The following is a 55,168-nucleotide window of genomic DNA, read 5'->3' as shown; positions in this document are numbered from 1 at the left end:
CCGAGCGTTTCCATGGCGTCAGCCCCTCAGCATGGCAACGACCGAATCGACGATCGCGTTCAGCTGGTTTTCGATGAAGCCGGCGCCGATATTGACGCCAAGCGCCCTGGCAAAGCCGAAATAGGCGGCCAGCGCCAGGATCAGCCCGAGCAGCACGTCACGCAGCGGACGCCGGCTGCCGAAACCGTGGCAGATGAGAACGAACATGATGACAGATGCCGCGGTAAAGCCGAGCGGCTGGATCAGCACCAGGTTGGCGATCAGTCCGAGGGCGGCGATGCCCATCGCCTTCCAGTCGGTCGGCGTCTCCTTTTCGTCCTCCGGCTGCCAGCCGCCCCGCAAGGCGGCAATGATGAGCAGCAGCGACAGGATCACCATCCCGGTCATGGTGATGTAGGGAAAGACGGTCGGACCGACCTTGGAATAGAGCGGCGACACCGGGATTGCCAGCGTCTGCCAGGCAACCGCACCGGCACAGGCGAGGAGCCCGACGCCGATCAGCAGTTCGGGTACTGCAAGGCGCGGCGGCGCCGGCTGGTCGCTGGTGCTCATCATCGTCCTCCCAATGTCGGTCCCTTGGGGCCGGTTCTCCTTGGACCGGTCTCACTCGGCCGATCCCGGCGTAGTTTCACCTCCGGCGCCGCGTATGTCCATGCGGCTGGCGAAAGTCGGCAAGGGTTGGCGCAGGCTGCCGCCCCTTGCCGAGAGCATCACGCTAGGCCGAGGTCCTTGAGGATCGTCCCGATGCGGGCCGTGTCTTCTGCGACGAATTTCGCATAATCGTCACCGGTGAGCAGGATCTGCGTCCAGTTGCGGTTCTTGCATTCGGTGGCCCAGGCGTCGCTCTTGGCCATGGTCTCGATCAGCTTGATCATTGCTGCCTTGTCGGCGTCCGAGACGCCGGGCGGTGCGAAGACGCCGCGCCAGTTGAACAGCTCGACATCGATGCCGGCTTCCTTCATCGTCGGCGCATCGATTCCCTCCTGGCGTTTATCCGCGGAGATGGCCAGCAGCCGCAGCGCACCCGCCTTGACCTGTTCGGCGAACTCGCCATAGCCGGAGATGCCGGCCGCGACCTGGTTGCCGAGCAGCGCCGAGAGCGCCTCGCCGCCGCCGGCAAACGGCACATAGGAGAGATTGGTGGCCGGAACACCGACGGTCTTGGCGATGAGGCCGAACAAGATGTGGTCCGAGCCGCCAGCCGAACCGCCGGCGACCGGAACCTGCGTCGGGTCGGCTTTGAGGGCGGCAACAAAGTCGGCCGCAGTCTTGAATGGCGAGGCGGCCGGCACCACAAGCGCCTCGAACTCGCCGGTGAGGCGGGCGATTGGCGTGACCTCGGTAAGGTTGTTAGCCGCCTTGTTGGCGATGATCGCGCCGACCATGACCATGCCAGCCAACATCAGCGCATTGCCCTTGCCCTTCCACTGGTTGACGAATTGCGGCAGGCCGACAGTACCGCCGGCGCCGCCGACATTGGTGATCTGCGAGCCGGAGATCAGTTTTTCGCCGCGCAGCACCTGGTCCATGGCGCGCGCCGTCTGGTCCCAGCCGCCGCCCGGCGCCGCCGGCACGAAAATCTGCAGCTGCGGTGCGTCCTGCGCGAAGGCGGGGATAAAATGCGATGCCGCCAGTCCGGCAGCACCTGCTGCAGCGGTGCTCATCAAGAATCGGCGTCTGTTCAGCATGGGATTCCTCCAAATCGCGACACCTCCTCCGGTGCCTGCCAGAAACGTGGCCTGACTTCAGACCCGCTCGATAAAATTCATGCAGAGTTTGCGTCTTCCTGTCAAAGACAGAACACGCCGCATGCGGCACAATCGGCCTGTGCGATCTTCAGGCAGGCGAACTCGACGCCGGACGACGTGGCAGGCAGAGGCCAGACAGCGTCCGTCAGGGCTGCCGCTCCAGCAGGATGGTCGGCTTGCCTTGGTAGACGGTTCGCAGCACTTCGCCATAACCGCATTTTGCCGCGACGTTCAGCGAGCCGGTGTTTTCCGGATCGATGATGCAGACGGTCTTCGCGGCTGCAAATGCCTCATCGCCCCAGGCAAGCACCCGTGCGACGACTTCGCTGGCCAACCCGTGGCCATGCGCGCCCGCAACCAGAGCCCAGCCGGTCTCCGGAATGCCCTCGATCGAGGGCGTCATGTCGCGTTTCAGATCGTGAAAGCCGGCCTCGCCGATGAAGCGGCCGGTGGCCTTTTCCTCGATCGCCCAGAAGCCGTAGCCCAGAAGCGACCACAGGCCGGCGTGGCGTAGGAAGCGCATCCAGCTTTCCTCCCGCGTGCGCGGCTTGCCGCCGATAAAGCGGGTGACGACGGGATCGGCCCACATCGCGACGTAGGCGTCGAAATCGTCAAGCCGGTGCGGCCGCAGGACCGTGCGCGAGGTCTCAATCACTGGGGCGACAATTGTATGCGGACTGGCCATGGTCATGTCTCGGTTGTGTTGCCGGTGCCTAATGCAGGTCTTCCAAAAGTGGGGACAGCGACACGCTCGAGACGGGAAATCCAAATCCGTTGCGAAAAACAAGAGCCAAGCCTGTGTAGATCATCTTCCAGGCTGATGTGAATCCTGCCAGGCGGTGTTAGTTTTTCTCCAGTACTGGTTCAGGCGCGTTGGGTTTCGGCGCTGCCGTCCGACAGAGGGGAACAGCATGGACACCACCGACCTTGTGCTTGCCATTTTCCATCATCTGCTGGTGTTTTCGCTGGCAGGCATCATCGGCGCCGAGTTCGTCCTGATCCGCAGCGACTTGTCCGCCGCGACGCTGAAGCGGCTTGTCGGCATCGATCGCCACTACGGCATCATCGCCATGCTGATCATCGTCGCCGGCATCGGCCGCGTCATCTATGGTCTCAAGGGCTGGGAATTCTACGTCTACAACTGGATGTTCTGGGCAAAGATGGCCGCTTTCGCAATTGTCGGCCTGTTGTCGATTATCCCGACCGTCCGATTCCTGTCCTGGAACAGGCAGGCGAGCGCCAGTCCCGGCTTCCAGGTGCCTGCGGCGGAGCTAGCGTCCGTTCGCACCTATGTCCGCACCGAGGCATCGATCTTCCTATTGATCCCGGTGTTCGCGGCGGCGATGGCGCGCGGCTATGGCTACTAGCATAGGTTGGAGGAAGGGCATCGCACGGCCCATCCTTCCCACTCATTTGCGCGGATAGACGTGCAGTTTGCCGTTTGAGCCCGATTGTCATTTGTCGGGTTGCGCTAGTTATTGCTCCATCTACAGTCGGTTTTAGAGGAATCCGCGCAGCGGTTGGCAATCATATCCTGGGAGGAAACACGATGCGAAAATTCATCGCCGCGCTGGCTGTCGCTGCGGCCGCCATGCTTTACCCACCGGCCGCTGGCGCGCAGACCTACCCCGAACGCACCATCACCATTGTCGTGCCGTTTTCGGCCGGCGGCCCTACTGACACCGTCACGCGTCTTGTCGCGGAAGCCATGTCGAAGGACCTCGGCCAGCAGGTCATCGTCGAGAATGTCGGCGGCGCCGGCGGCACACTGGGCGCCGGCCGCGTCGCAAATGCCGAGCCTGACGGCTACACGCTGCTCCTCCATCACATCGGCATGGCGACAAGTGCTACGCTCTACAGAAAGCTCGCCTACGACACGCTGAACGCATTCGAATATGTCGGCCTCGTCACCGAGGTGCCGATGACCATCGTCGGCCGCAAGGACCTCGAGCCGACCGATCTGAAGGGGCTGGTCGACTACGCCAAGGCCAACAAGGACAGCATCACCGTTGCCAATGCCGGGATCGGTGCCGCCTCGCATCTGTGCGGCATGCTGTTTATGAGCGCCATCGGCACGCCGCTGGTCACCGTACCCTACAAGGGCACCGGCCCGGCCATGACCGATCTTCTCGGCGGCCAGGTCGACATCATGTGCGACCAGACGACCAATACCACCAAGCAGATCCAGGGCGGCACGATCAAGGCTTATGCCGTAACCTCGCCGCAACGGCTAGACGTGCTGCCGGACGTGCCGACGACGATAGAGGCCGGTCTTCCCCAGGTGCAGGTCGGCATCTGGCACGGCATCTATGCACCCAAGGGCACGCCGGCCGAGATCACCGAACGCCTGTCGAAATCTCTGCAGGTGGCGCTGAAGGACCAGAACGTCGTCGCCCGATTTGCCGAACTCGGCACCAAGCCGTCGCCCGAGGCCGATGCCACGCGGGCCGCGCTCAAGGCCAAGCTGGAAAGTGAGATTGCGCGCTGGAAGCCGATCATCGAAGCGGCCGGCCAGTACGCCGACTAAAGGTTTTTAACGGGGCGCCGCCAGCGCCCCGTTTTTACACCGGCATCGGCACGCCCGTGAGGCGGGCCGGGAGGACGCCATGAAACCTTTCGCAATCGACAGAACCAACGGCATATGCGCCGCGCTGTTGATCTTTATTGGCGCCTTTTTCGCGCTGCAGTCGCTGGGCCTCGAAATCGGCACCGCCTTTCGCATGGGGCCGGGCTATTTCCCGCTGGTGCTGGCAATTGTGCTCATTCTGCTCGGCGCCGTCATCCTAGTCGAGGCAGTGCGCTTCGAGAGCGAGCCGATCGGTTACATTGCGTGGCGCGGCATGCTGTTCATCCTGCCTGCTCCGATCTTCTTCGGCCTGACGGTGCGCGGCCTCGGCTTCATCCCGTCGATCTTCCTGACGGCGCTGATCGCATCTTTCGGTAGCGGCCGTATGAAGCCGCTGACTGCACTCGTGCTGTCAGCCGGCCTGACGCTGTTCGCATTCGTCGTCTTCAGCTACGCACTCGGCCTGCCGTTTCGGCGTTTCGGCCCGTGGTTGCCAACGTCGTTGTGAGGAGATGAAATGGAACTCCTCAACAACCTCGCACTCGGCTTTTCGACAGCCACATCTTTGGCAAACCTCGGTTTCTGCCTGATCGGCGTCCTTCTCGGCACGCTGATTGGCGTCCTGCCCGGCATCGGTGCCACCGCAACCATCGCCATGCTGTTGCCGATCACCTTCCAGATCGGCGACCCGGTTTCCTCTCTCATCATGCTCGCCGGTATCTATTACGGCGCGCAGTATGGCGGCTCGACCACCGCCATTCTCATCAACATGCCCGGCGAATCCTCGTCGGCCGTCACCGCAATCGATGGCTATCAGATGGCCAGGAACGGCCGCGCCGGAGCAGCCCTGGCGACCGCGGCGATAGGCTCGTTCTTTGCCGGCACGGTGTCGACCTTCCTCGTCGCCATCTTCGCCCCACCGCTGACGGCGATAGCGCTGAGATTCGGCGCGCCCGAGTATTTTTCGCTGATGATCGTCGGCCTGGTCTCGTCCGTCGCGCTCGCCCACGGCTCGATCGTCAAGGCACTGGCCATGGTCGTGCTCGGCCTGCTGCTCGGCCTTGTCGGCACCGATATCTACACCGGCACACCCCGATTCACGCTCGGCATCCGCGAATATGCCGACGGGCTGAATTTCGTCGCAGTGGCGGTCGGCGTCTTCGGCGTCGCCGAGATACTGCGCAACCTCGAAAACGAGCATGAGCGTTCCGTGCTGATCCGAAAGATCTCCGGCCTTATGCCGACCCGCGAAGATTTTCGGCGCATGGCGGCTCCCATCGTGCGCGGGACAATCATCGGTTCGGCGCTCGGCATCCTGCCGGGAGGCGGCGCGATCCTTGCCGCCTTTGCCTCCTACACCGTCGAAAAACGTGTCTCGAAAAATCCCGGGGAATTCGGCAAGGGCGCCATCGAAGGCGTCGCCGGACCGGAATCGGCCAACAATGCCGGCGCCCAAACCTCCTTCATCCCGATGCTGACGCTCGGCATTCCGGCCAACCCGGTAATGGCGCTGATGATCGGCGCGATGATCATCCAGGGCATCGTGCCCGGCCCCAATGTCGCCATCGAACAGCCTGCACTGTTTTGGGGTATCATCACCTCGATGTGGATCGGCAATCTGATGCTGATCATCTTGAACCTGCCGCTGATCGGGCTTTGGGTGAAACTTCTTACCATCCCCTACTATGTGCTCTTCCCGATCATCATGGCGTTCTGCTCGATCGGCGTTTACAGCGTCAACACCAACGTCTACGACCTCTATGCCGTCGCCTTCTTCGGCTTGCTTGGCTACCTCCTGACCAAGCTGCGCTGCGAACCTGCGCCGCTGCTGCTCGGCTTCGTGCTCGGCCCGCTGCTCGAGGAAAACCTACGCCGCGCCATGATCCTCTCGCGCGGCGATCCGAGCACCTTCGTGACGCGGCCGATCAGCGCCAGCCTGCTCCTCATCGCGCTTGCCGTGCTCGTCATCGTGTTTCTCCCCGCGGTCAGGAAGAAGCGCGAGGAGGTGTTCGTCGAGGAGAGTTCCTGAATGTGGACGGCGCCACATACGAGGAACTTCAGAGTCACTTGCCGGGCACTGACTCAGTAGCCGCTTCTACTGGCCCGAGCGGCGCGATCTCGACCAGCGGTGCAGGCACGCTGGTCGTCTTTTCCTTGGCCTTGCAGATATCGGCGATGACGCAGGCCGGGCAATCCGGCTTGCGCGCCTTGCAGACATAGCGGCCGTGCAGGATCAGCCAATGATGCGCGTGCCGCATATATTCATCCGGAATGATCTTCAGGAAACCTTGCTCGACCTGTTCCGGCGTCTTGCCCGGCGCCAGGCCGAGCCTGTTACCGATGCGGAAGATGTGCGTGTCGACCGCCATCGTATGCTGGCCGAATGCCACGTTGAGCACGACGTTGGCGGTCTTGCGGCCGACACCCGGCAGCTCGACCAGTTGATCGCGATCCTCAGGCACCTCGCCGCCATGGTCGCGGATCAGCGCCTCCGACAGCGCGATGACGTTCTTGGCCTTGTTGCGCCATAGCCCGATGGTGCGGATATGGTCGCCGAGCTTGGCCTCGCCTAGCGCCAGCATCTTTTGCGGCGTGTCGGCGATTTTGAACAGCGCCCGCGTCGCCTTGTTGACGCCGGCGTCCGTCGCCTGAGCCGAAAGCACCACCGCCACCAACAGCGTGAAGGCGTTGATATGTTCGAGCTCGCCCCTCGGTTCCGGCCGCTGAACGGAAAAGCGCCGGAAAATCTCATGCACCTCGGCCGCGCTGTAAAGCGCCCGCGATCTCGCCGGCCGCGGACGCGGCTTGACGTTCGAGCCGTCGCGGCGGCCGGGCAACAGGTCTTTTTTTAGCGCAGAAGAGTTTTTGGGCTTGGGGCTTGTCATTGCCTTCCTATAATATTCCCCAATGAGCGACACAAACGCCTCATTTCAGGCCGACGAGCCATTTTTCCAGGCGCTGCTGACACCGCACCGGTCGCTGGGCAAGACCGGCTTTGCCATCCTGATGGGCGCCCTGCTGTTCGGCTGGCTGGTGACCGGAGCTTTTTTTCTGTCGCGCGGCGCCTGGCCGGTGTTCGGCTTCTTCGGCCTCGACGTGATCGCCGTCTACATCGCCTTCCGCGCCAATTATCGTGCCGCCCGGGCTCGCGAGGAGGTATCGGTGTCGCGCACCAGCCTCGACATCCGCAAGACTGCCCCGTCAGGCAAATCGGAAGCACACCGCTTCAATCCGTTCTGGGCGCGCTTTTCGATCGCCCGCCACGCCGAGATCGGCATCACCAGAATGGCGGTCGAGGCGCAAGGAAAAACCGTCTCGATCGGCGGCTTCCTCAACCCTGCCGACCGCGAAAGTTTTGCCACCGCATTTTCGCGCGCTCTGGCAGCCGCCAAGGCGCGCTGAGCCAGCGTTTCAGAACCGATAGCGCAACAGCCTGCCGATCTTGCGCAATGCTGGAATGTATTTCCAAAGGCGAACGAACAGTTTCGCGAACCAGCGCATGCGAGCGGCATGTTCCGGCTTATAGGCAGGGATGTCCTCGACGAACCGCAGCTTCGGAACGGCTCGCTCCAATTCATGCGGGTTCTCGATGCTCCAGTGGACCTCGGCGCCGGTGGCGCGGAAGGAGGAATTGAGGCGAATGATCTTCAGTCCCAGGCGACTATAGGCATCGAAAACCAGTTCGCCGCTCGAAAGATGTCCCACCAAACGAGAAAACAGTTGCTGCCCCTCCTCGGCACCCAGGTAGGGAGTCAGGCCTTCCGCCACGACTATGGCCGGGCGATCCCGAGGTACTTTGTTCAGCCATCCAGGTTCGGTGACCGACGAAGCGATCAGATGGTAGTGATCCCGCACTGGATAGAGCTTGCGCCTGAGATCGATGACTTCGGGATAGTCGACGTCGAACCAGTCCACGCCGGCTGGCGGGTCGATACGGAATATGCGCGTATCGAGCCCACACCCGAGATGCAGTACGATGGCGTCAGGATTTCGGGGGAGAAAGTCCTGAACGCAGACGTCCAGCGTCTTTGCCCTGATTGCTAGACCGACGCCGAGATTGTTGTCGACCTTGAGCCGTGAGAAATCATAGTCGATGTTGCGCACCGCCTCGTCGGCAAAGTAGTCCCTGAGCAGCGAATTGGGCAGCCGGCTCTCCAGCGCCTTGCCGTAAAGTGTTAAAAGCAAAGTCTCCTTTGCCCCGGTCAGGTTTACTTTTTCACCAGCCACGACCGTCCTCCCCATTCAAAGCCCAGCTCTATCTGGGTACATGCCGCGGGAAAGCAAGTTTCGGGTGGTGATCGGCGCCGCGAAGGACGATATTCGCACTCAAGGAGATACTGCCATGAACGCCCAAATGCCTCTCAAAACGACAGCAATCCTTCAGAAAGACATCACGCCTGAAGGTGGAGACTACGAAATCGTCCGTCGTGCCATCGAAAAGATCAGCCTCGACTATCGCGACCAGCCTTCGTTGGAAGTGCTGGCCGAGGAGGTCGGCGAGACACCGACCGGGCTGCAGAAGCTGTTCACCCGCTGGGCCGGCCTGTCGCCCAAGGCTTTTCTGCAGGCCGTCACCCTCGATCATGCGCGCAAGCTGCTCGATGCCGGCATGCCGCTGCTTGAAACCTCGTTCGAACTCGGCATGTCCGGCCCAGGCCGGCTGCACGATCTGTTCGTCACCCACGAAGCGATGTCGCCGGGCGATTACAAGACCCGCGGCGCAGGGCTCACCATCCGCTACGGCTATCATATCTCGCCTTTCGGCATCGCGCTGATCATGGTGACGGACCGCGGCCTTGCCGGCCTCGCCTTCAACGACCCCGGCGGCGAGCGTGCGGCCTTTGCCGACATGTCCAGCCGCTGGCCGAATGCGACCTATGTCGAGGACATGGCGGCGACGGCGCCCTATGCCGCGCGCATCTTCGATCCGTCGCTGTGGCGCGCCGACCAGCCGCTGCGCGTCGTCATGATCGGCACAGACTTCCAGGTCCGTGTCTGGGAGGCCTTGCTGCGTATTCCGATGGGCCAGGCCTGCACCTATTCCTCGATCGCCGCGCGCATCGGCGCACCGAGCGCCAGCCGGGCTGTCGGTGCCGCGGTCGGTGCCAATCCGATGTCCTTCGTCGTGCCGTGCCACCGGGCTCTCGGCAAGTCCGGCGCACTCACCGGCTACCATTGGGGCCTGACCCGAAAACGCGCCATCCTCGGCTGGGAGGCGGGACAGGTCTCTTGAATAGCCAACGAATGGAAACGACACGAGCGATGCAAGGACCGCTAGGGTGACAAGCAGCGATCTTACGGAGTAGCTTCCCGCGCAATTAGAGTGGTATGCGCTAGCGGGAGGCATTTCTTGATCGTTGTCATCGGCTCCATCAATCTCGATCTCATCGCAAGTGTCGACCGCTTGCCCGGTCCCGGCGAGACCGTGCGCGGCTCCGGTTTCGCTACTGCCCCCGGCGGCAAGGGCGCCAACCAGGCGCTGGCCGCCGCCCGCGCCGGCGCCAAGGTGCGCATGGTCGGCGCGGTCGGCAAGGACAGCTTCGCCAGCGACGCTCTGGCGCTGCTGCGCGACGGCAAGATCGACCTGTCCGGCGTCGGCGAGACCTTTGCCTCGACCGGTACCGCGTTGATCATGGTCGGCGCCGACGGCGAGAACGTGATCGCCGTTGTGCCGGGCGCCAATGATTCGGTCGTGCCGGGTGACCTTTCCAAGGCCTTCCTGAAAAACGGCGACGTCGTGCTGCTGCAACTGGAGATCCCGCTGCAGACCGTCGAGGCAGCACTCGACGCGGCAAGGACAGCCGGCGCGATCACAGTGCTCAACACCGCACCTTTCCATGGCGACGCGGCCGGCTTCCTCGGCAAGGCCGACTATCTCGTCGCCAACGAAACCGAGTTCGACCTCTATGGCGAGGCGCTGTCGTTGAATGGCCGCGACCGCCCGGCACGGATGCGCGACTATGCCGCGAGAACCGGCCGCACCATCGTCGTCACGCTTGGCTCGGACGGCGTTCTGGCGGCAACGCCGGACGATCTCCTGATGGTTCCGGCGCTGAAGATCAGTCCGCTCGATACGGTCGGCGCCGGCGACACGTTCTGCGGCTATTTTGCAGCCGGGCTGGCAGCCGGCCTGCCGCTCGACCAGGCGCTTGCCCGCGCTGCCGCAGCCGGTTCGCTGGCCTGCCTGAAGGCCGGTGCACAGCCGGCCATCCCGCTGGCCAGGGACGTCGATGCCGCCCTGCAGAAATCTGCAGGCTAAAGCGGGATGACAGCCATGCGCCCGACGACGAAGCACGCGGTGCCGCCCGCCGGCGACATCTGCCGCCTGTCTGCCGTGGAGCTTGCCGGGAAGATCAGGCGCCGGCAGCTTTCGGTGCGCGAAGTGGTCGCGGCATGCCTCGACAGGATCGAGGCGGTGAACCCGCTGGTCAACGCTATCGTTTCACTGCGTGAGCGTGCCGACATCCTGCGCGAGGCCGACAGCGCTGACGCTCATCTGGCGCGAGGAGGAGATACCGGATCGCTGTTCGGCCTGCCGATCGCGATCAAGGATCTTGCGCTGACAAAAGGCCTGAGAACCGCCTTCGGCTCGCCGATCTTCGCCGATTTTGTGCCTGAGGAAGACGACTTCTTCGTCGAGCGCGTCCGCAAGGCCGGCGCGATCATCATCGGCAAGACCAACGTTCCCGAATTCGGGCTCGGCTCCAACACCTACAACACCGTGTTCGGACAGACGCTCAACGCATTTGACCCGGCGCTGACCGCCGGCGGCTCGAGCGGCGGTGCGGCGGTCGCGCTGGCGCTCGACATGGTTCCCGTTGCCGATGGCAGCGATTTTGGCGGTTCCCTGCGCAATCCCGCTGCCTACAACAATGTCTATGGCTTCCGTCCATCGCAGGGATTGGTGCCGGCCGGCCCTGACCTTGATGTGTTTCTTGCGCAAATGGGCGTCGAAGGGCCGATGGGGCGTAACGTGCGTGACATGGCGTTGCTGCTCGACGTTCAGGCCGGCTATCATCCTCGCGCGCCGCTGTCGCATGATAAGCCAGGCTCGTTCCTCGAAGGGCTGGAAGCACCGGCGGCCGGCGGGCGCATCGCCTGGCTCGGCGATCTTAACGGCCATCTGCCGGTTGAAGCAGGCATTCTACAGCTTTGCGAGGCAGCACTCGGCCGGTTCGCGGATGTATCCTTCGAGGCCGAGCCGCTGATGCCGGAATTCGACTTCGAAGCGCTGTGGCAAGCCTTTGTAACGCTTCGCCAGGCGAGCAGCGGTTGTGCACTCAAGGCGCATTACGACGATCTCCTGAAACGAAGTCTGCTGAAGCCGGAGGCCGTTTGGGAGGTGGAACATGCACTGCGCCTCACCGCGCCGCAGATCCACGCCGCCACGGTGAGGCGCTCGTCCTGGCATCGAATGCTGCTGTCGCTCTTCGAGCGTTTCGACCTGATTGCGCTGCCAGCCGCACAGGTCTTTCCCTTCGATGTCGTCACCCACTGGCCAAGGGAAGTGGCCGGGCGTGCCATGGACAGCTATCACCGCTGGATGCAGGTCTCAGCGCTCGCCACGCTGGGCGGCTGCCCGGCGGTCAACGTACCGGCGGGCTTCGACGCCAGGGGCCGGCCAATGGGCATGCAATTGATCGGGCGGCCGCGCGGTGACCTCTCCGTGCTGAGGGCGGCTGCCGCCTATGAGGCAACGCTGCCATGGCAGGCCGGCGCCTGCTGAAATCAGCTCCGTATTGTCGGCGCCTCGCCGACTTGCACGCAACTCATCGCCATGCATTGATCGCGACAGCGCGCCGCACGAGCGGCATCTGTGGAGGGAAAAAATGTCGCTGGAACTCTACGCCACCTATGTCGTCGCCTGCATCGTCATCATCCTGGTGCCGGGGCCGACGGTGACGCTGATCATTGCCAACAGCATCCGCCACGGCTCGCGCGCCGGGCTCGCCAATGTCGCCGGCACCCAGGCCGGGCTGGCCATCATGATCGCCATTGTCGGCATCGGGCTGACCTCGCTGATCGCCGGCATGGGCCACTGGTTCGAATGGGTCCGGCTGATCGGCGCCGCTTACCTGATCTGGATGGGCGTGCAGATGTTCCGCTCGAAAGGCAAGCTTAACGCCGACGGATCGGCAAAAAAGCCGCGTGGCGGCTTCTTTTTGCAGGGGCTGCTGGTGGCGATCAGCAATCCAAAGACGCTGGTGTTCTTCGGCGCCTTCTTTCCGCAGTTCATCGCGCCTGAAGGCAATTACGCACTACAGATCGGCGTCATGGGTCTCACCGCGATGATCTTCGCCGCAGTCTCGGATTCGACCTACGCGCTGGCCGCCGGCCGCGCAGGGCGTCTGCTGTCGGCCGGCCGCGTCAAGCTCTTGTCGAGGATCAGCGGCAGCTTCCTGGTCGGCGGCGGCCTGTGGCTGGCGTTTTCCAAGGCGAAGTAACGGCCGCGAGCCCGGCGACGCCAACAGCAACATCCTGGAATAGGAAGGCCGATTGAAAGTCGGCCTTCAGGCCACCACATGGATCAACAGTTGGGGATTCATGTCTATGCCGTGGACTTACGCGGATTTGAAAAGGAACGCGTTTGGCGTGATCCTGTCCATCGCTTTGTTCGCGGCGATGGTTCCGTCGGCTCTGAACAAATGAGCGAATGACGCAAGTCCGATCCGGTCGGTCGACCCGGTCGATGCAACGATCAAAAGTGGACAGGGTAAAGGGCGCAATATCCAATATCTGCTGGTCCTTGAGAACGGTTCGACGGTCCTCGTTTACGACGACCTCCCGCATCTGATCGGCTCGCGCGTCGGCATCGAGCGCGTCACGCGCGACAATGGCTTCGTCTTTTACCGGTTTGCAAATTGAACGACGATCGATTCGATAGGCTGTTTTCAAAGGTGAAGCGAGTGACATGGCTTTTTCGGGGAATCGCTCTTGAACAAAGCCCCTATGCTACTCAACTCTAAGGTATGGGGCCGACAAATATTTCTCTTAGAACCCGCATTCTTTTGCTTCGGGAAGAGTTTCGCGACAGAGTTGTTGGCATCACAATCTTGTGCGCGCTCGCTCTCGCGATCGCTGTGCCGATTGTAACTAGGCAGAACAGTCCGATCACTGGCACACAACTCGTAGGAGGCACCGTCGAAGATGTTGCGACGATGCCTCTAAATCCGAAAGGTTCCGTCGGACATGGACTTTATTATAGATATGAAGTCCGCCTCCATGACGGCAACGCTCGGATATTTGTCGATGGTGAGGTGGAAACACCCCACATGATCGGATCGGAAGTATCGATCGAAGAACAGCAACGCCAGGACGGTACCACCACCTACCGCCTGCTCAACTACTGAGCAGCCCTAAAGCCGCCCCAGCCTTTCCAGCAACAGCGCGAAAAACGCATCATGGTCGATGTCGCGCATCACCATGGCGTTCTTCGGCCGCTTGGTCACCCCCCACCAGTCGATCACCGTCATGCCCATGGTGAGCTCCGAGGCGGTTTCCACGCTGACATTGCAATTGCGACCCTTGAACAGCTTCGGCTTCAGCAGATACGCGATCACGCAAGGATCGTGCAGCGGGCCGCCGTCGGTACCGTATTTCTCCTCGTCGAAACGTTCGAAGAATTCCAGCATGTCCGCGGTGGCCGTGCCGACCCTGGTGCCGAGCTTGCGGAAGGCCTTCGTGCGCTTGGCGGTGGTCAGCGCCTTGTGGGTGACGTCCAGCGGCATCATCACGATCGGAATGCCGGATTTGAACACGACATCGGCGGCATGCGGATCGACATAGATGTTGAACTCGGCGGTCGGCGTGACGTTGCCGCCCTCGAAGAAGCCGCCGCCCATCAGCACGATTTCCTTGATGCGCGGCGCGATTTTCGGCTCGCGGATCAGCGCCAACGCAATGTTGGTGAGCGGCCCGAGCGCGCAAAGCGTGATCGTGCCGCTCTCCTCCCTCATCAGCGTCTCGACTATGAAATCGACCGCATACTCTTCCTGCAGTTTCATCTTTGGTTCGGGCAGTTGCGGCCCGTTGAGGCCGGTCTTGCCATGCACTTCCTCGGCGGTGACCAGTTCGCGCGCCAGCGGCCGGATGGCGCCTGCATAGACCTTGACGTCCGGCCGGCCGGCCAGCTCGCAGATCTTGCGGGCGTTTTTTTCGGTAAGTTTCAACGGCACGTTGCCGGCCACCGCGGTGATGCCGACGATCTCCAGCTCGGCGCTGCCGAGCGCCAGCAATATGGCGACGGCATCGTCCTGGCCGGGGTCAGTGTCGATGATGATCCTGCGGGATTGGGGCATTTCAATTCCTTGTTTTGGCAAGTCTTTTTGGGCGGGACGTGTGACGGCTTGAAGTCTGCCGGGCGGCGGACCATATCAAGACCATCGGGAAAAATGCCATCCGGGTTTTTCCACTTTATGTCGCTCTTGAGAGGACACTGTAACATGAGCCGAATGACGCCTTTTTCCAGCCCGCTTCTCCTCGGTTTCGATTCCATGGAAAAGACGCTGGAGCGCTTGGCAAAGTCCGGTGACAGCTATCCTCCCTACAACATCGAGCGCCTCAGCGGTGCCGACGGCAAAACCGGAAGGCTGCGTATCACGCTCGCCGTCGCCGGTTTCGCGGAAAGCGATCTCGATGTCACAACGGAGGAGAACCAGTTGGTCGTGCGCGGCCGTCAGAACGACGACACCGAGCGCGAATTTCTCCACCGCGGCATCGCCGCGCGCCAGTTCCAGCGCTGTTTCGTGCTGGCCGACGGCATGCGGGTGATTGCGGCGGAATTGAAGAACGGCCTTCTGTCGATCGATCTCGATCGGCCGGAATCCGAACGGCTGGTACGAAAAATAAACATATCGGTGAAAGACTGATTTTTGCCGATAGCTCTCATGCGGGATGGCCTTGAGCGGCGTCTCGCGGCAAGGAGGCTTGAAATGACCAGAACTAACGAGAATATCATCATGACCAGCGGCGAATTCGCCCATCTCGGCGAAGGTTCGGTCGCCTATCTCAGGAAAGTGTCGAGCGACGATCTGCGCGGCCGTTTCCCGGGCCTCGGCGAAATCGCGCCGGGTCTGGAACTGTGGGCCCTGTTTGCCGCTAATGGCCAGCCGATCCTGCTTTCGGACGCTCGCGACCGGGCACTGGCTGGCGCGCTGGAAAACGATCTGACCCCGGTCGCTATCCACTAACGTCGCTATCCACCAACATTGGCGCCATCGACTGACAAATACGGCGCAGCGATCTGGCTGGAAACGGACAGGGCCGCTCACGGCGGCCCTTCAAAGGATTTAATCAAAACCTCAAGCGGCGTGCGAGGCCTGCGTGTCCGACAGCAGCGCATGGATGGCCACGGCGTCGCGCGTGCCCCTGATCTTGGCAACCGTGTCGGCGTCGCGCAGCACCCGCGCGATGCGCGACAGCGCCTTGAGGTGGTCGGCGCCGGCACCTTCGGGAGCCAAAAGCAGAAACACCAGGTCGACCGGCTGATCATCGAGGGCCTCGAAGTCCACCGGTGTCTCCAGCCGGGCAAAAACGCCGGCGATCCGCTTCACCCCAGCCAGCTTGCCGTGCGGAATGGCGATGCCGTTGCCGACGCCGGTGGAGCCGAGCCGCTCGCGTTGCAGGATGGTGTCGAACACCTCTCGCTCCGGAATGCCGGAAATTGCCGCCGCCCTTTCGGACAGCAATTGCAGCAGCTGCTTTTTGGAGTTCGCCTTCAACGCCGGCATGATTGCCGGAACGCTGACGAGATCGCTCAGATCCATGCTTGAAATCCCTTGTTCGCCTGCCGTCGCCAGTCCCCACGCTCGCGTGCGGCTGGTCTTTACCCCTGCGCGACCTTGGCCGTGGACGGGTCGATCCAGCCGATATTCCCGTCCGGCCGGCGATAGACGATGTTGAGATGGTCATTTCCGGCATTGCGGAAGACCAGGACCGGGCTGTCCTTGGTGTCGAGTTCGATCACCGCTGACGCCACCGACATGGTCCGCAGCGTCATAGTCGATTCGGCGACGATGGCCGGCGCGAAATTCTCCGGTATGTCCTCCTCGTCGTCGGCAAGCGGCGCCATCACCGTATAGGCGACGTCGGTGAGCTCGCCGTTGCTATTGCCTGAATTGTGCGACTTCAGCCGGCGCTTGTAGCGCCTGAGGCGCGTTTCCAGACGGTCTGCCGCGGTATCGAAGGCAAGCGTTGGATCCTGGGCATCGCCGGTCGCCTGCAGCGAAGCACCGGAGTCCAGCCGGATCATGCAATCGGCCGTGTAGCGCGACCCCGATTTGACGACTACGATTTGCCCTGAAAAGCCCCGATCGAAATATTTCCCGATCACTTCCCCGACACGGTCGTTGATGCGCGTACGGAACGCATCGCCGATATCCATGTGTTTTCCCGATATGCGCAGTGTCATCTGAAAACTGACCTTCCTTGCTCAGGCTTCAAACTGTCCCGAGTTTATACTCGTGGTCCGCGCGCACAAGCTTTTGCGGCGTCACTTGCGCCGATTTTAGATCCGAACTTTCCGGTTGATCACAAGCCGCCTTCTTGGCCGTCCCGTGGCCTACGTCGTGACGGACCATCTCTCGTGCGGGCATCGGCGAACTCAAATCCACTCGCCAGCCCGTCTCATGCGGGCGGGCTTCTAGCCACTTCGTCGCCGCTTGTCAATGAAGGGCGAAAGCTGTGGAAATTCCGCCGGAGATCAACGGCCGGCGCTGGCCAAAGCGCGTTTTTCGCGCCGCCGCTGCACCGAAGAGGGTATGTTCATGCCTTCCCGGTATTTGGCCACCGTGCGCCTGGCGATGTCGACGCCGCTTTCCCGCAGCATGTCCACGATGGCATCGTCGGAAAGCACATCGATGGCTTTCTCCTCGTCGATCAGCTGCTTTATGCGGTCGCGCACCGCTTCCGACGAATGCGCATCGCCGCCACCTGACGAAGCGATCGAGGCGGTGAAGAAATAGCGCAGCTCGAACACACCGCGCGGCGTCAGCATGTATTTGTTTGCCGTGACCCGGCTGACCGTTGATTCGTGCATGCCGATGGCGTCCGCCACCGTGCGCAGGTTGAGCGGCTTCAGGTGCCGCACGCCGTGGACGAGAAAAGCGTCCTGCTGGCGCACGATCTCAGAGGCCACCTTGAGAATGGTCTTCGCCCGCTGGTCGAGGCTGCGCGTGAGCCAGTTGGCGTTCTGCAGGCATTCGGCAAGGAAATCCTTTTCCGCCTGGTTTTTCGCATGTGGCGTGACCTGGGCGAAATAGATGTGATCGACCAGCACGCGCGGCAGCGTCTCGGCATTGAGCTCGACCGTCCAGCTGCCGTCATTGGCTGCACGCACCTCGACGTCGGCCACGATCGCATCGCTGGCACCGCGCGAAAACGCCATTCCAGGCCGCGGGTCGAGCGCCCGGATCTCGGCCAGCATGTCGAGCAGATCCTCCTCGTCGACGCCGCAAATCCGCTTCAGCGTCTGGAAATCGCGCCGTGCCAGGAGTTCGAGATTGGCGATCAGCACCTTCATCGCCGGATCGAGCCGGTCGCGCACGGCCAGCTGCAGCAACAGGCATTCGGCGAGGTCGCGGGCGAATATGCCGGCTGGCTCAAATGTCTGGCAGACCGCCAGGACCGGTGCCATCGCCGTGGCGTCCGTGCCGAGGCGGGCGGCGATCTCGGCCATGTCGGCACGCATGTAGCCGGCCTCGTCGAGGCCGTCGGCAAGCTCGCCGGCGATCAGGCACGCCGCCGGATCAGCAAAGGCGAGCGCCACCTGCTCGCCGACATGGTCGCGCAGCGTGATGGCCGCCGCCGCCATATCCGCGACGTCGAAGCCGTCGGAGGAAGAGGTGGAACCGTTGCCGGACGCCGATTTCCATTGTGCCGTCAGGTCGGGCCCGAGCCGCTCGCTCGTACCAGGATCGTCAGGAAACAGGTTTTCCAGCGACGTATCGAGCTTTTCCGAGATCGCCTCGGCGCTCCACGCCGTTTCCGCCTCGAACCAGTCGCCGTCGGCAGCCGGTTCCGATGCGGCGTCGCCCTTCTGCGCCTGGTCGCTGGCGGCGTCCTCCTGCGGTTCGGCGCGTTCCAGCAGGGGATTGCGTTCGATCTCGTCGTCGATGAAGCGTTCCAGCTCGAGATGGGTGAACTGCAGCAGGCGGATCGACTGCATCAGCTGCGGCGTCATCACCAGCGACTGCGACTGTCGTAGCTGTAGTTTTGCCGCCAACGCCATGGTTCGGTTTCAAACGCTCCGTCTACGCACCCGCACTGCTGGAAGGAATTTTCCAGGCCAGCATAGAAACTGGCCCGGCTTTTGCTTGTCAAGGCGAGGAGCGGTAAAACTCGCCTGTCGGAGCGTTTTCAGGCAGAAAATTGAAGAAAAAGCTGCTGGACCACGCCGGAAATCCCGCTCGAGCCGGAATTTCGCACTTAGAGCGTAAATCCCTCGCCGAGATAAAGCCGCCGCACATCGGCATTTGCGACCACTTCGTCGGCTCGACCATGGGTCAGCACCTGGCCGGCATGGATGATGTAGGCGCGGTCGATCAGGCCAAGTGTCTCGCGGACATTGTGGTCGGTGATCAGAACGCCGATGCCACGTGCCGTCAAGTGGCGCACGAGCTGCTGGATGTCGGCGACGGCGATCGGATCGATGCCGGCGAAAGGTTCGTCGAGCAACATGTAGGCGGGGCGGGTTGCCAAGGCGCGGGCAATTTCGAGGCGTCGCCGCTCACCGCCGGAGAGCGACAGCGACGGAGCCTTGCGCAGATGGCTGATGTGAAATTCCTCGAGCAATTCGTCGAGCAGGCGCTCACGCTCCTTGCGGCTCTTTTCGACCACTTCGAGCACGGCCCGGATGTTTTGCTCGACATTCAGGCCGCGAAAAATCGAGGCTTCCTGCGGCAGATAGCCGATGCCGAGACGGGCGCGGCGATACATCGGCATCGACGTGACGTCGAAACCGTCGATTTCGATCGTGCCTTCATCGACCGGCACCAGGCCGGTTACCATGTAGAAACAGGTCGTCTTGCCGGCGCCGTTGGGGCCGAGCAGCCCAACCGCCTCGCCGGCGCGCACGCCCAGCGTCACGCCGCTGACGACTTTGCGGCCCTTGTAGCTTTTGGTCAGCCCCTTGGCGATCAAGGTTCCCTTGAACTTTGCCGCTTCGACGGTGACCCTGGCCGGTGCCGCAAGTTGGCTGGCGGCGCGCCCTGGAAGACGCGCCAGCAGCGACGATATGCCGGTCATCAGGGTTTCGCTGCTCCAGACTTCGCCGGCGGCGTGATCGACATCATGACGCGGCCGCCGCAGGCGTCGACCTGGGCAAGGCCGCTCTTCATCTGCACAGTGAGCTTGCAGCCGACAAGCACGTTGTCGCCTTGCGAGAGCACGACCTTGCTGCCCGAAAGCACCAGCACTTCGGTCTTCATGTCGAAAGTGCCGCGGTCGCCGGTGGCAACCTGATTGTCCGATTTGATGTAGACCTTATCGTCGACCTCGAGATGGTCGATGTTGGCGGATCCGGTCATTGCCGCGGCACCCGCCGGCTGGGCGCTTTTGGCGGCGCCTGCATCCCTGACGTAATAGACCGTCATTTTGCCGGCCTTGAGCACAGTTGGACCCTGGACGACGTTGACGTTGCCGGTGAAGACGGCAACGCTTTCCGCTTGGCGCACCTCGAGCTTGTCGCTTTCGATCTGGATCGGCTTGTCGCCCGACAGCCTGAGGCCGGACATTTGGCTGGTGGCCTTGGACTGCGCCAGCGACGGCGCCGTCCCCAAGGTCAGCCCCAAGGTTAGCAACGCCGAAATCGCGGCGAGGCGCCGTGCCGAACTACTGAACCGCATTGGTCTCTCCGCTCTTTGCCTCTGCCGCCTTCAAACTGGCGGGATCGATGTCGACGCGCACCTTGTTCTCGAAAACCAGGACCTTGCCATTGTCCTGGACCGACATCGAATCCGCCCTGATCCGCGACCCGCCGCGGCTGACATCGACGGGCTCGCTTGTCTTCATAGTGCCTTCGCCCATGTCGAGATAGACTGATTTGAATTTTGCCACCACACCATCCGTCGTCGACACGGTCACATCGCTGGTCAGGCTGAGCGTGTTGCCGTCGCGATCGTAGGTGCCGTGCGTGGCGTTGATGGCGGCCGTGTTGTCGGCCGCAATCGGCAGCTTGGCCTTGATGCCTTCCAGATCGATGATGCCCTGTTTGCTGACGTCCTGTATGGCGCGCAGGGCCGTCATCGAATAGGGCAGGTCCTGCTTGGTGAAGCCGTTGAGCTTGGGATTGGCCATCACCAGCTTGCCATCGGCAAAGGCGCCGCCGTCGGCCTGCACCTCGATTGCAGCGGGAGCCATGAGATAGGAATAGACCGGAAACGCGACCGCAATCACGGCAGCGACCAGCGGCACGGCCAGCTTGAGGATACGGACCCGGCGCGAATGACGCTGCGCAACGTCAAACGCGTCGACCCGCGCCCGGCCTGCGGCCTTGGGAGCCAACTCCGTCTCGGTGTTGGTCGGTTCGATTGGTCCCGCTAACATGACTGCTTCTTCTAAACCCCTGCCCGCCAGGCCGCCCTATAGGTGGGGTGCCGGCGCCCTCAAGCAAGCACAAGCCGAGGAAAACCGCAAAAATGTGACAGCCGCCCCTGTACAATGAAAATGGCCCCAGCGCAGCCTGTACCTCATACCAGATATGGGCGCACAGTGTTAGAGCCTGTAGAACGTGACAGGTTGAGGCTTGCCGCGAATGCCTAAGACGGCCTTTGGCGCAAGGCCGTCAGGAAACGGTAGCCGGGCGCGAATGGTTGCTTTAAAAGCATCTGCTCCCACCGACTACGAGGCTGACCATGGCATTGAGAGCCGACGACCTGATCGACCGCCGCCGCTTGCGCCGCAAGCTGACATTCTGGCGTGTTGCGGCGATTATCGTCGCAGCAGCCGGACTGATCGCCTTCTCGGCATGGATCTATGGTGACGACTTCACCGGCGCGGCTGTCGACCACATCGCCAAGGTCAAGATCGAAGGTACCATCACCGAAGACGAAGAACTGATCAAGCGGCTGGAGGCAATCCGTCAGTCGCCGCGCGTCAAGGCTGTGATCCTGTCGATCGATTCACCCGGCGGCACCACCGTCGGTGGCGAGTCGATCTATGAGGCAGTGCGCAAGCTCGCCGCCGACAAGCCGGTGGTGGCCGAGGTCGGCACGCTCGCGGCTTCGGCGGGCTATATGATCGCCACCGCGGCCGACCATATTGTCGCACGCAAATCCTCGATCGTCGGCTCGATCGGCGTGCTGATCCAGTACCCGGACGTCAGCGGCCTCATGGACAAGCTCGGCGTCAAGCTGGAGGAGGTGAAATCCTCGCCCTTGAAGGCCTCGCCTTCTCCCTTCAAGCCGACCAATGACGATGAGCGCGCCATGGTCCGCAAGCTCATCCTCGACAGCTACGACTGGTTCGTCGGCATCGTCGCCGAGCGCCGCAACATGACCAAGCCGGAGGCGCTGGCGCTCGCAGACGGGTCGATCTTCACCGGCCGGCAGGCGGTCACCAACAGATTGATCGACGCGGTCGGCGGCGAGGCCGAAGCAATCGACTGGCTTGCAGGCAAGGGTGTCGATGCCAAGCTCAAGGTGGTGGAATGGAAGGACACGGAAAAACGTGGTGGTTTCCTGTTCTCCAAGGCGATGGCGCAGACCGTCGGTGCTGCGCTTGGCCTGCCCGGCCATGGCGGCGACGTCCTTCACGAAATTGGAGCGGACCGCTTGTTTCTTGACGGTCTCGTTTCCGTCTGGCACCCTTGAGGAACCGCTTGGGACGAGTGAAAAACCAAATAAAATCATTCTGATAATTTCGGCGGCACTGCTTTTACGGGGAGCCTTTTCATGATCAAATCCGAACTTGTGCAGATCATCGCCACGCGTAATCCGCATCTTTTCCTGCGCGACGTCGAAAACATTGTCAGCGCCATCTTCGATGAAATCACCGACGCGCTTGCCGAGGGCAACCGGGTCGAGTTGCGCGGCTTCGGCGCGTTTTCGGTGAAAAACCGCCCTGCCCGTACCGGCCGCAACCCGCGCACCGGCGAATCCGTAGAGGTCGAGGAGAAATGGGTACCGTTCTTCAAGACCGGCAAGGAATTGCGTGAAAGGCTGAACGGAGGCAAATAGGCGCGGCGCCCGCCACCGCTCCCGCCTTTTCTTCCGAACGGAAAAACATGTTCAATCGCTTTCTCCTCATCGTGGTTTTCGTGCCGCTGGCCGTCATCCTGATTGCGTTGGCCGTCGCCAACCGCGAACCGGTCGCCTTCACGCTCGATCCGTTCAACCCCGGCAATCCGGCGCTGACGCTGACCATGCCGCTCTTCATTTTCCTATTCCTGGCGCTGGCCATCGGCATGATCGTCGGCAGCCTGGCTACCTGGACCAAGCAGGGCCGCTACCGCAAGCTGGCGCGCCAGCGCGGCGCCGAGGCAGAGAACCTGCGCCAGGCGGTCAGCCGCGCGCCCACCGCGTCGCAGGGCCCAGCCTTGCCGAAGCCGACGAACTGAGCCGCGGCTCGGGCCTGAAGCACAACCGGCCTAGTTCTCCACGGAGCCTTTCATGCTGACCATTTCCGCCGCCGAGGTCGACCGCGCGCTGACCTTTTCCGGGCTGGTCGAGACGTTGCGCGCCGCTTTTCGCGATGGCGCCGTGCAGCCGGTCAGGCACCATCACACGGTTGAGCGGCCCGATGGCGCCGCCTCGACGCTGCTTTTGATGCCGGCCTGGACCGACTTCAACGCAGCCGGCACCTCGGCCGATGGCCATATCGGCGTCAAGATCGTCACCGTGTCGCCCGACAACAATGCCGTCGGCAAGCCCGCGGTGATGGGGCTTTACCTGTTGCTCGACGGCGCCACCGGCGAGCCTCAGGCCTTGATCGATGGCCAGCGGCTGACACAGTGGCGCACGGCCTGTGCGTCGGCGCTGGCCGCCTCCTATCTGGCCCGCGCGGACGCATCGCGGCTGCTGATAGTGGGCGCCGGCGCGCTGTCGCCGTTCCTTGCAAAGGCGCATTCGGCGGTACGTCCGATCAAGAACATCCGCATCTGGAACCGCACGCCGGCCAACGCCGAAAAGGTCGCGGCAAGATTGCGTGCCGAGGGTTTTGCGGCCGAAGCAGCAGGCGATCTCGACGCCGAACTCGGAAAGGCCGATATCGTGTCGTCGGCGACCATCACCACCATGCCACTGATCAAGGGCGCACTCTTGAATCCCGGCGCCCATGTCGATCTGGTTGGCGGCTTCACGCCGGCGATGCGCGAAAGCGACGACGACGCGATTGCACGCGCCCGGGTCTATGTCGACACCCGCGCCGGCGCCACCAAGGAGGCAGGCGATATCGTCCAGCCGCTGGCCTCCGGCGTTCTGAAGCCGGAAGCCATCGTCGCCGATCTCTATGAACTGGCGCGCGGCCAGAAAAAAGGCCGGCAGAACGACGATGACATCACGCTGTTCAAGTCGGTCGGCGCGGCCCTCGAGGACCTCGCCGCCGGCATTGCCGTGTATCGGGCAAGTGTAGGGCAGTAGGGCAGTAGGGCAGTAGGGCAGTAGGAAACCGTGCTAATCGTGCGGCGCCGCGCCTAGTGCTACTTTGCTCTCGCCTACTGCCCTACTGCCCTACTGCCTTTGCCAATAAACCCGCAGCCGGTGGCTGTCGGGATCAAGCGCGACGAAGGTGCGGCCGAAATCCATGTCGGTCGGCGTCTGCAGAATTTTCAGCCCGCGGCCGGCCCACTCGGCATGGGTGGCGTCGACGGCACCCGGCGTGTCCAGCGCAAAGACGATCTCGGCGCCACCGCCTGCTGCCGCGGCGGCCGGTTCCACGGTGTGACGCGACCAGAGGCCGAGCTTGAAGCCGTTGTCGAGCACGAACAGCACGAAGGTCGGCGAGGTCTCGACCGGCTGCCGCCCAAGCAGCGCGCTGTAGAAGGCGCCGCTTTGCTCAGGCTTGTCGACAAAGAGGATGACGAAATTGGGCGGTGTCATGAATTGCTCTCCAGATGGTTTCGACTGGAGGAGCATACCGTACGCCACTGCCAGATTCTGGCAGCAGTCTCAACTGAGCAGCAGCCTTAGCTTGGCGTGTCGAGCGTCGCCCGCCATTCTTTGAGCAGCACCTGACGGCGACGCGGATAGCGCATCTCGGTGGCATTGAGGCCGGATATCCGGTCGGCGCGAAAGTGCCTGAAATCCTGGCGCATCTCGCACCAGGCCGCGACGACGCGCACCTTGTCGAAGAAGCCGAGTGCGAACGGCCAGACGGTGCGCTCGGAGGCAGCGCCGCCGGCGTCGCGATAGACAAAGCTCAGCTTGCGCTCCTCGCGGATGGCCTGCCGCACCACGCCGAGATCGATGCCTTCGGTGACCTCGGTGCGCGACCCGACCAACAGCGTCGAGGCGTCGAGCTCTTCGCGCAAATCGTCCGGCAGCACCGCGGCGATCTTGGCCAGCGCGTCGGTGGCGGCGTTCGCAAGCCGCCAGTCCGGCTGCTTGGCCACCCAGCGCGAACCAAGCACGATCGCCTCGATCTCCTCATCGGTGAACATCAAGGGCGGCAGCATGAAACCGGGCCTGAGCACGTAACCCAACCCCGCCTCGCCCTCGATCGGCGCGCCCTGCCCCTGCAGCGTGGCGATATCGCGATAGAGCGTGCGGATCGACACACCCATTTCGCCCGCAAGGCTGCGGCCGCTGACCGGCCGGCGATGCCGGCGCAGGATCTGGATCAGGTCGAGCAGGCGTTCAGCACGGGACATGAATCATGACCTAGTTTCAATCACGATAGAGCCCCAGCACTTTCGGCGGCAAGCGACATGGTGGCGGACGGGAACGTCTGCGCCCTGACGCCGTTGTCTGGCCATTATGGATATACGCGGGTTGCTGTTGTTCTGGTCGGTTTTGACCGCCATCGTCGCTGCGCTCAGCCTCGGACCATCCTTCGCCCATGTGCTGGAATCGGTGCCGCGGCTGACCAGATGGCCGCCTTCGCTCTGGCGTGAAACCACTGTCTTCAACGCTCAGTTCCAATTCTTCGCGATTGTCGGCGCACCGCTGGACGTGGCCGCGATCGCCTGTCCGGGGCTTCTCGCCTGGATGCTGCGCAGCGACCGCCCGGCATTCTGGTGGATTTTGGCCGCCACCGTGCTTTTATCTGATGGCCCTCGTGGCGTGGTTTACCCTGGTCAAACCGGCAAACGATGTCCTGGCCACCTGGGTGCCTGGACCGATCCCGGACAATTTCGAAAGTATCCGGAGCAGCTGGGAAACCGGCCATATGGTCGTCACCGGCTTCAAGGCCGTTGGTTTCATAGCGCTCGCAGTCGGCCTGCTGTCGATCAGGCGCGGCTGATCCGGTTGCACACGTCGGCAGCCCTTTTGTTGCGCCGGTCAATGTGCTGTGGCAGAAGCGGCGAGCCGCCTTCCGGAGATGCGCCTTCTTGAAACCTTTTCGCGACAAACGCCGCGACAGCCGCCCGCCCGCGAAGGGCGGGGCGGAGCAGCCGCGGCGGCGCGACGCCGGCCTGACCGCCGGTTCGGAGCCTAAACTGCAGGACCGGTCCGAGCCGAAAGCCGCGCCGCGCCCTCTATCCCGCCGCGATGGCGCGCTGCCTGCCGAACATCTGCCGCTGATCCTCGAGGTCGGCGCCAATCAGGACTACGCGCTGCTCGACAGCGGCGCCGGAGAGAAACTCGAGCAATACGGCCCCTACCGCATCGTTCGGCCGGAGGGCCAGGCGATCTGGCAAAAGGCTTTGCCGGCCAGGGACTGGGAGCGCGCCGACGCCATTTTCACCGGCGATACCGACGAGGAAGGCATCGGCCGCTGGCGCTTCCCCAAGACGCCGCTCGGCGAGACCTGGCCGATGAAGCATGACGGCATAGATTATCTCGGCCGCTTCACTTCGTTTCGCCATGTCGGCGTCTTTCCCGAGCAGGCCTCGCACTGGGACCACATGGCCGGACTGATCGCGGCGGCAAAACGGCCGGTGAAGGTGTTGAACCTGTTCGGTTACACCGGCCTTGCCTCCTTGGTGGCGGCGCGTGCCGGCGCCGAGGTCACCCACGTCGATGCTTCCAAGAAGGCGATCGGGTGGGCGCGCGAAAACCAGGAAATGGCGGGCTTGTCGCAAAAGCCGATCCGCTGGATCGTCGACGATGCCGTGAAATTCGCCGAACGCGAGGAGCGCCGCGGCAGCCGTTACGACATCATCCTGTTCGACCCGCCCGCCTATGGCCGCGGACCGAAAGGCGAGGTCTGGCAGCTGTTCGAGGACCTGCCGGCGCTGACCGATATCTGCCGCGCGATCCTGACGCCGAAGCCGCTCGCCGTGGTACTGACCGCCTATTCGATCCGCGCCTCTTTTTTCGCCATCCATGCCCTGATGCGCGACACCTTCGCCGGCATGGGCGGCACGGTCGAGTCGGGTGAATTGATCATCCGCGAGAAATCTGCCGGTCGGGCGCTTTCGACCTCGCTGTTCTCACGCTGGGTGGCCTGAATGAGTGCGTACGAACGGCACGCGGGCGCGCCAGGGCAGGTGAAGGAAGTCACCAGCCTCGCCAACCCGCTGGTCAAGGCCATCAAGGCGCTCGCGCTGAAGAAATTCCGTGACCAGCAGAATGCCTTCATGGCCGAAGGCCTGAAGTTGGTCATCGACGCGCTCGATCTCGGCTGGTCGATCAGGACATTGGTCTTCGCCAAGGCCGGACGTGGCAATACGGCGGTTGAAAAGATCGCGGCGCGCACGGTCGCCGCCGGCGGCACCGTCCTTGAAGTTTCGGAAAAAGTGCTGGTCGCCATCACCCGCCGCGACAATCCGCAAATGGTCGTCGGCGTGTTCTCGCAGAAATTCCTGCCGTTGAAGGACATCCGCGTCCGTGACGGCGACGTCTGGGTGGCGCTCGACCGCGTCCGCGACCCCGGCAATCTCGGCACCGTCATCCGCACGGTCGACGCTGTCGGGGCCAGGGGCGTCATCTTGGTCGGCGAGACCACCGATCCCTTTTCGGTCGAAACGGTGCGCGCCACCATGGGCTCGATTTTCGCCGTGCCGGTCGCCAAGGCGTCGCCCGAAGCTTTTCTCGCCTGGCGAAAGAGCTTTCCCGGCCTCGTCGCCGGCACCCATCTGAAGGGTGCGGTCGACTACCGCTCGGTCGATTTTTCAAAAGGCCCGGTGCTTTTGATGATGGGTAACGAGCAGCAAGGCCTGCCTGACGAGCTTGCCGCAAACTGCGACAAACTGCTGCGGATACCGCAGGCCGGCCGCGCCGATTCGCTCAACCTTGCGGTGGCCACCGGCGTCATGCTGTTCGAGATCCGGCGCGGCGCGCTGAAGCTCGGCCCGGAGGATGCCCGATCGTGACGTCCCAAACCGTGAAACTGCAAACTATGAAGTCCTGGAGCCCCTACGCTTTTCTGGTTGTCGCCGCGATAGCGCTCGACCAGTGGCTGAAATATCTGGTCGAGACCGGCCTTGCCTTTCAGGAAAAGCTCGATCTCCTGCCTTTCCTGGCGCTGTACCGCACCTACAACACCGGCATCGCGTTTTCGCTGTTTTCGTCCTTCGGCGACACCGGCCTGGTGGTCGTCGCGGTTGTGGTGGTCGCTTTCGTGCTCTACCTTGCGGCCCGCACGCCGCCGGGCCACCTGCTTGCCCGCATCGGCTTCGCGCTGATCGTCGGCGGCGCGCTCGGCAATCTGATCGACCGCGCTATCTACGGTCATGTCATCGACTATATTCTGTTTCACACGCCGGTCTGGTCCTTCGCGATCTTCAACCTCGCCGATGCCTTCATTTCGGTCGGTGCCGTGCTGGTCGTCTTCGACGAACTCATTGGCTGGCGGCGCGGAGCGTCGAGCGATTGACCTCACTCGCCTGGCGCCGCACATTCTGATCTGCAAGCCCGAGGAGAAAAAATGCCCGAAACCTTCAAAGCCATCCTCGTTTCGCGTGACGCCGAGAAAAACCAGTCAGTCGCGGTGACCGAGCTTACCGAGGCAGACCTGATGGAGGGCGACGTCACCGTCGCGGTCGAGGCGACGACGGTGAACTACAAGGACGGTCTTGCAATTACCGGCAAGGCGCCGGTAATCCGCCGCTGGCCGCTGGTGCCGGGCATCGATTTCGCCGGCACCGTCATCTCGTCTTCCAATCCTGACTGGCGCAAGGGTGAAAAGGTCATATTGAACGGCTGGGGCGTCGGCGAGACGCATTTCGGCGCCTTTGCAGGGCGCGCTCGCGTCAAGGGCGACTGGCTGGTGCCGTTGCCGGACGGCATGAGCCCGCATGATGCGATGGCGGTCGGCACCGCCGGCTACACCGCCATGCTTTGCGTCATCGCGCTGGAGCGCCACGGCATCGTGCCCGACCGCGGCCCGGTGGTGGTGACGGGCGCTGCCGGTGGCGTCGGCTCGGTCGCGGTCTCGATCCTGTCCAGCCTCGGCTATCACGTCATCGCCTCGACCGGCCGCGCTGCCGAAAGTCCCTATCTGATCGACCTCGGCGCCGCGGAAGTGATTTCACGCGACGAGCTCACCCAGCCGGCAAAACCGCTCGCCAAGGAACGCTGGGCCGGCGGCGTCGATGCGGTCGGCAGTCACACGCTGGCCAACGTTCTGTCGATGACCTCCTATGGCGGCGCCGTCGCCGCTTGCGGCCTCGCCGGCGGCATGGACCTGCCGGCAAGCGTCGCCCCCTTCATCCTGCGCGGCGTCTCGCTGCTCGGCATCGATTCGGTGATGGCGCCGAAGGCGGTCCGCCTCGAGGCCTGGCGCCGCATCGGCGCCGATCTTGACCACGCAAAGCTTGCCAGCCTGTCGACGAGCATCGGCTTCGACGGCATCATCGGCGCCGCGCATGACATCGTCGAGGGCAAGATCCGCGGCCGCGTGGTGGTGGATATGTGAGCCCCCAAGGGATAAAAAAGAGCGTGACCGCTAAAATTCGAGCGATCAACCACAACCTTCGATAAGCTCTCTCTGGCAGGAGTTCCGTATGATTGCGGAACCCGGCATCAGAGAGGCGGAACCAGCCGAACGGGCCGACGGGACGGCCCCCGCGGCGCCAGGACGGCAGCTTGTCGACGCGCCACCGCTGGCGCCGGAACTGCCGGCCTCCAACCGCGAAGGCCTGCCCTTCCTGACGCTCGTCGCCATCGTCGTGCTGGCAGGCTTTTCGCATCTGACCGGGGCGCCGATCTTCATCACCATCGGCCTTTTGGCGACAGCCATCGCCGGGCTCGCCATGCATCTGCGCAACAGGCGCACCGAGCGCCGCGCGGTGGCCCTGCTCGATGCCACGACCGCCCGCAGCCGCGCCGAAATCGAGACGCTGGCCGACCGCATGTGGGAGATGCAGGAGAGCGAGGAGCGCTTTCGCGGGCTGATCGATGCACTCGGCGATCTCGTCGTCCATCGTGACCGCGACGGCCACATTGTCTACGCCAACAAGGTTTTCGCCGACCTTGTCGAAACCGACCAGCGCGACCTTGCCGGCAAGACCCTGGCCGAACTAGGCATCGATGTCGGCATCGTCCCCGACGCCGCGTTTTCCGACCATGAATGCCTGAGTTCCACCGACGTCGCCATTCGCACGCCGGACGGCCCACGCTGGTTCTCTTGGATCGAGCTGTCGGTGCGCGACAAGGACAGCGGCGCCGTTTCGCATCGCGCCATCGCCCGCGACATCACCGCTCGCAAGCGCGCCGAATCCTCGCTGATCACCGCCCGCGAGCGGGCCGAATATGCGAGCCAGGCCAAATCGCGCTTCCTCGCCACCGTCAGCCACGAGATCCGCACTCCGATGAACGGCATCATGGGCATGGCCCGGCTTCTCGCCGACACCAGCCTTTCGCCCGAGCAGCGGACCTATGTCGGCGCCATCTCGACCTCGGCCAGCGCGCTGCTGGCGCTGATCGAGGACCTGCTCGATTACTCGAAGATCGAGGCCGGCCGCTTCGATCCCGAACCGCAGCCGATGTCGGTGCGTGAGATCGCCGACAACGTCATCGAACTCTTGGCGGCGCGGGCTTTTGCCAAGGATATCGGCCTCGGCTGCCATGTCGAACCCGACGTGCCGCAGCTGATCACCGCCGACCCCGGCAGGGTCAGGCAGGTGCTGCTCAATCTCATCGGCAACGCCGTCAAGTTCACCGACAGCGGCGGCGTCCTGGCAAGCATCGCCCGCGTCCGCACCGAAACCACCGACCGCATCCGCTTCACCATCGCTGATACCGGCCCCGGTCTGCGCGAGGAGGACATGGAGCGCATCTTCGAGGACTTCGAACAGGCTGACGGCACCTCGACCCGTGCGCATGGCGGTGCCGGCCTCGGTCTCGCCATTTCCAAGCGCCTGGTGACCGCCATGGGCGGCACTATCTCTGTGTCGAGCCGGCTTGGCCAGGGGTCCGAATTCGTCTTCGATATTCCCGCTATTTCCGCCGTCGAGGCGCCGCAGATCCGCCAGGACGCGCTGTCGGGCCGGCATGCGGTGATCGTGTCGAAGAACCTGGTCGAGGCCGAAGCCCTCGCCCGCACCATTCGCGCCAATGGCGGCACGGTCGATCTGGCCACCGCCGCCGCCCAGGCCACCGCTTTCGCCGAGGGCTGTGACGTGCTTCTGATCGATGCTGCCATGGAGCAAAGCGACGGCAGGCTGCTCAGGCGCCTGCGCCAGAGCGGATTTGCCGATTGCGAGGCAGTGACGCTGATCGCGCCGACCGACCGCGGCATGCTTGGCGAGTTCCGTGCCAATGGTTACGCCACCTTCCTTGCGAGGCCGGTGCGCGGCGAGACATTGCTGCGCGTGCTTTTGACCAGCCATGCACCGGTCATCGCCGAGCCGCAACTGCAAAGGCGCGGCGCGCAGGCGGGGCACGCCATTGGCGCCCGCCAGCAGGGCCTGTCGGTGCTGATCGCCGAGGACAACGACATCAACGCCATGCTGGCCCGCGCCACGCTGCTGAAGGCCGGGCATCGCGTGAAAGTGGTCGGCAACGGCAAGGCCGCGGTCGAGGCGGTCATCAGCACCGGCCACAAGCACCGCTACGACGTGGTGCTGATGGACTTGCACATGCCTGTCATGGACGGTCTGGACGCCATCGCCGCCATCCGCCGCCATGAGGAGGAGACCGCGGTGCCGCCGGTGCCGATCATGGTGCTGTCGGCCGACAGCCAGGAAAAGACCCGCCACGCCGTGCTCGCTCACGGTGCCAGCGGCTTCGTCACCAAGCCGCTCGACCCCGATGCCCTGGTTCATGCGGTCGAAGGGCAAGCGGCCGCCTGAGGCACAACATAGACGGTTGATAGATTGCCCAGCCGACGAAGTATTGCCCGCAGAGCCGTATCACGGTACTGTCACAATCCTGTTGCACCTACACCGTATCCCCGTGCCAAGAGGGATGGCTCGAAGGAGAATCACTCGTGCATACAGTCATGCCGGAATGTGATGCTCGGCCGAACGCCAGCGGGCCTTTGCTCGTCGGCCGGAACGCCGATGCCGTCATAAAAGGCGCATCGCTCGGCCGCATCGGCAATCTCGAAGTGCGGCTCGCCCGCAACGAGGCCGAGATCGCTGCCGCGCAGGAAGTGCGCTACCGGGTGTTCTACGACGAGCTTGGCGCCAGGAAGGACCTGTTTCAGATGCAGGACCGCCGCGATGCCGACCGCTTCGATCCCGTCTGCGATCATCTGCTGGTCTTCGATACTTCGCTTTCCGGCCCCGAGCATCGCCGCATCGTCGGCACCTACCGCCTGCTGCGGCAGGAGATTGCCGCGGCCGCCGGCGGTTTCTATTCCGAAGGTGAATTCGAGCTGACCAAGCTGATCGCGCGGCATCCCGGCCAGCGCTTCCTCGAGCTCGGCCGCTCCTGCGTTCTGCCGGAATACCGCTCGAAGCGCACCATCGAGGCGCTGTGGCAAGGCATCTGGGCCTATATCAATCATTACGGCATCGGCGTGATGACCGGCTGCGCGTCGTTCCACGGCACCGTGCCGGCGGCACATGCAGAGGCGCTGACCTATCTTGCCCACCACTGCCGGACGAATTCATCCTGGGACGTGCGTGCCGTCGCCGGGCGCTATTGTTCCATGGATCTGATGCCGATCGAGGCGGTCAATACCAAGGCGGCGATCGCCGCGATGCCGCCACTGGTCAAGGGCTATCTGCGCGTCGGCGCGCGCATTGGCGACGGTTGCGTCATCGACCGTGAATTCTCGACGGTCGACGTGTTCGTGGTGATGCCGGTCAAGGAGATCGGTGCCCGCTACGTCAATTATTATGGTGGAGAAGCGCAGCGGTTTGCGGCGTGAATAGTGAATAGTGAATAGTGAATAGTGAATAGTGAATAGAACATAGCACTGACTGCTGGAGCAGCAATTGGCTACTCACTACTAACCATTCACTATTGACCATTCACCCATTCACGCATCTTTCTCAGCCTGCTCGTTGACCGGCCCCGGCTCGACTGGCGCTTCGCTCGCCACATGCTTGGGGCCGCCCTTAGCGACGCCGACCATGGCGGGCCGCAGAACACGCTCGCCGATCGAATAGCCGGGCTGCACGACCTGCACGACCGTGTTGGCCGGTACGTCGGGATTGGGCACCTCGAACATCGCCTGGTGGAAATTCGGATCGAATTTCTCGCCCTCGGGCTCGAGCTTCTTCACGCCGTGGCGTTCCAGCGCCGACAGCATGGCGCGCTCGGTGATCTCGACGCCGTCGATCAGCGCCTTGAAGCCGGCATCGCCCGAAGCCTTGGCCTCCTCCGGGATGGCATCCAGCGCACGGCGCAGATTGTCTGACACCGAAAGCATGTCGCGGGCAAAATTGGCAACCGCATAGGCGCGCGCGTCGTGGACGTCGCGGGCGGTGCGGCGACGCAAGTTCTCCATGTCGGCCGCGACGCGCAGCGCGCGATCCTTCAGCTCTTCGTTTTCCTTCAGAAGCCGCACAAGCGCTTCATAGTCGCCGTCGACGCCACCTTCCCTTGGCTCCGCGGCAGCCTCGGTCTTCTCGGCTTCATCGGGCGCGCGTTCGTCTTTTGCCTGGTCGCTCATCGCCGTTTCCCGTCATTTTCGAATGGTGTGGATTTGCGCCCGATATCGAGGTTTAGCGGCCAAAAATCAAGGGGCAAGCGATACTGCAGCCGCTGTCGCTGATTGATGGCGGACGGCGCAGACCTTTCGATTTTAATTCAAACTTTACCGTACCCGACGTCTTTGCTTGCCGGGACACTACAATGCGGGAACCATTCCTCCCTTGGAAGAGTTTCGAAGCCGACACAGGATTTTGGATGATGCCCCGCAGGAATGGCGAAAAACGCGATGGGCTCGCCGCCGATATCCGGCGCCAGCTCGGCACCGAGGCGACCAAGCGCTTTCTGCGCACCTTGCCGGCCTTCCGCACGGAGTCCGATATTCCCGACCGTCTGAAGGAATTGCTCGACCGCCTGGACGGCGTGGAAGCCAAGGTGGTCGCAGGCGGGCGCCGTCGGTAGACACCATTGCAGGCCGTGCGCCCGGCGACTGCGGCCATCAATTCCTCGCCATCGCGCGACATTTACCCGCAGTAACTTTGCGTGATCGCCGGCTTGCGGCAGCGCGCTGCTCCGCCTATGTTTCATGATGAACATGATTTCCCCCGAAGCTGTGGCAAACAGCAAGCGCGCCTGGTTGAAAATCCTGTCGCGCTATAAAAAGCCCGACAGGCGTCGCAGCGCCGTCGAACTCGCCATCACCCTCATCCCCTTCGCCACGCTGTGGACATTGTCCTCGGCCGCTTATGCCTATGGCCATTGGTGGGGTCTGGTCCTCATCCTTCCAGCCGCCGGCTTTCTGGTGCGGATCTTCATGATCCAGCACGATTGCGGCCACGGCTCCTTCTTTGCCAATCGCTATGCCGACGACTGGATCGGCCGCGTCCTTGGCGTGCTGACGCTGACGCCCTACGATTGCTGGCGCCGCGCCCACGCAACCCATCACGCCAGCGCCGGCAATCTCGACGAGCGCGGCACCGGCGACATCAAGACACTGACCGTCGCCGAATACCGGCAACTGTCGTGGCGGGGCCGGCTCGCCTATCGCCTCTATCGCCATCCGCTGGTGATGTTCGGCCTTGGCCCGATCTGGATTTTCATTTTCGAGCAGAGACTGCCCTTGGGCATGATGCGGGGCGGCCTCACCCCTTGGGTGTCGTCGATGTCGACCAACCTAGCCATCACGGTCATAGCCGCGCTGCTCATCTGGTTCGTTGGCCCCGGCGCGTTTCTGGTCGTGCATTTGCCGATCGTCATCCTCGCCGGATCGGCCGGCATCTGGCTGTTCTATGTCCAGCATCAGTTCGAAGAGACGGAGTGGACAAAGGACTCCGAGTGGGAATTCCAGCACGCTGCCCTGCACGGTTCGTCCTATTACGACCTGCCGCCGGTGCTGAACTGGATCACCGGCAATATCGGCGTCCACCACGTGCACCACCTCTCGGCCAAGGTGCCATGCTACCGGCTTCCGGAAGTGCTGAGGGACTATCCGGAGCTGCGTGAGATCGGCCGCGTCACACTCCTCGACAGCCTGCGCTGCGTCAAGCTGGCGCTGTGGGACGAGAGCCGCAGCAAGCTGGTATCGTTCCGCGAAGCGCGGATGGCCGTGTAGACGTACCGCCGCACCTAAAGCGCGTCGCGCTCGACCGGCCTCATGCGACGCGCTTTAGGTTCTTGTTTATGCATGCCGTTATCGCAAAACCGCTGAACACTTTTGCGCGACATGCGTTAGGGGTGCGGCGGGCTCCACATTCCGAGCTTAAGCCGCCTGGCGCTGGTCGCGCATCAGGATCTCGCCCTGGCGGATCTCGGTGCCCAGCACTTTCAGGCATTCGCGCATGAACGCGGCAAGGCCCGGCCAGCCCTTGGCCGACACCAGATTGCCGTCGACATGGGCGCCGGTCGGCGCAACATCGATATAGATGCCGCCGGCCAGCGTGACTTCCGGCTCGCAATACTGCAGCGCCGCGACTTCGCGGCCGCGCACCACGCCGTCGACCGCGATCAGGATCTGCACGCCGTGGCAGATGGTGAAGATCGGTTTTCCCGTCTCATGGAAATGCCGCACCAGCGCCTGCACGCGCTTGTCGATGCGGATATATTCCGGCCCGCGCCCGCCCGCCGCGTAGACGGCGTCGTATTCGGCCGGGTTGACCTCGGAAAACGTCTTGTTGAGAATGTAGTCGTGGCCGAGCTTTTCCGTATAGGTCTGGTGGCCCTCGAAGTCGTGCAGCGAGGTCTTCAGGATATCGCCGGCCTTCTTGTCGGGGCAAACGACATGGACGGTGTGGCCCACCGCATGCATGGCCTGTTCAAAGACGAAAATCTCGTACTCCTCGCTGAACTCGCCAACGAGCATCAATATCTTCTTGCCAGCCATACCCGGTTCCTCCCTTGTGGCCACATTTATTCGGATCGCGAAATAATGGGTCTATCCTAAGGCGGAGAGGCGCAAAATAAAAGGTTGAATCTGGAATGTGGTCCGACCAGAAGGCTTCTGGCCCTCTGGAGCGGATCAGCCGGCGCGCACCCGCCGCCAGGAATATTTCGGGCCTTTGGCCTCCGGCTTCACCGCCGGCTGATAGAACAGCGGCAGTCCGCCTGTGCGGCCTTGCTCGAGCCGCTTCAGCAGCACCGGGTGCGATATCTCGAATTCATCGAAGCCGACGCGCAGCATATGCGGCAGCTGATCAATCAGCACCTGCCCGGTGGCGCGCATAGCGCCTGCAAAATGATAACGGCTGCGCAGCAATTCGCCCTTGGAGAACGAGCGGCCGTCATTGAACGCCGGAAACGCCAGCGCCACCAGTGACAGCTGATCGAGCAGGCCTGCGATCTTTTCGAGCTGATCGCCGGGCTGCAGCAGCACACCGATGCGCTCCTTCGCCGACCGCCGCACCTCCGGATCGAGGCCGAGAAACGCCTGCAACGGCAGGATGAAACGGCCATTGCCGACCAGCGCCTCGGCGCTTTCGGCATGAACCCACTCGTCCTCGCGGAACCCATCCGGTGTCCACAGCCGCATTGCGTTTTCGGCTATCAAGTCGCTCATCAAGAAAATTCCCAAGTCCACAATATTCTCAAATTCAAAACACCCCGGGGTGTGTCGAGATTCAGGTCAGGCCAAGCCGAAGCCGACGGCGGGCGCGAAGCGACCAAACTGGGTGGCTTCCGAGAACCGGAGCGGAGCGTACTTTGGGTACGTGAGCGCCGGAAGCGCAGGAAGCCGCCGTTTGCAGGCCGGCTGAATATCAACATATCCTAAAGCGAGGCGTCGGTCAGCGACCTTTCCAGCCCCGACAAGTGGATGCCGCATTCGGTCTTGGCGTGCCCGGCCCAGCGGCCGCTGCGCGCGTCGTCGCCCGGCTGCACCGGCTGCGTGCATGGGAAGCAGCCGATCGACAGATAGCCATAGGCGACCAGCGGGTTTTCACGCAGCGCATGTGCGCGCATGTAGCCGGCCTGGTCCGATGTCGTCCAGTGCGCCAGCGGATTGATGCGGATGCGCGAGCCGACCGCCTCGAACACTGGCAGCGCTGCCCGGGTCGCCGCCTGGAAGCGCTTGCGGCCGGTGAACCAGGCGCGGAACGGCTCGACGCCGCGCGCCAGCGGCTCGACCTTGCGGACGTCGCAGCAGGCGTCGGTGTCGGTCTCGTTCAGATTGCCGGTCGGGTCGATCCTTGCCAGCGCCGCATCGTCGGGCCTGATCACCCGGATATCGCTCAGCCCGAAATCGGCGGCCAGCGCGTCACGATAGCCGAGCGTCTCCTCGAAATGCTTGCCGGTGTCGAGAAAGATCACCGGCAGCGTGCGGTCGATCTCGGCGATCATGTGCAGCAGCACCGCCGAATCCGCGCCGAAGGACGAGACGGCGGCGATTTCGCCGTGAAAGAACTCCCGGGTCGACCGCTCGATGATCTCCAGCGGCTTCAGATGGCCGTAGAGCGCGTCGAGACCCGCCGCTTGGGCGGCGATGCCGGCCTCGACGTCGACAATACGGTCAAGCGGCCTTGGCTTCGCCAGCATAGAGCGCCTCCTTGAACGGCGCGGGACCGACTCGGCGGTAGGCGTCGATGAATCTTTCGTTTCTGTCCAGCCGAAGCCCGAGATAGGTCTCGACGATCTGCTCGATGGCATCGGTGATCTCTTCCGAACTGAAGCCGCGGCCGATGATCTCGCCGACCGAGGTGTTCTCGTCGGCCGAGCCGCCGAGCGTCACCTGGTAGAGCTCGGCGCCTTTCTTCTCGACCCCGAGGATGCCGATATGGCCGACATGGTGATGGCCGCAGGCATTGATGCAGCCGGAAATCTTCAGCTTCAATTCGCCGATCTCGCGCTGGCGCTCCAGTGAGGCGAAGCGCCGCGAGATTTCCTGCGCCACGGGAATCGAGCGCGCCGTTGCCAGCGCGCAATAGTCGAGGCCGGGGCAGGAGATGATGTCGCTGATCAGGTTGGAATTGGCCGTCGCCAGCCCGATATCGACAAGCGCGTCATAGACCGCCTTGAGGTCGGCCCGCGCCACATGCGGCAGGATCAGGTTCTGCTCGTGGCTGACGCGCAGCTCGTCGAAGGAATATTTTTCGGCAATGTCGGCGACCGCTTCCATCTGGCTGTCGGAGGCATCGCCCGGCGTCTCGCCGATGCCCTTGAGCGAGATGGTCACCGCCGCGTAGTCGGGATGGCGATGGGTGACCACATTCTGGTCCAGCCATTCGGAAAAGCTCTTGGAGTCGAGGCGGGCAAGCTTGACCGCCTCATCGCCTTCCGGCCGGTCGACAAGCGGAGGCGGCGCGAAATAGGCGTCGATGGCGCGGATGTCTTCTTCCGGCAGCCTCAGCTCGGCGTCCTTCAACTCCTGCCATTCGGCCTCGACCTGGCGGGTGATCTCCTCGACGCCGGTCTCATGGACCAGGATCTTGATGCGCGCCTTGAACTTGTTGTCGCGACGGCCGTAGAGGTTGTAAACGCGCAGGATCGCCGTGCAGTAGGACAACAGATCCGCTTCGGGCAGGAAATCGCGGATCTTCTTGGCGACCATCGGCGTGCGGCCCTGGCCGCCGCCGACATAGACGGCGAAACCGAGCTCGCCGGCAGCGTTCTTCTTCAGATGCAGGCCGATGTCGTGCGTCTGGATGGCGGCGCGGTCGCGCTCGGCGCCGGTCACCGCGATCTTGAATTTTCGCGGCAGGAACGAGAATTCCGGATGCACCGACGACCATTGCCGCAGGATTTCGGCATAGGGGCGCGGATCGGCAACCTCGTCAGCGGCGGCGCCGGCGAAGTGGTCGGCGGTGACGTTGCGGATGCAATTGCCGCTGGTCTGGATGGCGTGCATCTCGACGCTTGCCAGATCGGCCAGGATCGCCGGGATGTCCGACAGCGCCGGCCAGTTGAACTGGATGTTCTGGCGCGTCGTGAAATGGCCGTAACCCTTGTCGTATTTGCGGGCGATGTGGCCGAGCATGCGCAGCTGCTTGCTGTTCAGCGTGCCGTAGGGCACCGCGATGCGCAGCATGTAGGCATGCAGTTGCAGATAGACGCCGTTCATCAGCCGCAGCGGCCGGAACTGGTCCTCGGTGATCTCGCCGGCAAGGCGCCGCGCGACCTGGTCGCTGAACTCGGCGACGCGGGCCTTGACGAAATCGTGGTCGAACTCATCATAACGGTACATATTCAGGTCTTTCCGGGCGCGTCCGCCCGTTATTTTCTTCGTTCGAGCATGATCGGGATCATGCTTGGGTCATCTATGCCGCGCGTGCGGCTTGCGGACGGGCCTGCTTGCCCAGGTCGTTGCGGGTGGTCGGGCCGGCGGCACGGATCTTTTCACGCAGCCGGACCGCTTCGACCGTGCCGTTGGCCACGGTCACGTCTATCAGGTTGACGTCGACCACTTCGTTGTTGGCGGAGGCCTTGGCGCCGATCGCCTCCAGCCGGTCCTCGGCCGCCTTGTCATGGGCGATGTCGGCATGGTCGATAGTCTCGGCCCAGCCGCCATTGGCGTACCAGACGGCTATGCCGTCGGCGAGGCGGTTCGCGGTCAGGACTTTCATTGGTTCACTCCTTGCGCGGCAGCACGGGCCACGCTTTCCTGCCTGTGTGCCGCCAGTGGCTCGGACCGTTCGAAATTGGCGCCGGCGACCGCGTCGCCGATGATGGTCATCACCGGGCCGCTGAGGTCGGCACGCGCCTCCAGCGATGGCAGGTCGGCGAGCGTGCCGTGGAAACGGCGGCGGCTGGCAAGGCTGGCATTCTCGACCACGGCGACGGCCGTATCCGGCGACAGGCCGGCTTCGATCAGCCGGCCGGCGACCTCTGCAGCGACCGAGCGGCCCATATAGACGGCGACCGTCGCGCCGGAAATAGCGAGCTTTGCCCAATCTGGCAGCGAATTTCCCTTGAGGTCATGGCCGGTGGTGAACACCATCGACGACGACACGCCGCGCAGCGTCAGCGGCAGTTCGAAATCGGCGGCGGCGGCGAAGGCCGCGGTGACGCCCGGAACCACTTCGTAGGCGACGCCGGCATCGCGAAGTGCCGCCATCTCCTCGCCGGCCCGGCCGAACACCAGCGGGTCGCCGGACTTCAGCCGCACGACACGCTTGCCGGCGTGGCCAAGCTCGACCAGCAGCGCATTGATCTCGGCCTGGCTCTTGGAATGGCAGCCCTTGCGCTTGCCGACCGGCAGGCGCTCGGCATCGCGGCGGCCCATGGCGACGATCGCCTCCGGCACCAGCGCGTCATGGACGATCACGTCGGCTTCCATCAGCAGGCGATGGGCGCGCAGCGTCAAAAGGTCCTCGGCGCCCGGACCGGCGCCGACAAGCGCGATATGGCCCGATGCCGGTTCTTTCGAAAGCAGCAGGCCGACGGCCGCATCATGCGCCTGCGAAAGCTCGCCGGCCTCGACAGCGCGGGCCGGCGCGCCGCCAAAGAAATCGCTCCAGAAGCGGCGGCGGGCGTTGCCCTTCGGCAGCAGTCTTTCGGCGGTGTCGCGAAACGATGCGGCGAGAGTTGCGAGCGGACCGAGCGAGGGCGACAGCATGCGGTCGATGCGGCTGCGCAGCATCTGCGCCAGCACCGGGCCGGCACCTTCCGTGCCGATGGCAATGGCGACCGGCGCGCGGTTGACCAGTGCCGGCGTGAAGAAATCGCATAGCTCCGGCCGGTCGACGGCATTGACCGGAATGCCCAGCCGGCGCGCATCCCCGGCAACGCGGCGATCGAGCGCCTCGTCGCCGCTGGCGGCAAACACCATCACCGCACCATTGAGATGTGCTGCATCATAGGCCTCGGCGATGTGGGCGGCCCCCGTCTCGGCGATAAAGGCCAGCAGCTCCGGGCTTGTTTCATCGCTGACGATGCGCAGCACAGCGCTCGACTGCGCGAGCAGCCGCGCCTTGGCCAGCGCTTCCTCTGCGCCGCCGACGATGGCTATGGCTTCGCCCTCGACCCGCATGAAGACGGGAAAGGCATTGAGCTTGGGCGTGGCTTGCGGCATGACGAGCGGAATCCTGGAACCGTTTGTCAGTTCTACGCGGGGGCGCGAAAAACCAGAAGGCACCCACTCGCGCATCGCTTCGTAGCAGGCAATCTCTTTTCTGCAAGCATGAAGGCCAAGAGAAAAATATTCCACATTCAAATGCGGAGCAGATTGAAGCTGCTGTTGCAGCCCTTGATCCGCTGCCTTTCTAGCGCCTGGAGGAGCTAACCACAAAACAGATTTTTCTAAATTCTATCAATTTAGTAGATTAAGCCGCCGGATGCTGACCGAGCGATCGACGGCAGCCCCGCGCTCTCGCCGGCCCTTGTCGGAATACCGGGTCCGAGTACCGGAACATTCCCGCCTCGGCACGCGTTTGCACTAGGGCCCAAGCCCGGTCATGCCCCTACGGCAAAGGCTTGGCGATGGGCTTGAAAAATCAAAAAAGGAGCGCCCCATGAGCAACGTCAGACTGAAACGCGGACTGTGGATCGTGGTGGCAGATGGCGAAAAGGCGCTGTTCCTCGAGAACCGTGGAGACGTCCAATATCCCGACCTTCAGGTCGTGCACGAGATGGAGCAGGAAAATCCGGCAACCCGAGAACAGGGCACGGACCGCCCCGGCCGCTACAGCGACGGCCCTTCCGTCCACCGCAGTGCGGTCGAGGACACCGACTGGCACCGTCTCGGCAAGGAGCGTTTTGCCGAAGAGATTGCCGACAGGCTCTACAAGCTCGCGCATCGCGGCAGCTTCAAGGAGATCGTGCTGATCGCGCCGCCGCCGGTGCTGGGCGACATGCGCAGGAAGCTGCACAAGGAGGTCACCGACAAGATAACGGCCGAAATTCCAAAGACGCTGACCAACCACAGCATACCCGATATCGAGAACCTGCTGCAGGCGACCTGATCGGCATCGGCGGCGTCAACCGCCGCCAGACTTGAACACGCCGCCCGCGATGCTGACAAATCCTGCCGGCTCGCTCGCCTGGAAAGCCTTCTACACGTGCTGGCCGCCATTGATGTGTATTTCCGAGCCGGTCACGTAGGACGCCTGCTGCGAGCACAGGAAGAAGATGATGTCGGCGACTTCCGCCGTGGTGCCCAGCCTTCTCAGCGGAATGGTCTCGACGATTTTTTCGGTGCCCGGCGACAGGATCGCGGTGTCGATCTCGCCCGGCGCAATCGCATTGACGCGAATGCCGTGCGGGCCGAAATCATGCGCCATCTCGCGGGTCAGCGAGCCGAGTGCTGCCTTCGACGTCGCATAGGCGGTACCGGCGAAGGGGTGCACCCGGGTGCCGGCGATCGAGGTGACGTTGACGATCGAGCCCTTGGCCGACGCCAGCTCCTTGAACAGTCCGCGCGCCAGCATGATCGGGGCAAAGAAATTCACCTGGAAGACGTCGCGCCAGACATGCATCGGCGTGTCGATCGAGTTCATGCGGCTGTTGCCGTCCTTGAGCTTCGGCGAGATGCCGGCATTGTTGACCAGCGCATGCAGCTGCCCGCCATGCGCCTCCAGCCGGTGGCGGATCTCGGAGATGGCGATGCCGACATCCTCCTGGTCGGCGAGGTCGACCTTGATATGGTCTTCCGGGCCGGCCGGCCACGGGCAGTCCTCGGCAAAGGCCTGGCGCGAGCAGGTGATGACGCGCCAGCCTTCGCGTGAAAAGCGCTTGACCGTGGCGTGGCCGATGCCACGGCTGGCGCCGGTCAGCACAATGGTCTTTCTGGTGTCGGTCTCTGCCATTCGCGGTCTCCAAACGGGAGATGTAGCGGAACGCGGCAGCGGTGGCGAGGGGGCCTGTTGTTCAGCCGCCTGTCAGGATGTCCAGGATCGACGTCTGCCGCTTCTTGACCGGGCCGCCGACATTGCCGGGCGGCACCGGATGCTTGATCGATGCGGTGGCGCTGTCGACCCCCGGCATGGCCAGGCCGCCGGCATCGACCGTCTCGGCAGGACGCACGGGACGCGAAGCCGGCTGGGTAGCTGCTGCAGGCGGCGCCGATTGGCCAACGGAAGCGACCGGCGCCGGCGGCGCCGTGTCGGACGGTATGTCGTCCGGGACGATGGTGTCGGGCGGCGTCGACTTCCAGGTTCCAGGCAGCGGCCGCACCGGCACGCCCTCATGCGCGGCGACCATGAACTCGTGCCAGGCCTGCGCCGGCAGCGCGCCGCCGGTGACCTTCTTCATCGCGCTGCCGTCATCATTGCCGAACCAGACGCCGGTGGTCAGATTGGCTGTATAGCCGATGAACCAGGCGTCGCGCGAATTCTGGCTGGTGCCGGTCTTGCCGGCCGCCGGCCAGGCGAACGCCGCCTTCCTGGCCGTGCCGATCTCGACCGTGCCGGTCATCATCGAGTTCATCATGCCGACAACATCGGGATTGACGACCCGCGGCGCACCGCCGCCATTGTTTTCGTAGAGCACCTTGCCGTCGCTCGTCGTGACGCGGCGGATGAAATGGATGTCGGGCTTATAACCGCCATTGGCAAAGGGAACATAGGCCGAGGTCAGTTCCAGCGGCGTCACTTCCGAGGTGCCGAGCGCGATCGATGTGTTGGCCGTCAGCTCGGACTGGACGCCCATGCGGTGCGCCGCCTCGACCACCGCATTCGGCCCGACTTCCATGGTCAGCTGCGCGGCAACCGAATTCAGCGATTTTGCCAGCGCCGTCGCCAGCGTCACCTTGCCGAAATATTTGCCGCCGTAATTGTCGGGCGTCCAGTTGCCGATCTTGATCGGCGCGTCGTTGCGCACGCTGTCCGGCGTGCGGCCGGATTCCAGCGCCGCCATGTAGACGAACGGCTTGAACGCCGAGCCCGGCTGCCGGCGCGCCTCCGAGGCGCGGTCGAACTGGCTGGTCGAATAGTCGTAACCGCCGACCATCGCGCGCACCGCGCCGGAATTGTCGATCGACACCAGCGCGCCCTGGCTGACATTGAGCTTCTTGCCGCTCTGATCGATCAGCCGGCGGATCGATTGCTCGGCGAGTTTCTGCAGCGTCAGATCGACGGTCGTGTCGACGACGATATCGCGGCGCACGTCGCCGATCAGGTCGGGCAGTTCTTCCATGATCGTATCGGCGACGTAGTTTTCCGAGCCGGTCCAGTAGGACGGCGCGCGTGTCGCCGGCGCGCTCATCGCCGTGGTCTGCTCCTTTGCGCTGATCTTGCCCTCGTCGCGCATCGCGGCGAGCACCAGCTGCGAGCGCTGCTCGGCCGCCTTCGGGTCGCGCGCCGGCGACAGCCGCGACGGCGCCTTGAGCAGGCCGGCGAGAAGGGCGGCCTCCGACAGCGTGACGTCACGCGCGCTCTTGCCGAAATAGCGGCGCGAGGCCGCTTCGACACCATAGGCGCCAGAGCCGAAATAAACCCGGTTGAGGTACATTTCGAGGATCTGGTCCTTCGTATGCTTGTGCTCCAGCCACAGCGCCAAGAGCACTTCCTGCACCTTGCGTTCCAGCGTGCGGTCCGGCGTCAGGAACAGGTTCTTGGCCAGCTGCTGGGTCAGCGTCGAGCCGCCCTGCGAAAAATGCCCGCCCAGCACATTGGTCACCATGGCCCGGGAAAGGCCGATCGGGTCGATGCCGAAATGCGAATAGAAACGGCGATCTTCGATGGCGATGACGGCCTCGGGAATATAGAGCGACATTTCGTGCAGGCCGACGGCCTCGCCGCCGCTCATGCCGCGATTGCCAAGCAGCTGGCCGTCGACCGAGACGATCTTGATGTTGGGGGCGCGATCGGGAATGGCCCAGGTGGTGGCCGCCGGCATTTTCGCGCCGTAATAGACGACGATGCCGGCAGTGGCGATGCCGCCCCAGATGGCCAGCACGAAGCACCAGTAGAACAGCCGGGCAAGCACGCCGAACACGCCGCGCCGGCTTTTGCCGCGCCCGCCGCGCGGCGGCTTGGCCTTGGACGATTTGCGCTTTGCAGCGGCTTTTCGGTTGCTCGGCACGACGCGGTCCTCCTCGCTTACCGAAAAACCCGCCGAGGATCTCGCCCCCGGCGATGCCTCGAAGCTGGGCTCGATGCGGCTGTCTTTCCGGTTCGCCATGCGCTGTGCTGTCTTCCCCATGCCTATGGCGTTGGGGTTGAAGACTAGATGCGGCGGTTTAAAGGCGGGTTAAGTCGGGAAAAATCGAAATAAACTGTATTCAGTCGCTTGCCGAACGGCTGCGGCCCGCGACAGCGCCAAAGCCGGAAATGAAAAACCCGCCTCGGCGGGCGGGTCGCTGGAGCCAATGAGCACCATAGCGAAATTAGTAGCATAGCTGCCGGCACAAAGCAAGAACAAAATATGCTTTGCCTCAGAATAATCACTTCAGTTCGGCGGTTGCGACAACCCTCAGTCGTCGGCATCCGGGTCGTCGGAGGCCGGCCGCCAGCGGATCGGCTCGATCTTCCTTTGCGTATGGCCGTCGGTATAGGCCCACCAGCCGGCGTCGCTTTCGTCCCAGTCGCCGCCGGCCGCCTTCAGCCGGTCGAGCGAACGGTATTGCGCGATGCTCTCGTTCATCACGCCGTCGCTATCCTGCCAGTAGACGGTGACCTTGGAACCGTCCTTCGGTGCCGTTTCGATTGATTTTCGGGCAGCCATTTCAGTTCCTCCCGGCCGACGGCGTTAAAGTGCCAGAGGGCCATCAGCTGTGGGCGAAGATGTCCTCTTCATCCCAGCCCATCAGGTCGAGTTTCGCACGCGTCGGCAGGAAGCGGAAGCAGGCATCGGCTTCCCTGGTCCGGTTGTCGCGCGCCAGCCGCGCGCTGAGCACGTCGCGCAGCCGGTGCAAATAGAGCACGTCGGAGGCGGCATATTCGAGCTGCTCGGGCGACAGCGTCTCGGCGGCCCAGTCCGATGATTGCTGCGCCTTCGATAGGCCGACGCCGAGAAGCTCGAAGCAGATGTCCTTGAGCCCGTGCCGGTCGGTGTAGGTGCGCGTCAGCCGCGACGCGATCTTGGTGCAGAACACCGGCTCCGGCATGACGCCGAAAGCGTTGTAGAGCACGGCGAGATCGAAGCGGCCGTAATGGAACAGCTTGGTGATGCTGCGGTTCTTCAGCAGGCTGACGAGGTTCGGCGCCTTCTTCTGGCCGGGCGCGATCTGGATGACGTCGGCCGAGCCATCGCCCGGCGAGATCTGCACGACGCAGAGCCGGTCGCGATGCGGGTTCAGCCCCAGCGTCTCGGTGTCGATGGCGACCGCCCCGACATCGTAATGCAGCAGGCCGGGCAGATCGTTTTTGTGGAAACGTATGTCGCTCATCGTCTTCTCCGGTCGCGGCCCCGTGCAGCGATGCGCGACGGACCGTGCCCGTCCTTGCCGCGATCCGGCGAAAAATCAACAAAAACTTGAGTCTGGCGCAATTTCAGCGTGTCAGCGCCTCTAGAATGCGCGCCCAGGAGCGCTGGCCCTTGTGGAAGGAACTCATCTCGTACTTCTCGTTCGGCGAGTGGATGCGGTCGTCGTCGAGACCGAAACCGACCAGCAGCGATTCCATGCCGAGATAGGTCTGGAAATCGCCGACCACCGGGATCGAGCCGCCGCTGCCGGTCACCACCGCCGGCTTCGGCCATTCGTCGGATAGCGCCTGCTTGGCCTTGGCGAGGAAGGGCGAGTCGTAGGAAAGCTGGATCGCCGGCGAGCCGCCATGCGGATGAAATTCGACCGAGCAGTCGGCCGGAACGCGCTCCCTGGCGAATGCCTGGAAGGCGGCGCGGATTTTTGCCGGATCCTGTTTGTGGACCAGGCGGAAGGAGACTTTTGCCGAGGCTTGCGCGGCGATCACCGTCTTGAAGCCCTTGCCGGTATAGCCGCCGATAATGCCGTTGAACTCGGCCGTCGGTCGCGCCCAGGTGAGCTCGAGCACCGAGCGGCCCTTTTCGCCGGACGGAATCGACAGGCCAATCGGGCCGAGGAAGGTCTCGGCCGTCTCGCCGAGCGACAGCCACGACTGCAATATCTGCGACGGCGTTTCCTCGACGCCGTCATAAAAACCTGGAATGGTGACGTGACCATCCGCATCGTGGAGGTCGGCCAGGATCTTTGCCAGGATGCGGATCGGATTGGCGGCCGCACCGCCATAGAGCCCGGAATGCAGGTCGCGGTCTGCGGCGCTCACCGTGATCTCCTCGCCGACCAGCCCGCGCAGCGAGACGCAGATCGACGGCGTATCGCGGTCCCACATGCCGGTGTCGCAGACCAGCGCGAAATCGGCCCTGAGCTCATCTGCGTTCGCCTCGAGAAACGGTTTCAGCGACGGCGATCCGGACTCCTCCTCGCCCTCGAACAGGATTGTGATTCGGCACGGCAATCCGCCATGCACCTGCTTCCACGCGCGGCAGGCCTCGACGAAGGTCATCAGCTGCCCCTTGTCGTCGGCCGCGCCGCGTCCGGTGATCACCTTGTGGCCGGGCTCGATCTCCCTGACCGCCGGCGCGAACGGGTCGCTTTCCCACAGCTCGATCGGATCGACCGGCTGGACGTCGTAATGGCCGTAAAACAGCAGATGCGGCGCGCCCGCCGGCCCATCGTGATGCGCGACCACCATCGGATGCCCCGGCGTGTCGCGCACGCTGGCGTCGAAGCCGATCAGCTTGAGCTCGGCGACCAGCCATTCGGCGGCCTTGCGGCAGTCGGCGGCATAGTCCGGATCGGTGGAGATCGACTTGATGCCGAGCAGGCCGAACAGGCGTTCCAGGCTCTGGTCGAAGTTCTTGTCTAGGCGGTCGAGAACAGGGGAAACTGCGGACATCTGGCGGGGCCTTTCGATTCTGGCGGCGAATCTAGAGCCCATACGGCGAAACGGAAAGCCCGCGACCGTTAGGCCACAAGGCAGGATCTTATCGAAAGGCAAAAAAATGCCGCCGTGGTGGAGGGGGAACCACGGCGGCCTTACTCGAAACGATGCGGCAGCCCGGAGAGGGGGGATAGGCTGCCGCAAGTGTCCGGGATAGGCGGGGGACGGGCCTTGCTCCGGACTTCGGCGAAAACTGCCGATGGCGTTTATCTGTGTCTGCGAACGTGGCGATTCAAGGGCACAAAAATTACACTTTTGTAACATAGGCGTGAGCGAACAAAGCTCCGGCCAGGCCGGCAGGGCCGGCCAAGCTCGCACGCCATTTGTCAGGGTGTTGCCGGAACCCTTGGCGGAAGCCGCCTTTGGCATGGACCGCGGCGCTGCGCCGCGCTATCCCTCGTGCCATGAAAAAAGGCGATCATCTCTTCCTTGTCGACGGCTCCGGTTACATCTTCCGTGCCTATCACGCGCTTCCGCCGCTGTCCCGCAAGTCCGACGGGCTGCCGACCAGTGCCGTGCTCGGCTTCTGCAACATGGTCTGGAAGCTGACGCAGGACGCCCGCAACACCGATGTCGGCATCGTGCCGACGCATTTCGCCGTGATTTTCGATTATTCGTCGAAGACCTTCCGCAACGACCTCTACCCCGAATACAAGGCCAACCGCTCGGCGCCGCCGGAAGATTTGATCCCGCAATTCGGCCTGATCCGCCAGGCGACCAGGGCCTTCAACCTGCCATGCCTTGAGACGGAAGGCTACGAGGCCGACGATTTGATCGCCACCTATTGCCGGCTTGCCTGCGAAGCCAGCGCCGACACCACCATCATCTCTTCCGACAAGGACTTGATGCAACTGGTCGGCCCAACGGTTGCCATGTACGACCCGATGAAGGACCGCCAGATCGGCGTTCCCGAGGTGATCGAGAAATGGGGCGTGCCGCCACAGAAAATGATCGACCTGCAGGCGCTGACCGGCGATTCGGTCGACAATGTGCCGGGCGTGCCCGGCATCGGGCCGAAGACGGCGGCGCAATTGCTCGAACAGTTCGGCGACCTCGACACGCTGCTCGCCCGCGCCGGCGAGATCAAGCAGGACAAGCGGCGCGAATCGATCATCGCCAATGCCGACAAGGCGCGCATCTCGCGTGACCTGGTGACGCTGAAGAACGACGTGCCGGTGACCGAAGGGCTCGACGAGTTCGTGTTGCACGCGCCGGACGGCCCAAGGCTGATCGGCTTTCTCAAGACCATGGAATTCTCGACGCTGACCCGCCGCGTGGCCGAAGCGACCGGAACCGACGCGGGCGACGTTCCAGCCACCCCCGTCACCATAGAGCGTGCCGATACCGCGCATGGCCCCGATATGGGTTTTGGCGCGCCCGCGGCCGCCGAGAGCGCACCGCCGTCGGACAAAGCGGCACTCGAAGCCCCGGCCGCAGCCAAGCAAGGCGACACCCCATCCCTGCTTTCGGCGCTTCGCCTGGAGGCTGCCACCGCCCGCAAGATCGACACCAGCGCCTACGCCTGCATCCGCGACGCCGCGACGCTGAAGGTCTGGATCGCCGAGGCGATGGAGAGAGGCATCGTCGCCTTCGACGTTAAGACCTCCTCGCCCGATCCGATGCGGGCCGAACTGATCGGCCTTGCCATGGCCGTCGCGCCCGGCCACGCCGCCTACGTGCCGCTTGCCCACAAAAACGGCAATGGCGACCTGCTCGGCGGCGGCGCGGTCGAAAACCAGATCCCGATCCGCGACGCGCTGGCGTTGCTCAAGCCGCTGCTCGAGGACAAATCCGTCCTCAAGATCGTGCACGACATGAAATACCGCCTTGTCGTCATGAGCCGTCACGGCATCGAGATCGGCCCCTATGACGACACCATGCTGATCTCCTACGTGCTTGAGGCCGGCACTCATGGTGGCCATGGCCTGGAGGCGCTGGCCGATAAATGGCTCGGCCACGCGACCATTCCGCTGAAGGAACTGGCCGGTTCGGGAAGAAGCTTCGTCGGCCTCGATCAGGCCGACCTCGGCAAGGCGACGGCTTACGGGGCCGAGCACGCCGACGTCGCGCTCAGGCTCTGGCAGGTGCTGAAGCCACGGCTTGCCGCCAAGGGCCTGGTCTCGGTCTATGAACGGCTGGAACGGCCGCTGGTGCCGGTCCTGGCACGGATGGAGCAGCGCGGCATCTCCGTCGACCGGCAGATCCTGTCGCGGCTCTCCGGCGAACTGGCACAGGGTGCCGCACGGCTCGAGGACGAGATCTACCAGCTGGTCGGCGAACGCATCAACATCGGCTCGCCAAAACAGCTCGGCGACATCCTGTTCGGCAGGATGGGTCTGCCCGGCGGTTCAAAAACCAAGACCGGCCAGTGGTCGACCTCGGCGCAGCTTCTCGAAGACCTCGCCGCCGAAGGCCACGAATTGCCGCGTAAGATCGTCGACTGGCGCCAGCTGACCAAGCTGAAATCGACCTATACCGATGCGCTGCCCGGCTTCATCCATCCCGACACCAAGCGCGTCCACACCTCCTACGCGCTTGCCGCGACGACGACCGGACGGCTGTCGTCCTCGGATCCCAATCTGCAGAACATTCCGGTACGCACCGTCGAGGGGCGAAAGATCAGGACGGCCTTCATTGCCGACAAGGGCAACAAGCTGGTTTCCGCCGACTACAGCCAGATCGAATTGCGCGTGCTGGCCCACGTCGCCGAAATCCCGCAGCTCAAGCAGGCCTTCGCCGACGGCGCCGACATCCACGCCATCACCGCGTCCGAAATGTTCAACGTGCCGGTCGAGGGCATGCCTTCGGAAGTGCGCCGCCGTGCCAAGGCGATCAATTTCGGCATCATCTACGGCATTTCGGCCTTTGGCCTCGCCAACCAGCTGTCGATCGCGCGCGAGGAAGCCGGCGACTACATCAAGAAATATTTCGAGCGCTTCCCCGGCATCCGCGACTATATCGATGCGACCAAGGCCTATGCCCGCGAGCACGGCTTCGTCGAGACCATTTTCGGCCGCCGCATCCACTATCCGGAAATCAGATCGTCAAATCCTTCGGTCCGTGCCTTCAACGAGCGCGCCTCGATCAACGCCCGCCTGCAGGGCACCGCGGCCGACATCATCCGCCGCGCCATGATCCGTATGGACGATGCCCTGGAAAAAGCCAGGCTTTCCGCCCGCATGCTGCTGCAGGTGCATGACGAGCTGGTCTTCGAGACCATCGAAGCCGAGGTCGAGGCGACGATCCCGGTCGTGTGCCACGTCATGGAGAACGCGGCCATGCCGGCGGTGTCGATGTCGGTGCCGCTGCACGTCGACGCCCGCGCCGCCAACAACTGGGAAGAGGCGCATTAGGGCGGGGACGGATATCGACTTCCTGTTGAGGAGCCCCAATATTCTGATGTGGCCTACCTTCATCAGCCTACGCGCCCGTTGAGCCATCTTTTCTCAAGGTTCACGAAAAGCAGCGGTGTGGTATACTGCCCCCATGATCACGAAGACACTCGAGAACCTGGTAAAGCACGCGGAAGCTTGGCCTCGCGAAGACCAGGAGGAGCTTGCCGACTATGCCCGCGTCATCGAGGCGCGCCGAACCGGAGTGTATGCCACGTCGGAATCAGAGCGCAGCGCCATCACAACGGGACTCGCAGAAGCCGACCACGGCACTTTCGTAGATGAGGATACGGTTCGCGCGGCAGACACCCGCCGCAGACTATGAAGGTCCGATTTACGCGGCAGGCCTTTGCCGAACGCGAGGCGATTTTCAACTACCTCGACGAGCGGGCGCCCCAGGGCGCCCTTTCAGTTGTTTCTCGGATCCAAGCTGGGATTTCGCGACTTGCCGAATTTCCAGAAAGTGGCCACGCGACCGATATTCCTGGCGTTCGCGTTCTCTTCATAGGTCGCTACCCCTACAAGGTTTTCTATCGTGCCCGTTCCGATGCAATCGAAATCCTGCACATCCGGCATACCTCAAAGAAGCCGGTTGGCTAGGCCGTAAACTAGGTGGAAAGCGGACTTGGGATTTGTGGAAAGCACTCATGGCGTATGTCATGCTAGAACCGCAGTCATCAAGAATGGTTCATGCATGAATTGGGAACAGATAGCATCGGATTTCGCTTGGGACGGCTCATGGCGAGACATCTACGTTCTGAACACGTCTGAGGCAGATTGGCAGGGCGTCTGGAACATCCTCCTGGAATGGACCCCGCCTGCTAGTTTCAGTGTCTCCGGCAAGATCGAGTCGATGCCATTGGGCGTCGAAGCGGCCCTGGAAAGCGAAACAGGCAGCTTACTGTCTTTTTACGTCGGGCCAATTCAGCTTGCATGTCACTTCTTCACCGTTATCGAAATTGAGTTCGACTTCGATCCAAGGCAAGTCAGCGGAAAAACCGAGGTTGAGCACCTTGACCGCTTTATGCGATTGCTCGGTGACGCTACTGGGAAGCAGATAATTCTGACGCAGGAAAATGATCAACAGGCTATCATCGCACGCTACTCTCCCGATCTTGAGAGGGTAGTTTGGACTGCACTTTCATAGCCGAATGTCTGCAACGGGTCGTTTGTTGACTGGCGGCTTCCGCCTCATGGAGGCTATCGCCAAACCATAGGAACCATCGTGAGCCCACCAGCGAGGCGTGAATACTGCCCCGCCGCCTTCGAAGTGTTGCCTTCGGGCTTGCTAAGCCGCTTCAGCCAAACACTTCGCACATGTCCCACGAAACTCGATCACCGCCTTCTTGGCGGCGAAGCCGGTCGAACGCACCCATTCGTCGAGCCGGTGTCCGACATCGTGGTCGGAGAACTCGGTCACCTGGCCGCAGGTGTCGCAGATGGCAAACGCCGTCATCGAATGGCTGTGGTCGTGCGGCTCGGCACAGGCGACGAAGGAATTGAGGCTTTCGAGCCTGTGCACGAAGCCGGATTTCACCAGCGTGTCGAGCGCCCGGTAGACCTGCAGCGGCGCGCGAAAACCGCGCTCGCGCAGTTGGTCGAGCAACGTATAGGCGCTGAGCGGGCCGCTGGCGGCCTCGAGCTTCTCGAGAACGCAAAGCTGGTTCTTCGTCAGTACATCCCTTGCCGCCATGATCCTGTTCCAAGCCGCTCCGTGCCGATCGCTGCCATTTCGCAAGCAGTCGGACCTCTTCCACTGAGATAGCGACGAACTGCCATTTTTGCTACTGTTTCTATTCGCAGCCGGTGGTCGGCTGGCCGGCGGCGCCATATTCAAAATACTGACAAAATCCTCGGCCAGGCTGGCCGTGCTTGGAAATTCGATCGGGCTTGGGGAAGCAATCATGATCAAAGTGACGCGGCGGACGCTGCTTGCCGGCACGTCCGCGCTGGCCGCTGCCGGCCTGGTGCCGTTTCGGGCATTCGCAGCGGCGCGCACCTACCATGCGCTGCTTGTTGCCTGCACCGATTACCCGAACCTGCCGAAGAAAAACTGGCTGATCGGACCGAAAAACGATGCCGGCTTGGTGCGCGATTACCTCCTGGGGAACACGCCCGCGCCGGTAAAATTCCTGGCCGAAAACGTCACGCTGCTCGCCAAGGATGTCGAAGGCGCCAACGGACCGCCGACACATGCGGCGATCAAGGCGGCGTTGGCCGATCTTGCCGCCAAGGTCCAGCGCGACGATTTCGTCTACCTGCATTTGTCCGGTCACGGCGCGCAGCAGCCGGCAGCGAACAAGGGCGACGAGACGGACGGCCTCGACGAGATTTTCTTGCCGTCCGACATCGACAAATGGGTGAACCGCGAAAAGGGCGTGCCCAATGCGCTGGTCGACAACGAGATCGGCACCGCGCTCGACGCTATTCGCGACAAGGGCGCCTTTATCTGGGCCGTGTTCGACTGCTGCCATTCCGGCACTGCGACGCGCGCCGCCGAGGTCGACGACGAGTTGGAACGCAAGGTCGAGTTCGCCGATCTGGTCGGCGGCGACGACGCTGCCAGGGCGGCTGCGGTGAAAGCCTATGACGAGATTGCGTCGGCCGCGCCGCGCGGCTTTGACGAGGACGGGCAGCGCAAGCCGGCCTTCAAGCTGACGCCGACCGGCGCCGAGCCGACCACCAAGGGCAAATTGGTCGCCTTCTACGCGGCGCAGACGGTGGAGACGACGCCCGAGATGCCGCTGCCCAAGGGCACGGCCGATGCACCGCGTTTCGGGCTGTTCACCTTCACCATCCTGTCGAAACTGGCCGAGAACCCCAACATCACCTACCGCCAGCTCGGCCAGGCCGTGCTGCAGCAATATTCGGCGGACGGCCGCACCCGGCCGACGCCGCTGTTCGAAGGGGAACTCGACGCCCGCGTCTTCGGCACCGACAAGACCGACGCGGTCATGCAATGGCCGATCGTCATCGAGAATGACAAAGCCACGATCGGCGCCGGACTGCTGCATCGCCTCACCCCGGGCAGCAGGCTCGCAATATTGCCGTCGGCGCTGTCGCCGCTGTCCGAGGCGCTTGGCTATCTCCAGGTGCAGTCGGCGAAAAACCTGGAAAGCCGGGTCAAGCCGGTCGAGTTCGGCGGCAAGCCGGCGCTCAAGCTGGCCGACATCCCCGCCAATGCCTATGCGCGGCTGGCCGAGCTCGCCGTCGACTACAAGCTCGTGGTCGCGCGGCCGGCAGCGGCCAAAGGCCTCGAGAAAGAGGCCGCGCTGGCGAACTCGGTTCTCGACGAACTGGCGGCCAGGGAGAGCTCAGGGTTCCACATCGCGCTGGTCGAGCCGGGCAGGAGCGCAGATCTGCGTCTCGCAGTGCTGCGCGAGAACGCCATTGCCGGCGCCGCAGAAGATGCCACCGACGCGCCGGCGCTGTGGTTCCTGCCGGCTTCGGGCGACATGACGCTCAAGGGCGGCAGCAAGCCGCCGTTGATCGTCATTCATCCGGACGGCCGCGAAAAATTGATCGAGGCCGCCGCAGGGAATCTGACGAAAATCTTCCGCGCCATCGGACTGTCGAGGCTGGCCGCCGCTTCCGATTATCGGCCGGAAGAGGTCAGCGTCGAGTTCCGGATCAAGCGTTTTGACAGCGACACGCTGCAGCCGATCGAACCGTCGACGGTGCCGCGTGTTTCGCCCGACGATCAGGTCCACGTGCTGGCCAGGAACGGTTCGACCAACCTGGTCGACATCAACGTGCTCTATGTCGGCTCCGACTATTCCATCCAGCATTTTCTTGCCGAGCGCCTGACCGAAGGCGCCGTGCTCGAGGAAGGCCTGTTCAAATTCACCGACACCAGCTTCGGCATGGAGCGGATGATCGCCGTCTTGACCGAAGCACCGCCGCAGAGCGAGAAGCAGGATCTGAGTTTCCTGGCGCAAGAGGGGGTTGTCTCGGTAACGCGCGGACTGGGACAGCCAAGCTTCGCCGACATGCTGGCCGATATCGGCATGGCGCCGGCGACGCGGTCGGCCATGCGGCTGACCGACGACAAGGGGTCGAAGGGCGCCGTGATGATCTTCCCGATGGAGACGGTGCC

58 protein-coding genes (2 of these 58 running past the window's edge) are annotated in these 55,168 nt (G+C 63.3%); 30 read left to right on the top strand and 28 right to left on the bottom strand.

Going from position 1 to position 55,168, the window contains the following annotated elements; translation table 11 throughout:
• From NKI52_RS15480 to NKI52_RS15465, 4 genes are all read right to left on the bottom strand, one after another.
• Positions 1-14, bottom strand: the start of a protein-coding gene (locus tag NKI52_RS15480) for a tripartite tricarboxylate transporter permease (protein WP_023675290.1). 1,510 nt of this gene lie to the left of the window's left edge; only the first 14 of its 1,524 coding nucleotides appear in the window; its start codon is at positions 12-14; its stop codon lies beyond the left edge, outside the window.
• A gap of 4 nt (positions 15-18) precedes the next feature.
• Positions 19-552, bottom strand: coding sequence for a tripartite tricarboxylate transporter TctB family protein (locus NKI52_RS15475; RefSeq protein ID WP_023675289.1), 534 nt, complete (start codon positions 550-552; stop codon positions 19-21).
• A gap of 158 nt (positions 553-710) precedes the next feature.
• Complete coding sequence (locus NKI52_RS15470) at positions 711-1,688, bottom strand: Bug family tripartite tricarboxylate transporter substrate binding protein (RefSeq protein WP_023675288.1); 978 nt, start codon at positions 1,686-1,688, stop codon at positions 711-713.
• 205 nt (positions 1,689-1,893) lie between these two features.
• Positions 1,894-2,433 carry a GNAT family N-acetyltransferase gene (locus tag NKI52_RS15465; RefSeq protein ID WP_352568213.1) on the bottom strand — a complete coding sequence of 180 codons (540 nt, stop codon included), beginning with the start codon at positions 2,431-2,433 and terminating at the stop codon, positions 1,894-1,896.
• Between the two features lie 226 nt (positions 2,434-2,659).
• Between NKI52_RS15465 and NKI52_RS15460 the strand changes: the two genes are divergently transcribed.
• The 4 genes from NKI52_RS15460 (at position 2,660) to NKI52_RS15445 (ending at position 6,343) form a co-directional block, all read left to right on the top strand.
• Entirely contained in the window at positions 2,660-3,115 is a 456-nt protein-coding gene (locus NKI52_RS15460) for a DUF2214 family protein (protein WP_023675286.1), read from the top strand.
• Positions 3,116-3,297: 182 nt separating this feature from the next.
• A complete protein-coding gene (locus tag NKI52_RS15455; RefSeq protein ID WP_023675285.1) occupies positions 3,298-4,275 on the top strand; it encodes a tripartite tricarboxylate transporter substrate-binding protein in 978 nt (325 codons plus the stop codon).
• Between the two features lie 79 nt (positions 4,276-4,354).
• A complete protein-coding gene (locus NKI52_RS15450; protein ID WP_023675284.1) occupies positions 4,355-4,822 on the top strand; it encodes a tripartite tricarboxylate transporter TctB family protein in 468 nt (155 codons plus the stop codon).
• Between the two features lie 9 nt (positions 4,823-4,831).
• Entirely contained in the window at positions 4,832-6,343 is a 1,512-nt protein-coding gene (locus tag NKI52_RS15445; RefSeq protein WP_023675283.1) for a tripartite tricarboxylate transporter permease, read from the top strand.
• A gap of 34 nt (positions 6,344-6,377) precedes the next feature.
• On the opposite strand, the gene nth is transcribed toward NKI52_RS15445, so the two are convergent.
• Complete coding sequence (nth, locus tag NKI52_RS15440) at positions 6,378-7,199, bottom strand: endonuclease III (protein ID WP_023675282.1); 822 nt, start codon at positions 7,197-7,199, stop codon at positions 6,378-6,380.
• A gap of 22 nt (positions 7,200-7,221) precedes the next feature.
• Here nth and NKI52_RS15435 point away from each other — a divergent pair, with 22 nt between their 5' ends.
• Positions 7,222-7,716: a DUF2244 domain-containing protein gene (locus NKI52_RS15435; RefSeq protein WP_023675281.1), complete on the top strand. Its 495-nt coding sequence runs from the start codon at positions 7,222-7,224 to the stop codon at positions 7,714-7,716.
• Positions 7,717-7,725: 9 nt separating this feature from the next.
• On the opposite strand, the gene NKI52_RS15430 is transcribed toward NKI52_RS15435, so the two are convergent.
• Positions 7,726-8,541 (bottom strand): class I SAM-dependent methyltransferase, encoded by an 816-nt coding sequence (locus NKI52_RS15430; protein ID WP_352698503.1) that lies wholly within the window; start codon positions 8,539-8,541, stop codon positions 7,726-7,728.
• A 115-nt stretch (positions 8,542-8,656) separates the two neighbouring features.
• Here NKI52_RS15430 and NKI52_RS15425 point away from each other — a divergent pair, with 115 nt between their 5' ends.
• The 5 genes from NKI52_RS15425 to NKI52_RS15405 all read left to right on the top strand — a co-directional run bounded on the left by NKI52_RS15425 (position 8,657) and on the right by NKI52_RS15405 (position 12,963).
• Positions 8,657-9,547 carry a methylated-DNA--[protein]-cysteine S-methyltransferase gene (locus NKI52_RS15425; protein ID WP_031211349.1) on the top strand — a complete coding sequence of 297 codons (891 nt, stop codon included), beginning with the start codon at positions 8,657-8,659 and terminating at the stop codon, positions 9,545-9,547.
• 117 nt (positions 9,548-9,664) lie between these two features.
• Positions 9,665-10,573, top strand: a complete 909-nt coding sequence (locus NKI52_RS15420; protein ID WP_023675276.1) for a ribokinase — start codon at positions 9,665-9,667, stop codon at positions 10,571-10,573.
• Between the two features lie 6 nt (positions 10,574-10,579).
• Positions 10,580-12,040, top strand: a complete 1,461-nt coding sequence (locus NKI52_RS15415) for an amidase (protein ID WP_352698501.1) — start codon at positions 10,580-10,582, stop codon at positions 12,038-12,040.
• A gap of 103 nt (positions 12,041-12,143) precedes the next feature.
• A complete protein-coding gene (locus NKI52_RS15410; protein WP_023675274.1) occupies positions 12,144-12,758 on the top strand; it encodes a LysE family translocator in 615 nt (204 codons plus the stop codon).
• A 52-nt stretch (positions 12,759-12,810) separates the two neighbouring features.
• Complete coding sequence (locus NKI52_RS15405) at positions 12,811-12,963, top strand: hypothetical protein (protein WP_352698499.1); 153 nt, start codon at positions 12,811-12,813, stop codon at positions 12,961-12,963.
• A gap of 707 nt (positions 12,964-13,670) precedes the next feature.
• Here NKI52_RS15405 and NKI52_RS15400 read toward each other — a convergent pair.
• Positions 13,671-14,612 (bottom strand): nucleoside hydrolase, encoded by a 942-nt coding sequence (locus tag NKI52_RS15400; protein WP_352453985.1) that lies wholly within the window; start codon positions 14,610-14,612, stop codon positions 13,671-13,673.
• A gap of 144 nt (positions 14,613-14,756) precedes the next feature.
• Between NKI52_RS15400 and NKI52_RS15395 the strand changes: the two genes are divergently transcribed.
• Both NKI52_RS15395 and NKI52_RS15390 read left to right on the top strand, forming a co-directional pair.
• On the top strand, positions 14,757-15,182 hold the full coding sequence (locus NKI52_RS15395) for an Hsp20 family protein (RefSeq protein ID WP_352698497.1): 426 nt from the start codon (positions 14,757-14,759) through the stop codon (positions 15,180-15,182).
• Between the two features lie 63 nt (positions 15,183-15,245).
• A complete protein-coding gene (locus NKI52_RS15390) occupies positions 15,246-15,503 on the top strand; it encodes a BQ00720 family protein (RefSeq protein WP_023675269.1) in 258 nt (85 codons plus the stop codon).
• Between the two features lie 111 nt (positions 15,504-15,614).
• Here the strand turns inward: NKI52_RS15390 and ptsN are convergent, their stop codons facing one another.
• The 6 genes from ptsN to lptC all read right to left on the bottom strand — a co-directional run bounded on the left by ptsN (position 15,615) and on the right by lptC (position 20,856).
• Positions 15,615-16,079, bottom strand: coding sequence for a PTS IIA-like nitrogen regulatory protein PtsN (ptsN, locus tag NKI52_RS15385; RefSeq protein WP_023675268.1), 465 nt, complete (start codon positions 16,077-16,079; stop codon positions 15,615-15,617).
• Positions 16,080-16,138: 59 nt separating this feature from the next.
• The gene (gene hpf, locus NKI52_RS15380) at positions 16,139-16,723 is read right to left on the bottom strand and encodes a ribosome hibernation-promoting factor, HPF/YfiA family (RefSeq protein WP_023675267.1); all 585 of its coding nucleotides are present in this window, start codon (positions 16,721-16,723) and stop codon (positions 16,139-16,141) included.
• A gap of 291 nt (positions 16,724-17,014) precedes the next feature.
• Complete coding sequence (gene rpoN / locus NKI52_RS15375; RefSeq protein WP_352568225.1) at positions 17,015-18,541, bottom strand: RNA polymerase factor sigma-54; 1,527 nt, start codon at positions 18,539-18,541, stop codon at positions 17,015-17,017.
• 197 nt (positions 18,542-18,738) lie between these two features.
• Complete coding sequence (gene lptB, locus NKI52_RS15370) at positions 18,739-19,557, bottom strand: LPS export ABC transporter ATP-binding protein (RefSeq protein WP_023675265.1); 819 nt, start codon at positions 19,555-19,557, stop codon at positions 18,739-18,741.
• A complete protein-coding gene (locus NKI52_RS15365) occupies positions 19,557-20,156 on the bottom strand; it encodes an LptA/OstA family protein (protein WP_023675264.1) in 600 nt (199 codons plus the stop codon). Before NKI52_RS15365 ends, lptB begins: the two co-directional genes overlap by 1 nt.
• Positions 20,143-20,856: an LPS export ABC transporter periplasmic protein LptC gene (lptC, locus tag NKI52_RS15360; protein ID WP_352568226.1), complete on the bottom strand. Its 714-nt coding sequence runs from the start codon at positions 20,854-20,856 to the stop codon at positions 20,143-20,145. The genes NKI52_RS15365 and lptC overlap by 14 nt, the downstream gene beginning before the upstream one ends.
• Positions 20,857-21,164: 308 nt before the next feature.
• Here lptC and sppA point away from each other — a divergent pair, with 308 nt between their 5' ends.
• The 4 genes from sppA (at position 21,165) to lhpI (ending at position 23,888) form a co-directional block, all read left to right on the top strand.
• Positions 21,165-22,121 carry a signal peptide peptidase SppA gene (sppA, locus tag NKI52_RS15355; RefSeq protein WP_352568227.1) on the top strand — a complete coding sequence of 319 codons (957 nt, stop codon included), beginning with the start codon at positions 21,165-21,167 and terminating at the stop codon, positions 22,119-22,121.
• 81 nt (positions 22,122-22,202) lie between these two features.
• Positions 22,203-22,487 carry an integration host factor subunit beta gene (locus NKI52_RS15350; RefSeq protein WP_023675261.1) on the top strand — a complete coding sequence of 95 codons (285 nt, stop codon included), beginning with the start codon at positions 22,203-22,205 and terminating at the stop codon, positions 22,485-22,487.
• A gap of 47 nt (positions 22,488-22,534) precedes the next feature.
• On the top strand, positions 22,535-22,867 hold the full coding sequence (locus NKI52_RS15345; RefSeq protein WP_023675260.1) for a LapA family protein: 333 nt from the start codon (positions 22,535-22,537) through the stop codon (positions 22,865-22,867).
• A gap of 52 nt (positions 22,868-22,919) precedes the next feature.
• A complete protein-coding gene (lhpI, locus tag NKI52_RS15340) occupies positions 22,920-23,888 on the top strand; it encodes a bifunctional Delta(1)-pyrroline-2-carboxylate/Delta(1)-piperideine-2-carboxylate reductase (protein ID WP_352568228.1) in 969 nt (322 codons plus the stop codon).
• Positions 23,889-23,978: 90 nt separating this feature from the next.
• Here lhpI and NKI52_RS15335 read toward each other — a convergent pair whose 3' ends face one another.
• The gene (locus NKI52_RS15335; protein WP_352568229.1) at positions 23,979-24,347 is read right to left on the bottom strand and encodes a VOC family protein; all 369 of its coding nucleotides are present in this window, start codon (positions 24,345-24,347) and stop codon (positions 23,979-23,981) included.
• 86 nt (positions 24,348-24,433) lie between these two features.
• Positions 24,434-25,117 carry a helix-turn-helix transcriptional regulator gene (locus tag NKI52_RS15330; RefSeq protein ID WP_352468341.1) on the bottom strand — a complete coding sequence of 228 codons (684 nt, stop codon included), beginning with the start codon at positions 25,115-25,117 and terminating at the stop codon, positions 24,434-24,436.
• A 121-nt stretch (positions 25,118-25,238) separates the two neighbouring features.
• On the opposite strand from NKI52_RS15330, the gene NKI52_RS15325 reads away from it, so the two are divergent.
• From NKI52_RS15325 to olsB, 7 genes are all read left to right on the top strand, one after another.
• Positions 25,239-25,802, top strand: coding sequence for a hypothetical protein (locus NKI52_RS15325; RefSeq protein WP_352698495.1), 564 nt, complete (start codon positions 25,239-25,241; stop codon positions 25,800-25,802).
• The gene (locus tag NKI52_RS15320; RefSeq protein ID WP_352568231.1) at positions 25,799-26,860 is read left to right on the top strand and encodes an RsmD family RNA methyltransferase; all 1,062 of its coding nucleotides are present in this window, start codon (positions 25,799-25,801) and stop codon (positions 26,858-26,860) included. The genes NKI52_RS15325 and NKI52_RS15320 overlap by 4 nt, the downstream gene beginning before the upstream one ends.
• On the top strand, positions 26,861-27,724 hold the full coding sequence (locus NKI52_RS15315) for a TrmH family RNA methyltransferase (protein WP_352568233.1): 864 nt from the start codon (positions 26,861-26,863) through the stop codon (positions 27,722-27,724).
• A gap of 26 nt (positions 27,725-27,750) precedes the next feature.
• Positions 27,751-28,227, top strand: a complete 477-nt coding sequence (lspA, locus tag NKI52_RS15310; RefSeq protein ID WP_352588495.1) for a signal peptidase II — start codon at positions 27,751-27,753, stop codon at positions 28,225-28,227.
• A gap of 51 nt (positions 28,228-28,278) precedes the next feature.
• Positions 28,279-29,268 carry an acrylyl-CoA reductase (NADPH) gene (gene acuI / locus NKI52_RS15305; RefSeq protein WP_352698492.1) on the top strand — a complete coding sequence of 330 codons (990 nt, stop codon included), beginning with the start codon at positions 28,279-28,281 and terminating at the stop codon, positions 29,266-29,268.
• Positions 29,269-29,356: 88 nt separating this feature from the next.
• Positions 29,357-31,645: a PAS domain-containing hybrid sensor histidine kinase/response regulator gene (locus tag NKI52_RS15300; RefSeq protein WP_352698490.1), complete on the top strand. Its 2,289-nt coding sequence runs from the start codon at positions 29,357-29,359 to the stop codon at positions 31,643-31,645.
• A gap of 149 nt (positions 31,646-31,794) precedes the next feature.
• Positions 31,795-32,670 carry a l-ornithine N(alpha)-acyltransferase gene (olsB, locus tag NKI52_RS15295; RefSeq protein WP_352698614.1) on the top strand — a complete coding sequence of 292 codons (876 nt, stop codon included), beginning with the start codon at positions 31,795-31,797 and terminating at the stop codon, positions 32,668-32,670.
• Between the two features lie 111 nt (positions 32,671-32,781).
• Here olsB and grpE read toward each other — a convergent pair whose 3' ends face one another.
• Positions 32,782-33,417 carry a nucleotide exchange factor GrpE gene (grpE, locus tag NKI52_RS15290; protein WP_023675250.1) on the bottom strand — a complete coding sequence of 212 codons (636 nt, stop codon included), beginning with the start codon at positions 33,415-33,417 and terminating at the stop codon, positions 32,782-32,784.
• Positions 33,418-33,653: 236 nt separating this feature from the next.
• Here grpE and NKI52_RS15285 point away from each other — a divergent pair, with 236 nt between their 5' ends.
• The gene (locus NKI52_RS15285; RefSeq protein ID WP_023675249.1) at positions 33,654-33,857 is read left to right on the top strand and encodes a hypothetical protein; all 204 of its coding nucleotides are present in this window, start codon (positions 33,654-33,656) and stop codon (positions 33,855-33,857) included.
• 127 nt (positions 33,858-33,984) lie between these two features.
• Complete coding sequence (locus tag NKI52_RS15280) at positions 33,985-35,007, top strand: fatty acid desaturase (RefSeq protein WP_352568236.1); 1,023 nt, start codon at positions 33,985-33,987, stop codon at positions 35,005-35,007.
• Positions 35,008-35,154: 147 nt separating this feature from the next.
• Here NKI52_RS15280 and NKI52_RS15275 read toward each other — a convergent pair whose 3' ends face one another.
• The 6 genes from NKI52_RS15275 to cysG form a co-directional block, all read right to left on the bottom strand.
• The gene (locus NKI52_RS15275) at positions 35,155-35,775 is read right to left on the bottom strand and encodes a DJ-1/PfpI family protein (RefSeq protein WP_352468335.1); all 621 of its coding nucleotides are present in this window, start codon (positions 35,773-35,775) and stop codon (positions 35,155-35,157) included.
• Positions 35,776-35,910: 135 nt separating this feature from the next.
• Positions 35,911-36,447, bottom strand: a complete 537-nt coding sequence (locus NKI52_RS15270; RefSeq protein ID WP_352568237.1) for a DUF934 domain-containing protein — start codon at positions 36,445-36,447, stop codon at positions 35,911-35,913.
• A gap of 209 nt (positions 36,448-36,656) precedes the next feature.
• Positions 36,657-37,421, bottom strand: coding sequence for a phosphoadenylyl-sulfate reductase (locus NKI52_RS15265; protein WP_352448339.1), 765 nt, complete (start codon positions 37,419-37,421; stop codon positions 36,657-36,659).
• Complete coding sequence (locus tag NKI52_RS15260; protein WP_352568238.1) at positions 37,396-39,066, bottom strand: nitrite/sulfite reductase; 1,671 nt, start codon at positions 39,064-39,066, stop codon at positions 37,396-37,398. The genes NKI52_RS15265 and NKI52_RS15260 overlap by 26 nt, the downstream gene beginning before the upstream one ends.
• 73 nt (positions 39,067-39,139) lie before the next feature.
• Positions 39,140-39,445 carry a DUF2849 domain-containing protein gene (locus NKI52_RS15255; protein WP_352453967.1) on the bottom strand — a complete coding sequence of 102 codons (306 nt, stop codon included), beginning with the start codon at positions 39,443-39,445 and terminating at the stop codon, positions 39,140-39,142.
• Complete coding sequence (cysG, locus tag NKI52_RS15250) at positions 39,442-40,893, bottom strand: siroheme synthase CysG (RefSeq protein WP_352698487.1); 1,452 nt, start codon at positions 40,891-40,893, stop codon at positions 39,442-39,444. The genes NKI52_RS15255 and cysG overlap by 4 nt, the downstream gene beginning before the upstream one ends.
• A gap of 439 nt (positions 40,894-41,332) precedes the next feature.
• On the opposite strand from cysG, the gene NKI52_RS15245 reads away from it, so the two are divergent.
• The gene (locus NKI52_RS15245; protein ID WP_023675241.1) at positions 41,333-41,782 is read left to right on the top strand and encodes a baeRF12 domain-containing protein; all 450 of its coding nucleotides are present in this window, start codon (positions 41,333-41,335) and stop codon (positions 41,780-41,782) included.
• 90 nt (positions 41,783-41,872) lie between these two features.
• Here the strand turns inward: NKI52_RS15245 and NKI52_RS15240 are convergent, their stop codons facing one another.
• The 5 genes from NKI52_RS15240 to NKI52_RS15220 all read right to left on the bottom strand — a co-directional run bounded on the left by NKI52_RS15240 (position 41,873) and on the right by NKI52_RS15220 (position 47,635).
• Entirely contained in the window at positions 41,873-42,625 is a 753-nt protein-coding gene (locus NKI52_RS15240; RefSeq protein ID WP_023675240.1) for an SDR family NAD(P)-dependent oxidoreductase, read from the bottom strand.
• A gap of 61 nt (positions 42,626-42,686) precedes the next feature.
• Positions 42,687-44,939, bottom strand: a complete 2,253-nt coding sequence (locus NKI52_RS15235; protein ID WP_352698485.1) for a transglycosylase domain-containing protein — start codon at positions 44,937-44,939, stop codon at positions 42,687-42,689.
• Between the two features lie 291 nt (positions 44,940-45,230).
• Complete coding sequence (locus tag NKI52_RS15230) at positions 45,231-45,482, bottom strand: hypothetical protein (protein WP_352698483.1); 252 nt, start codon at positions 45,480-45,482, stop codon at positions 45,231-45,233.
• A 43-nt stretch (positions 45,483-45,525) separates the two neighbouring features.
• Positions 45,526-46,146 carry a ribonuclease D gene (locus NKI52_RS15225; RefSeq protein ID WP_023675237.1) on the bottom strand — a complete coding sequence of 207 codons (621 nt, stop codon included), beginning with the start codon at positions 46,144-46,146 and terminating at the stop codon, positions 45,526-45,528.
• Between the two features lie 103 nt (positions 46,147-46,249).
• A complete protein-coding gene (locus tag NKI52_RS15220) occupies positions 46,250-47,635 on the bottom strand; it encodes a M20/M25/M40 family metallo-hydrolase (RefSeq protein ID WP_352698481.1) in 1,386 nt (461 codons plus the stop codon).
• Between the two features lie 449 nt (positions 47,636-48,084).
• Here NKI52_RS15220 and polA point away from each other — a divergent pair, with 449 nt between their 5' ends.
• The 3 genes from polA (at position 48,085) to NKI52_RS15205 (ending at position 52,219) form a co-directional block, all read left to right on the top strand.
• Positions 48,085-51,033 carry a DNA polymerase I gene (polA, locus tag NKI52_RS15215; RefSeq protein WP_352588498.1) on the top strand — a complete coding sequence of 983 codons (2,949 nt, stop codon included), beginning with the start codon at positions 48,085-48,087 and terminating at the stop codon, positions 51,031-51,033.
• Positions 51,034-51,393: 360 nt separating this feature from the next.
• Complete coding sequence (locus NKI52_RS15210; RefSeq protein ID WP_352577441.1) at positions 51,394-51,672, top strand: type II toxin-antitoxin system RelE/ParE family toxin; 279 nt, start codon at positions 51,394-51,396, stop codon at positions 51,670-51,672.
• Between the two features lie 94 nt (positions 51,673-51,766).
• Positions 51,767-52,219: a hypothetical protein gene (locus tag NKI52_RS15205; RefSeq protein ID WP_352568251.1), complete on the top strand. Its 453-nt coding sequence runs from the start codon at positions 51,767-51,769 to the stop codon at positions 52,217-52,219.
• Positions 52,220-52,360: 141 nt separating this feature from the next.
• Here NKI52_RS15205 and NKI52_RS15200 read toward each other — a convergent pair whose 3' ends face one another.
• Positions 52,361-52,765 (bottom strand): Fur family transcriptional regulator, encoded by a 405-nt coding sequence (locus NKI52_RS15200; protein ID WP_023675234.1) that lies wholly within the window; start codon positions 52,763-52,765, stop codon positions 52,361-52,363.
• Positions 52,766-52,976: 211 nt separating this feature from the next.
• On the opposite strand from NKI52_RS15200, the gene NKI52_RS15195 reads away from it, so the two are divergent.
• A protein-coding gene (locus tag NKI52_RS15195) for a caspase family protein (protein ID WP_352698479.1) crosses the window boundary here: on the top strand, positions 52,977-55,168 show its 5' portion. It continues 10 nt past the right edge of the window; the window shows 2,192 of its 2,202 coding nt (coding positions 1-2,192); the start codon lies at positions 52,977-52,979; its stop codon lies off the right edge, out of view.

Origin of the sequence: Mesorhizobium sp. M0590 (assembly GCF_040320905.1) — a bacterium.
GTDB lineage: Bacteria > Pseudomonadota > Alphaproteobacteria > Rhizobiales > Rhizobiaceae > Mesorhizobium.
This window is presented reverse-complemented; position numbering and strand designations above follow the sequence as displayed.

Excerpts from the sequence above, each read along its gene's own strand:
- NKI52_RS15450 (WP_023675284.1), top strand. The coding sequence starts at position 4,355 with ATGAAACCTTTCGCAATCGACAGAACCAACGGCATATGCGCCGCGCTG.
- cysG (WP_352698487.1), bottom strand. The coding sequence starts at position 40,893 with ATGCCGCAAGCCACGCCCAAGCTCAATGCCTTTCCCGTCTTCATGCGG.
- NKI52_RS15365 (WP_023675264.1), bottom strand. The coding sequence starts at position 20,156 with ATGCGGTTCAGTAGTTCGGCACGGCGCCTCGCCGCGATTTCGGCGTTG.
- NKI52_RS15235 (WP_352698485.1), bottom strand. The coding sequence starts at position 44,939 with ATGGCGAACCGGAAAGACAGCCGCATCGAGCCCAGCTTCGAGGCATCG.
- NKI52_RS15265 (WP_352448339.1), bottom strand. The coding sequence starts at position 37,421 with ATGCTGGCGAAGCCAAGGCCGCTTGACCGTATTGTCGACGTCGAGGCC.
- NKI52_RS15345 (WP_023675260.1), top strand. The coding sequence starts at position 22,535 with ATGTTCAATCGCTTTCTCCTCATCGTGGTTTTCGTGCCGCTGGCCGTC.
- NKI52_RS15285 (WP_023675249.1), top strand. The coding sequence starts at position 33,654 with ATGATGCCCCGCAGGAATGGCGAAAAACGCGATGGGCTCGCCGCCGAT.
- NKI52_RS15205 (WP_352568251.1), top strand. The coding sequence starts at position 51,767 with ATGAATTGGGAACAGATAGCATCGGATTTCGCTTGGGACGGCTCATGG.
- NKI52_RS15220 (WP_352698481.1), bottom strand. The coding sequence starts at position 47,635 with ATGTCCGCAGTTTCCCCTGTTCTCGACCGCCTAGACAAGAACTTCGAC.
- NKI52_RS15210 (WP_352577441.1), top strand. The coding sequence starts at position 51,394 with ATGAAGGTCCGATTTACGCGGCAGGCCTTTGCCGAACGCGAGGCGATT.
- hpf (WP_023675267.1), bottom strand. The coding sequence starts at position 16,723 with ATGACACTGCGCATATCGGGAAAACACATGGATATCGGCGATGCGTTC.
- NKI52_RS15280 (WP_352568236.1), top strand. The coding sequence starts at position 33,985 with ATGAACATGATTTCCCCCGAAGCTGTGGCAAACAGCAAGCGCGCCTGG.
- NKI52_RS15240 (WP_023675240.1), bottom strand. The coding sequence starts at position 42,625 with ATGGCAGAGACCGACACCAGAAAGACCATTGTGCTGACCGGCGCCAGC.
- nth (WP_023675282.1), bottom strand. The coding sequence starts at position 7,199 with ATGACAAGCCCCAAGCCCAAAAACTCTTCTGCGCTAAAAAAAGACCTG.
- NKI52_RS15475 (WP_023675289.1), bottom strand. The coding sequence starts at position 552 with ATGAGCACCAGCGACCAGCCGGCGCCGCCGCGCCTTGCAGTACCCGAA.
- NKI52_RS15300 (WP_352698490.1), top strand. The coding sequence starts at position 29,357 with ATGATTGCGGAACCCGGCATCAGAGAGGCGGAACCAGCCGAACGGGCC.
- NKI52_RS15255 (WP_352453967.1), bottom strand. The coding sequence starts at position 39,445 with ATGAAAGTCCTGACCGCGAACCGCCTCGCCGACGGCATAGCCGTCTGG.
- sppA (WP_352568227.1), top strand. The coding sequence starts at position 21,165 with ATGGCATTGAGAGCCGACGACCTGATCGACCGCCGCCGCTTGCGCCGC.
- NKI52_RS15315 (WP_352568233.1), top strand. The coding sequence starts at position 26,861 with ATGAGTGCGTACGAACGGCACGCGGGCGCGCCAGGGCAGGTGAAGGAA.
- polA (WP_352588498.1), top strand. The coding sequence starts at position 48,085 with ATGAAAAAAGGCGATCATCTCTTCCTTGTCGACGGCTCCGGTTACATC.
- NKI52_RS15395 (WP_352698497.1), top strand. The coding sequence starts at position 14,757 with ATGAGCCGAATGACGCCTTTTTCCAGCCCGCTTCTCCTCGGTTTCGAT.
- grpE (WP_023675250.1), bottom strand. The coding sequence starts at position 33,417 with ATGAGCGACCAGGCAAAAGACGAACGCGCGCCCGATGAAGCCGAGAAG.
- NKI52_RS15410 (WP_023675274.1), top strand. The coding sequence starts at position 12,144 with ATGTCGCTGGAACTCTACGCCACCTATGTCGTCGCCTGCATCGTCATC.
- NKI52_RS15465 (WP_352568213.1), bottom strand. The coding sequence starts at position 2,433 with ATGGCCAGTCCGCATACAATTGTCGCCCCAGTGATTGAGACCTCGCGC.
- ptsN (WP_023675268.1), bottom strand. The coding sequence starts at position 16,079 with ATGGATCTGAGCGATCTCGTCAGCGTTCCGGCAATCATGCCGGCGTTG.
- NKI52_RS15225 (WP_023675237.1), bottom strand. The coding sequence starts at position 46,146 with ATGAGCGACATACGTTTCCACAAAAACGATCTGCCCGGCCTGCTGCAT.
- NKI52_RS15270 (WP_352568237.1), bottom strand. The coding sequence starts at position 36,447 with ATGAGCGACTTGATAGCCGAAAACGCAATGCGGCTGTGGACACCGGAT.
- lptC (WP_352568226.1), bottom strand. The coding sequence starts at position 20,856 with ATGTTAGCGGGACCAATCGAACCGACCAACACCGAGACGGAGTTGGCT.
- NKI52_RS15470 (WP_023675288.1), bottom strand. The coding sequence starts at position 1,688 with ATGCTGAACAGACGCCGATTCTTGATGAGCACCGCTGCAGCAGGTGCT.
- NKI52_RS15230 (WP_352698483.1), bottom strand. The coding sequence starts at position 45,482 with ATGGCTGCCCGAAAATCAATCGAAACGGCACCGAAGGACGGTTCCAAG.
- NKI52_RS15200 (WP_023675234.1), bottom strand. The coding sequence starts at position 52,765 with ATGGCGGCAAGGGATGTACTGACGAAGAACCAGCTTTGCGTTCTCGAG.
- NKI52_RS15335 (WP_352568229.1), bottom strand. The coding sequence starts at position 24,347 with ATGACACCGCCCAATTTCGTCATCCTCTTTGTCGACAAGCCTGAGCAA.
- NKI52_RS15400 (WP_352453985.1), bottom strand. The coding sequence starts at position 14,612 with ATGCCCCAATCCCGCAGGATCATCATCGACACTGACCCCGGCCAGGAC.
- NKI52_RS15415 (WP_352698501.1), top strand. The coding sequence starts at position 10,580 with ATGACAGCCATGCGCCCGACGACGAAGCACGCGGTGCCGCCCGCCGGC.
- olsB (WP_352698614.1), top strand. The coding sequence starts at position 31,795 with ATGCCGGAATGTGATGCTCGGCCGAACGCCAGCGGGCCTTTGCTCGTC.
- NKI52_RS15350 (WP_023675261.1), top strand. The coding sequence starts at position 22,203 with ATGATCAAATCCGAACTTGTGCAGATCATCGCCACGCGTAATCCGCAT.
- lspA (WP_352588495.1), top strand. The coding sequence starts at position 27,751 with ATGAAGTCCTGGAGCCCCTACGCTTTTCTGGTTGTCGCCGCGATAGCG.
- rpoN (WP_352568225.1), bottom strand. The coding sequence starts at position 18,541 with ATGGCGTTGGCGGCAAAACTACAGCTACGACAGTCGCAGTCGCTGGTG.
- lhpI (WP_352568228.1), top strand. The coding sequence starts at position 22,920 with ATGCTGACCATTTCCGCCGCCGAGGTCGACCGCGCGCTGACCTTTTCC.
- NKI52_RS15275 (WP_352468335.1), bottom strand. The coding sequence starts at position 35,775 with ATGGCTGGCAAGAAGATATTGATGCTCGTTGGCGAGTTCAGCGAGGAG.
- NKI52_RS15260 (WP_352568238.1), bottom strand. The coding sequence starts at position 39,066 with ATGTACCGTTATGATGAGTTCGACCACGATTTCGTCAAGGCCCGCGTC.
- NKI52_RS15445 (WP_023675283.1), top strand. The coding sequence starts at position 4,832 with ATGGAACTCCTCAACAACCTCGCACTCGGCTTTTCGACAGCCACATCT.
- acuI (WP_352698492.1), top strand. The coding sequence starts at position 28,279 with ATGCCCGAAACCTTCAAAGCCATCCTCGTTTCGCGTGACGCCGAGAAA.
- NKI52_RS15330 (WP_352468341.1), bottom strand. The coding sequence starts at position 25,117 with ATGTCCCGTGCTGAACGCCTGCTCGACCTGATCCAGATCCTGCGCCGG.
- lptB (WP_023675265.1), bottom strand. The coding sequence starts at position 19,557 with ATGACCGGCATATCGTCGCTGCTGGCGCGTCTTCCAGGGCGCGCCGCC.
- NKI52_RS15435 (WP_023675281.1), top strand. The coding sequence starts at position 7,222 with ATGAGCGACACAAACGCCTCATTTCAGGCCGACGAGCCATTTTTCCAG.
- NKI52_RS15390 (WP_023675269.1), top strand. The coding sequence starts at position 15,246 with ATGACCAGAACTAACGAGAATATCATCATGACCAGCGGCGAATTCGCC.
- NKI52_RS15460 (WP_023675286.1), top strand. The coding sequence starts at position 2,660 with ATGGACACCACCGACCTTGTGCTTGCCATTTTCCATCATCTGCTGGTG.
- NKI52_RS15425 (WP_031211349.1), top strand. The coding sequence starts at position 8,657 with ATGAACGCCCAAATGCCTCTCAAAACGACAGCAATCCTTCAGAAAGAC.
- NKI52_RS15245 (WP_023675241.1), top strand. The coding sequence starts at position 41,333 with ATGAGCAACGTCAGACTGAAACGCGGACTGTGGATCGTGGTGGCAGAT.
- NKI52_RS15455 (WP_023675285.1), top strand. The coding sequence starts at position 3,298 with ATGCGAAAATTCATCGCCGCGCTGGCTGTCGCTGCGGCCGCCATGCTT.